The 49,404-nt window shown below is 60.9% G+C and carries 48 protein-coding genes and 2 pseudogenes (1 of these 50 cut by a window edge); 19 read left to right on the top strand and 31 right to left on the bottom strand.

Going from position 1 to position 49,404, the window contains the following annotated elements; genetic code table 11:
- The 4 genes and pseudogenes from PCA20602_RS24300 to PCA20602_RS25780 form a co-directional block, all read right to left on the bottom strand.
- Positions 1-987: the 5' portion of a CaiB/BaiF CoA transferase family protein gene (locus PCA20602_RS24300; RefSeq protein ID WP_150723372.1), read on the bottom strand. Its footprint begins 213 nt before the window's first position; 987 of the gene's 1,200 nt are visible here — the first part of the coding sequence; its start codon is at positions 985-987; the stop codon falls past the left edge of the window.
- A 107-nt stretch (positions 988-1,094) separates the two neighbouring features.
- The gene (locus PCA20602_RS24305; RefSeq protein ID WP_150723373.1) at positions 1,095-2,528 is read right to left on the bottom strand and encodes an MFS transporter; all 1,434 of its coding nucleotides are present in this window, start codon (positions 2,526-2,528) and stop codon (positions 1,095-1,097) included.
- Positions 2,529-2,654: 126 nt separating this feature from the next.
- Positions 2,655-3,233, bottom strand: a pseudogene (locus PCA20602_RS24310) (trifunctional transcriptional regulator/proline dehydrogenase/L-glutamate gamma-semialdehyde dehydrogenase); the annotation flags it as partial.
- Positions 3,212-3,358: a hypothetical protein gene (locus PCA20602_RS25780; RefSeq protein ID WP_174981548.1), complete on the bottom strand. Its 147-nt coding sequence runs from the start codon at positions 3,356-3,358 to the stop codon at positions 3,212-3,214. The pseudogene PCA20602_RS24310 and the gene PCA20602_RS25780, both read right to left, overlap by 22 nt.
- Positions 3,359-3,415: 57 nt before the next feature.
- Between PCA20602_RS25780 and PCA20602_RS24315 the strand changes: the two genes are divergently transcribed.
- On the top strand, positions 3,416-3,832 hold the full coding sequence (locus PCA20602_RS24315) for an aspartate dehydrogenase domain-containing protein (protein ID WP_150723375.1): 417 nt from the start codon (positions 3,416-3,418) through the stop codon (positions 3,830-3,832).
- 1 nt (position 3,833) lies between these two features.
- Here the strand turns inward: PCA20602_RS24315 and PCA20602_RS25785 are convergent, their stop codons facing one another.
- Positions 3,834-4,115 (bottom strand): MFS transporter, encoded by a 282-nt coding sequence (locus tag PCA20602_RS25785; RefSeq protein ID WP_174981542.1) that lies wholly within the window; start codon positions 4,113-4,115, stop codon positions 3,834-3,836.
- A 157-nt stretch (positions 4,116-4,272) separates the two neighbouring features.
- Between PCA20602_RS25785 and PCA20602_RS24325 the strand changes: the two genes are divergently transcribed.
- On the top strand, positions 4,273-4,869 hold the full coding sequence (locus tag PCA20602_RS24325) for a TetR/AcrR family transcriptional regulator (protein WP_150723376.1): 597 nt from the start codon (positions 4,273-4,275) through the stop codon (positions 4,867-4,869).
- A gap of 627 nt (positions 4,870-5,496) precedes the next feature.
- Here the strand turns inward: PCA20602_RS24325 and PCA20602_RS24330 are convergent.
- Positions 5,497-6,039: a c-type cytochrome gene (locus PCA20602_RS24330; RefSeq protein WP_246182325.1), complete on the bottom strand. Its 543-nt coding sequence runs from the start codon at positions 6,037-6,039 to the stop codon at positions 5,497-5,499.
- Between the two features lie 185 nt (positions 6,040-6,224).
- Here PCA20602_RS24330 and PCA20602_RS24335 point away from each other — a divergent pair, with 185 nt between their 5' ends.
- Both PCA20602_RS24335 and PCA20602_RS24340 read left to right on the top strand, forming a co-directional pair.
- Positions 6,225-6,902 carry a heavy metal response regulator transcription factor gene (locus PCA20602_RS24335; RefSeq protein ID WP_150723377.1) on the top strand — a complete coding sequence of 226 codons (678 nt, stop codon included), beginning with the start codon at positions 6,225-6,227 and terminating at the stop codon, positions 6,900-6,902.
- Positions 6,902-8,314 (top strand): heavy metal sensor histidine kinase, encoded by a 1,413-nt coding sequence (locus PCA20602_RS24340; protein ID WP_150723378.1) that lies wholly within the window; start codon positions 6,902-6,904, stop codon positions 8,312-8,314. The genes PCA20602_RS24335 and PCA20602_RS24340 overlap by 1 nt, the downstream gene beginning before the upstream one ends.
- Here PCA20602_RS24340 and PCA20602_RS24345 read toward each other — a convergent pair.
- The 3 genes from PCA20602_RS24345 to PCA20602_RS24355 form a co-directional block, all read right to left on the bottom strand.
- The gene (locus tag PCA20602_RS24345) at positions 8,289-9,791 is read right to left on the bottom strand and encodes an efflux transporter outer membrane subunit (RefSeq protein WP_150723379.1); all 1,503 of its coding nucleotides are present in this window, start codon (positions 9,789-9,791) and stop codon (positions 8,289-8,291) included. The two genes, PCA20602_RS24340 and PCA20602_RS24345, sit on opposite strands and share 26 nt — an antisense overlap.
- Positions 9,792-9,803: 12 nt before the next feature.
- Positions 9,804-11,006, bottom strand: coding sequence for an efflux RND transporter periplasmic adaptor subunit (locus PCA20602_RS24350; protein WP_246182326.1), 1,203 nt, complete (start codon positions 11,004-11,006; stop codon positions 9,804-9,806).
- Between the two features lie 110 nt (positions 11,007-11,116).
- A complete protein-coding gene (locus PCA20602_RS24355) occupies positions 11,117-14,317 on the bottom strand; it encodes an efflux RND transporter permease subunit (protein ID WP_150723381.1) in 3,201 nt (1,066 codons plus the stop codon).
- A 299-nt stretch (positions 14,318-14,616) separates the two neighbouring features.
- Here PCA20602_RS24355 and PCA20602_RS24360 point away from each other — a divergent pair, with 299 nt between their 5' ends.
- Complete coding sequence (locus PCA20602_RS24360; RefSeq protein WP_174981552.1) at positions 14,617-14,940, top strand: DUF4148 domain-containing protein; 324 nt, start codon at positions 14,617-14,619, stop codon at positions 14,938-14,940.
- Between the two features lie 1,167 nt (positions 14,941-16,107).
- On the opposite strand, the gene PCA20602_RS24370 is transcribed toward PCA20602_RS24360, so the two are convergent.
- Positions 16,108-16,482, bottom strand: coding sequence for an ElaB/YgaM/YqjD family protein (locus PCA20602_RS24370; protein ID WP_150723383.1), 375 nt, complete (start codon positions 16,480-16,482; stop codon positions 16,108-16,110).
- Positions 16,483-16,971: 489 nt separating this feature from the next.
- Between PCA20602_RS24370 and PCA20602_RS24375 the strand changes: the two genes are divergently transcribed.
- Entirely contained in the window at positions 16,972-17,865 is an 894-nt protein-coding gene (locus tag PCA20602_RS24375) for a sulfurtransferase (protein ID WP_150723384.1), read from the top strand.
- An 11-nt stretch (positions 17,866-17,876) separates the two neighbouring features.
- Here the strand turns inward: PCA20602_RS24375 and PCA20602_RS24380 are convergent, their stop codons facing one another.
- The gene (locus PCA20602_RS24380; RefSeq protein ID WP_150723385.1) at positions 17,877-18,314 is read right to left on the bottom strand and encodes a hypothetical protein; all 438 of its coding nucleotides are present in this window, start codon (positions 18,312-18,314) and stop codon (positions 17,877-17,879) included.
- Positions 18,315-18,650: 336 nt separating this feature from the next.
- Here PCA20602_RS24380 and PCA20602_RS24385 point away from each other — a divergent pair, with 336 nt between their 5' ends.
- On the top strand, positions 18,651-19,601 hold the full coding sequence (locus tag PCA20602_RS24385; RefSeq protein WP_150723386.1) for a universal stress protein: 951 nt from the start codon (positions 18,651-18,653) through the stop codon (positions 19,599-19,601).
- A 152-nt stretch (positions 19,602-19,753) separates the two neighbouring features.
- On the opposite strand, the gene PCA20602_RS24390 is transcribed toward PCA20602_RS24385, so the two are convergent.
- Positions 19,754-19,957 carry a dodecin family protein gene (locus PCA20602_RS24390; RefSeq protein WP_150723387.1) on the bottom strand — a complete coding sequence of 68 codons (204 nt, stop codon included), beginning with the start codon at positions 19,955-19,957 and terminating at the stop codon, positions 19,754-19,756.
- A gap of 332 nt (positions 19,958-20,289) precedes the next feature.
- Between PCA20602_RS24390 and PCA20602_RS24395 the strand changes: the two genes are divergently transcribed.
- The gene (locus tag PCA20602_RS24395) at positions 20,290-20,508 is read left to right on the top strand and encodes a BON domain-containing protein (protein WP_150723388.1); all 219 of its coding nucleotides are present in this window, start codon (positions 20,290-20,292) and stop codon (positions 20,506-20,508) included.
- Positions 20,509-20,555: 47 nt separating this feature from the next.
- Positions 20,556-21,029, top strand: a complete 474-nt coding sequence (locus PCA20602_RS24400; RefSeq protein ID WP_150723389.1) for a carboxypeptidase-like regulatory domain-containing protein — start codon at positions 20,556-20,558, stop codon at positions 21,027-21,029.
- A gap of 37 nt (positions 21,030-21,066) precedes the next feature.
- Here the strand turns inward: PCA20602_RS24400 and PCA20602_RS24405 are convergent, their stop codons facing one another.
- The gene (locus PCA20602_RS24405) at positions 21,067-22,941 is read right to left on the bottom strand and encodes an adenosylcobalamin-dependent ribonucleoside-diphosphate reductase (protein WP_150723390.1); all 1,875 of its coding nucleotides are present in this window, start codon (positions 22,939-22,941) and stop codon (positions 21,067-21,069) included.
- Positions 22,923-23,552, bottom strand: a complete 630-nt coding sequence (locus PCA20602_RS24410; protein WP_150723391.1) for a phosphoribosyltransferase — start codon at positions 23,550-23,552, stop codon at positions 22,923-22,925. Before PCA20602_RS24410 ends, PCA20602_RS24405 begins: the two co-directional genes overlap by 19 nt.
- 391 nt (positions 23,553-23,943) lie before the next feature.
- Between PCA20602_RS24410 and PCA20602_RS24415 the strand changes: the two genes are divergently transcribed.
- Genes PCA20602_RS24415 through PCA20602_RS24425 form a run of 3 tightly spaced genes read left to right on the top strand, consistent with a single transcriptional unit; the run spans position 23,944 to position 25,458 of the window.
- Positions 23,944-24,297 carry a hypothetical protein gene (locus PCA20602_RS24415; protein ID WP_150723392.1) on the top strand — a complete coding sequence of 118 codons (354 nt, stop codon included), beginning with the start codon at positions 23,944-23,946 and terminating at the stop codon, positions 24,295-24,297.
- Between the two features lie 18 nt (positions 24,298-24,315).
- Positions 24,316-24,945, top strand: a complete 630-nt coding sequence (locus PCA20602_RS24420) for a rhomboid family intramembrane serine protease (RefSeq protein WP_150723393.1) — start codon at positions 24,316-24,318, stop codon at positions 24,943-24,945.
- Between the two features lie 51 nt (positions 24,946-24,996).
- Entirely contained in the window at positions 24,997-25,458 is a 462-nt protein-coding gene (locus PCA20602_RS24425; protein WP_150723394.1) for a universal stress protein, read from the top strand.
- Positions 25,459-25,526: 68 nt separating this feature from the next.
- Here the strand turns inward: PCA20602_RS24425 and PCA20602_RS24430 are convergent.
- From PCA20602_RS24430 to PCA20602_RS24445, 4 genes and pseudogenes are all read right to left on the bottom strand, one after another.
- A pseudogene (locus PCA20602_RS24430) lies at positions 25,527-25,799 on the bottom strand (nitroreductase family protein); the annotation flags it as partial.
- Positions 25,800-25,974: 175 nt separating this feature from the next.
- On the bottom strand, positions 25,975-27,246 hold the full coding sequence (locus PCA20602_RS24435; protein ID WP_150723395.1) for a putative glycoside hydrolase: 1,272 nt from the start codon (positions 27,244-27,246) through the stop codon (positions 25,975-25,977).
- A gap of 260 nt (positions 27,247-27,506) precedes the next feature.
- The gene (locus PCA20602_RS24440) at positions 27,507-27,935 is read right to left on the bottom strand and encodes an Hsp20/alpha crystallin family protein (RefSeq protein WP_150723396.1); all 429 of its coding nucleotides are present in this window, start codon (positions 27,933-27,935) and stop codon (positions 27,507-27,509) included.
- Between the two features lie 120 nt (positions 27,936-28,055).
- Positions 28,056-29,300 (bottom strand): MgtC/SapB family protein, encoded by a 1,245-nt coding sequence (locus PCA20602_RS24445; protein WP_174981556.1) that lies wholly within the window; start codon positions 29,298-29,300, stop codon positions 28,056-28,058.
- Between the two features lie 138 nt (positions 29,301-29,438).
- Here PCA20602_RS24445 and PCA20602_RS24450 point away from each other — a divergent pair, with 138 nt between their 5' ends.
- Positions 29,439-30,449: a universal stress protein gene (locus tag PCA20602_RS24450; protein ID WP_150723398.1), complete on the top strand. Its 1,011-nt coding sequence runs from the start codon at positions 29,439-29,441 to the stop codon at positions 30,447-30,449.
- A gap of 32 nt (positions 30,450-30,481) precedes the next feature.
- On the opposite strand, the gene PCA20602_RS24455 is transcribed toward PCA20602_RS24450, so the two are convergent.
- Genes PCA20602_RS24455 through PCA20602_RS24465 form a run of 3 tightly spaced genes read right to left on the bottom strand, consistent with a single transcriptional unit; the run spans position 30,482 to position 32,176 of the window.
- The gene (locus PCA20602_RS24455) at positions 30,482-30,943 is read right to left on the bottom strand and encodes a universal stress protein (protein WP_174981558.1); all 462 of its coding nucleotides are present in this window, start codon (positions 30,941-30,943) and stop codon (positions 30,482-30,484) included.
- Positions 30,944-30,990: 47 nt separating this feature from the next.
- Positions 30,991-31,464 (bottom strand): pyridoxamine 5'-phosphate oxidase family protein, encoded by a 474-nt coding sequence (locus PCA20602_RS24460; RefSeq protein WP_174981561.1) that lies wholly within the window; start codon positions 31,462-31,464, stop codon positions 30,991-30,993.
- Positions 31,465-31,522: 58 nt separating this feature from the next.
- Positions 31,523-32,176 carry a BON domain-containing protein gene (locus PCA20602_RS24465; RefSeq protein WP_150723401.1) on the bottom strand — a complete coding sequence of 218 codons (654 nt, stop codon included), beginning with the start codon at positions 32,174-32,176 and terminating at the stop codon, positions 31,523-31,525.
- A gap of 233 nt (positions 32,177-32,409) precedes the next feature.
- On the opposite strand from PCA20602_RS24465, the gene PCA20602_RS24470 reads away from it, so the two are divergent.
- Complete coding sequence (locus PCA20602_RS24470) at positions 32,410-33,237, top strand: universal stress protein (RefSeq protein WP_150723402.1); 828 nt, start codon at positions 32,410-32,412, stop codon at positions 33,235-33,237.
- Positions 33,238-33,287: 50 nt separating this feature from the next.
- On the opposite strand, the gene PCA20602_RS24475 is transcribed toward PCA20602_RS24470, so the two are convergent.
- The 3 genes from PCA20602_RS24475 to PCA20602_RS24485 all read right to left on the bottom strand — a co-directional run bounded on the left by PCA20602_RS24475 (position 33,288) and on the right by PCA20602_RS24485 (position 36,275).
- A complete protein-coding gene (locus tag PCA20602_RS24475; RefSeq protein ID WP_150723403.1) occupies positions 33,288-34,595 on the bottom strand; it encodes an NRAMP family divalent metal transporter in 1,308 nt (435 codons plus the stop codon).
- Positions 34,596-34,660: 65 nt separating this feature from the next.
- Positions 34,661-35,692 (bottom strand): Acg family FMN-binding oxidoreductase, encoded by a 1,032-nt coding sequence (locus PCA20602_RS24480; RefSeq protein WP_246182327.1) that lies wholly within the window; start codon positions 35,690-35,692, stop codon positions 34,661-34,663.
- 67 nt (positions 35,693-35,759) lie between these two features.
- Positions 35,760-36,275 carry a hypothetical protein gene (locus PCA20602_RS24485; protein ID WP_150723405.1) on the bottom strand — a complete coding sequence of 172 codons (516 nt, stop codon included), beginning with the start codon at positions 36,273-36,275 and terminating at the stop codon, positions 35,760-35,762.
- A 524-nt stretch (positions 36,276-36,799) separates the two neighbouring features.
- Between PCA20602_RS24485 and PCA20602_RS24490 the strand changes: the two genes are divergently transcribed.
- Entirely contained in the window at positions 36,800-38,395 is a 1,596-nt protein-coding gene (locus PCA20602_RS24490; RefSeq protein WP_246182328.1) for a thymidine phosphorylase family protein, read from the top strand.
- Complete coding sequence (locus PCA20602_RS24495; RefSeq protein ID WP_150723406.1) at positions 38,395-39,303, top strand: ribose-phosphate diphosphokinase; 909 nt, start codon at positions 38,395-38,397, stop codon at positions 39,301-39,303. The genes PCA20602_RS24490 and PCA20602_RS24495 overlap by 1 nt, the downstream gene beginning before the upstream one ends.
- Positions 39,304-39,351: 48 nt before the next feature.
- Here the strand turns inward: PCA20602_RS24495 and PCA20602_RS24500 are convergent, their stop codons facing one another.
- Both PCA20602_RS24500 and PCA20602_RS24505 read right to left on the bottom strand, forming a co-directional pair.
- A complete protein-coding gene (locus PCA20602_RS24500; RefSeq protein WP_150723422.1) occupies positions 39,352-40,395 on the bottom strand; it encodes a zinc-dependent alcohol dehydrogenase family protein in 1,044 nt (347 codons plus the stop codon).
- 24 nt (positions 40,396-40,419) lie between these two features.
- A complete protein-coding gene (locus PCA20602_RS24505; RefSeq protein ID WP_174981565.1) occupies positions 40,420-41,262 on the bottom strand; it encodes a universal stress protein in 843 nt (280 codons plus the stop codon).
- 218 nt (positions 41,263-41,480) lie between these two features.
- On the opposite strand from PCA20602_RS24505, the gene PCA20602_RS24510 reads away from it, so the two are divergent.
- Positions 41,481-43,463 (top strand): PAS domain-containing sensor histidine kinase, encoded by a 1,983-nt coding sequence (locus PCA20602_RS24510; RefSeq protein ID WP_150723408.1) that lies wholly within the window; start codon positions 41,481-41,483, stop codon positions 43,461-43,463.
- A gap of 14 nt (positions 43,464-43,477) precedes the next feature.
- Here PCA20602_RS24510 and PCA20602_RS24515 read toward each other — a convergent pair whose 3' ends face one another.
- The 5 genes from PCA20602_RS24515 to PCA20602_RS24535 all read right to left on the bottom strand — a co-directional run bounded on the left by PCA20602_RS24515 (position 43,478) and on the right by PCA20602_RS24535 (position 47,173).
- Entirely contained in the window at positions 43,478-44,473 is a 996-nt protein-coding gene (locus PCA20602_RS24515) for a zinc-dependent alcohol dehydrogenase family protein (protein WP_150723409.1), read from the bottom strand.
- 28 nt (positions 44,474-44,501) lie between these two features.
- Positions 44,502-45,290, bottom strand: coding sequence for a helix-turn-helix domain-containing protein (locus tag PCA20602_RS24520; protein ID WP_150723410.1), 789 nt, complete (start codon positions 45,288-45,290; stop codon positions 44,502-44,504).
- A 137-nt stretch (positions 45,291-45,427) separates the two neighbouring features.
- Positions 45,428-46,072 carry a response regulator gene (locus tag PCA20602_RS24525; protein ID WP_150723411.1) on the bottom strand — a complete coding sequence of 215 codons (645 nt, stop codon included), beginning with the start codon at positions 46,070-46,072 and terminating at the stop codon, positions 45,428-45,430.
- Between the two features lie 125 nt (positions 46,073-46,197).
- The gene (locus tag PCA20602_RS24530; protein WP_174981568.1) at positions 46,198-46,665 is read right to left on the bottom strand and encodes a universal stress protein; all 468 of its coding nucleotides are present in this window, start codon (positions 46,663-46,665) and stop codon (positions 46,198-46,200) included.
- 4 nt (positions 46,666-46,669) lie between these two features.
- Complete coding sequence (locus PCA20602_RS24535; protein ID WP_150723413.1) at positions 46,670-47,173, bottom strand: universal stress protein; 504 nt, start codon at positions 47,171-47,173, stop codon at positions 46,670-46,672.
- Between the two features lie 240 nt (positions 47,174-47,413).
- On the opposite strand from PCA20602_RS24535, the gene PCA20602_RS24540 reads away from it, so the two are divergent.
- Both PCA20602_RS24540 and PCA20602_RS24545 read left to right on the top strand, forming a co-directional pair.
- On the top strand, positions 47,414-48,832 hold the full coding sequence (locus tag PCA20602_RS24540) for an MBL fold metallo-hydrolase RNA specificity domain-containing protein (RefSeq protein ID WP_150723414.1): 1,419 nt from the start codon (positions 47,414-47,416) through the stop codon (positions 48,830-48,832).
- Positions 48,822-49,115, top strand: coding sequence for a DUF1488 family protein (locus tag PCA20602_RS24545; RefSeq protein WP_150723415.1), 294 nt, complete (start codon positions 48,822-48,824; stop codon positions 49,113-49,115). Before PCA20602_RS24540 ends, PCA20602_RS24545 begins: the two co-directional genes overlap by 11 nt.
- Positions 49,116-49,404 lie beyond the last annotated feature (289 nt).

Below are 49,404 nucleotides of genomic sequence, written 5' to 3' on the forward strand. Positions count from 1 at the left end.
CGGATGCGCGAGCACGTCGGGCACCGACATCACCCGCCCGGCAGGCACGCCACTCGCCACGAGCTTCGTCTCCCAGTTCGCGGCGCTGTCCTGCGCGAGCGCGGCTTCGATCTCCGTCTTGAGGGCGTGACGATTCTGCTTGCGCGTGTCGCGTTGCGTGAAGCGGGGATCGTCGGCGATGTCGGGGCGTCCGATCAGCGCACACAAGCTGACGAACTGACGCGTTTCGTTCGCGGCGATGTTGAGCAATCCGTCTCCCGTGCGGAAGGTGCCGGACGGCGCCGCGGTGAAGTTTTCGTTGCCCATCGGCACCGGCGCGACACCCGCGTTGAGATAGTTCGACACGACCCAGCCCATCGTCGCGAGCGTGGCTTCGAGCATCGAGACGTCGAGCATGCGTCCCTGACCGGTCGTGCGCGCATCGAGCAATGCCGCGCAGATGGCGAAGGCCGCCGTCAGCCCGCCGACAGTGTCCGAGACGGGATAGCCGACGCGCAGCGGTGCGCTTTGCGCATCTCCCGTCACGCTCATCACGCCGGAAATGCCCTGAATGATCTGATCGTAGGCTGGACGCGACGACAGTTCGCCATCCGCACCAAAGCCCGAAATCGCGCAGTAGACCAGACGCGGATTCACTTCGCGCAGGGCGTCGAAGTCGAGACCGAGACGCGTCATGACACCGGGGCGAAAGTTCTCGACGAGCACGTCGCTCGACGCCACGAGATCCTTCAGGATGGCTTTACCGCGCGGGTCTTTCAGGTTCAGCGTGAGCGAACGTTTACCGGCGTTGACGGCCACGAACGACGCGCCCATCTGACGCGCCGCCGCGTCCTTGTCGGCGCCCAGCCGACGCGCGAGATCACCCCCGTCCGGGTTTTCGACCTTGGTCACGTCGGCGCCCATCAACGCCAGTTGGTAGGCGCAGAACGGTCCGGCGAGAACGTTGGAGAGATCGAGGACTTTCACCCCGGCGAGCGGCAATGCCATCGTTGGCTCCTGATGTTGCGTGTGCGGTTGCATGAATAGAGGCGGTGATGCGGCCTGACCCGGGATCGCGGATCGGCGATCCGGGATCCGGTGTCAGGACGAGCGCCTCAGTGAGAGATTTCGTCGAGCGTGCGCTGATTGGTGCGCGGGCCGAACAGGCCGATCGATGCCATCACCATGACCATCGCGAACGTGATCAGTGCGAACACGCCGGTCACGTCGAAATGGCGCAGTGCAAAGGCGATCATGAAGCCCGAGAACATCGCCGACAGACGCGACATCGAGTACACGAAGCCCACGGCACGGGCACGAATGCGCGTGGGGAACAGTTCGGTCTGATAGGCGTGATACCCGACGGACAGGAGCGTGCCGCACAGGGTGATCGCAACGCCGAAAATCATCAGCATGGCGGGCGACGACTGCACTGCGAACAACGAACCGAACACCGCAATACCGAGCGCGGACAGCACGACAAGCGTCTTGCGCTCTATGCGATCGGCGATAGCCATGCCGATGAGCGGACCGAACGGGTTCGAGATGGCGATCACGAACGAGTACATCAGGCTGTGCGTGATCGTGATGCCTTTGGACACGAGCAGCGTCGGCACCCAGGAGGCAAAACCGTAGAAGCCGATGGCCTGGAACAGGTTGAATACCAGCAGCGTGATGGCGCGACGGCGATACGGCTTGCGCCAGATTTCGCGGAACCTGGCCTTCGTGGCGGCGGGTTCGACGCTGAGTACCGGCGGCGGCAGTGCGCGTCCCGACTCACGTTGCACGCGCGCTTCGAGATCCTTGACGATCGCTTCGGCCTCGGCGGTGCGGCCTTGCTGCGCGAGCCAGCGCGGGCTTTCCGGCACGCGGCGGCGAATCGCCCAGACGACCAGCGCACCGAGCGCGCCGATGATGACCACGGTACGCCAGCCGTCCATACCGAAGACCTGCTGCGGCACGAGCCACCAGGAAAGCAGCGCCACGGCCGGCACCGCAAGGTACTGGATCAGGTGCATGAAGGCGAAGGCGCGGCCGCGCAGGTGCTTCGGCGCAAGCTCGCTGACGTAAGTGTCGATGGTGACCAGCTCGACGCCCACGCCGATCCCGGCGATCAGACGCCACAGGTTGATCATCGGCGCGGTGGTCTGGAACGCCATGACGAGCGTGGCGATGGAATACCAGAGGAGTGACACGGTGAAGATCGTGCGACGTCCGTAGCGATCGGCGAGTCCCGTCAGGAAGAACGTGCCGATGAACAGCCCTGCGAACGAGGCCGCGACGAAGGCACCCAGTCCCGACACGCCGAAGAACGACGCCGTCGTCGTGGAATAGAGACCGCTCTTGACGAGGCCGGGGCCGACGTACGCGGTGAAGAACAGGTCGTAGAACTCGAACCAGCCACCGATGGCGATGAGCAGGATGAGCGTCCAAATGGAGCGCGTCGCCGGCAACCGGTCGATACGCGCGTTGATCTGCCGACTTGCGTCGGACGGCCCGGCATGGGCGGCAGACGACGCTGACACCGCGCCGACAGGCAAACTCGACATCTCAATCCTCCTTTGGATTGTGTTGCTGATCATTCTGTCAGACAGAATGACGTTCTGTTTTATGAGAAGTCGAAGCGTATGCCCCCGCATGGGGGGCGGATATCGGGGTTTACGTGGAGAAAAAACCTAGATCGTCGTTCGCTGCGCTTCGCCGCCTGCGGCGGTGAGATTCACGCTGATCGAGCGCTCGACGAGCAGCCGTTCGAGCACATAGTCTTCCGCGCCGCTCTCGAGCGCGTGGGAACGAATCCCCTGCACCGGAATGATCGGCCCTTTGCGTTTGGCCAGATTGGACACGAACGACAGCAGCTCGTCGCCGTCGCCTTCAAAGAGCACGGCCTGAATGTCGTCTGCTTCCGACGCCTCCGACGAGGGCGATACACGCAACGTGGCATGCGCCGCAAGCGACTCCGGCAAGCTCGCCACCAGATGCTCGCCGGAGGCTCCCTCGAAGATCGCATGGTTGCCGGTGGCGAGCACGGCGGCGAACTGCGCACGCGCACCCGAGGCCGTTGCCGCCACACACAGCACGTTGCCGCGCGGGCTCAGTGTGTAGACGTTACGTTCGCCGGTCGGACCGCGCAGCGTAGCGGTCGCGCCCGCCACTGCGTAGGGCAGATACTCGTCGGTACGTGCTGCCGTGCGCGGATCGCTCTGCCCGATGGCCCATTCGCGCAACGCGCTCAGCGCCGCCGCAGGCGTATCGAGCGACGGCGGATGCCTTTCCCGAGATCGCCAAAGCCACGCTGCTCGCTGGCAAGACGATCGTTGCGGTAAGCGTTGCCGCCCTGCCCAACAATCTGGAACTGTTGGATCTGGCCAGGACGCATGGAGGCCGTATTCGTGTGGCCAGTGGTGGATTGCCCGGGCTAGACGCGGTGCGCGCGATGAAGGAAGGACGCGTCCATTCGATCAAGCTGACGACGACGTTCCGTCCGGAATCGCTGGCGAAGGAGCCGTACGTACGAGAGAAAGGCTTCGACTTCACGCAACCGCCGACGTCACCGGTTCTGGTCTTTCAGGGCAATGCCCGGGAAGCGGGGGCAGCGTTCCCCCGTCACTTCAACGTGGGCATCACGTTGAGTCTGGCCGGCGTGGGGTTCGACGCCACCGAGATCGAAGTCTGGGTCGATCCCACCGTGCGCGGCGCAGTCCAGCACATCGAAGTGCGCGCCGACGACGCCGACCTGACGCTCGAGAGCCGCAACATCCCGTCGGACAATCCACGCACCTCACGCATCGTCGCGCCGAGCATCATGGCGACGCTGCGCTCGTATGTCGATCATCTTTATGTGGGGTCGTGAGTCAAAACGGGTCATTGGCGCACTGTGCGCGCACAGACACTCGCCATGCCGCGATGAGCGCACCGAACGAAATTAGCGCTGCGGCAAAGAACGTCGCCTGCTCCCCACCGGATATCGCCTCAAGCGGCGACGCAAGAAATTGCCCGAGAAAGATCGCCATCGACAGATGGGCGAGATTGCGTCCCCGCGAGCCCGCGTCGCTCTGCTCGACCGTCATGTGATTGACCAGCGGAACGGAGAGCCCAAAGCCAACGCCAAGCAGCACCGCGCCTGCAACGTCCATGTAGAAGCCGTTCGCCAGCGCGAAGCACAGATGCGCGACTTCATGGCAGGCGGGCTACCGGGGGAACGATCAGTCGATGAATTCATATGGACCAATTTCAATACCGACGTCTCGTTATTGAATTATTAGACTTCGGTATTGGAAAAGACACCTCACCATGACTGTCTCGCATTCACCACGTCGGGCTGGACGGCCCCGAAACGAAGACACCTTAGCGGCCGTATTGGCGGTCGTACGGCGGTTGGTCAAAGAAAAGGGCTTCGACGGCGTATCGGTCAATCTGGTCGCGTCGGAAGCCAACGTCGCCAAACAGACGCTCTATCGTCGTTGGCCGAGCAAAGCGGAACTCGTACTGGATGCCTATCTGGAAAGCGCGGGTCAATTCGACACGAGCGCTTACGAAGGGCTTGTCCCCACGCTGACGAAATTTTTGGCGGGAGTGTTTCGACATTTGGAGGCGGACGGCGCCGCCATCCGGAACCTGATCGCCGCGGCCCAATCGGACAGCGATTTTCTGACGCGATTCAATGATCGATTCGTCGTCCCTCGTGCGGAGCGCGTGAAAAACCTGTTGGCGCAGGCCGTCGAAGCCGAGGAGCTGCCGGCCGAGACGAATCTGGACGTTGCGACCGAGATGATTCACGGTGCGTTCTGGTACCGACTCCTGACGGGGCAGCCGCTTAGCCGGCGTTACGCCGAATCGCTGGCCGCACAGATCGGCATGCTGGCAGGCCGAGGAATGACTGGCACGTAAATGCTCGCGATGGTCGCCGCAAACGGGAGCGAGTGAATTTTCTCAACAAGGGAATTCGAATCACTCGCACCTTGGTCGGTTCAATTCAGCGCCACGGATCAGTACGGTCTTCGATGAAACCGGGCTTCCACGCATTCAACAGATCCGTCACCTCTTGTTTTTGCGCTTCGGAAAACACGTCCCTGATGTCAAACCAAACTCGGTTGACGATTTCGGGGCCGGAAGGATAGCCCCCGTTGATAAATGAGCCGATTGTTTTCAGTCCGAGAACACGAAGCGTCGAAGTGTAGTGGTCACCCCATCCCGGACACTGCGTTGAGTTTTTCTTCTGCTACGGCAGGAGCTAGCCCGTCATTGAACTGATCAACATCTGATAAACGGTTCACGTGGTCGACGTGATTGATCTCGTCGACCACTGTCCGTTGACGGTCGACACGTTTATTTACACGGGAGATGCATCTGAATTTGGCACCCAATGCGCGAATCAAGGCACCTCCGTATGCGCGTTCCTAAGAGCGACTCACCTGGTCCGGATAGCTTATGTGGATCACGAACAATGGCGTCCCTTCTGCTATTACGCTGTCCAAACCAAACGCTTGATCGGTGTCATCCAAGTCTATCTGCTGATCACTGTGGAGCACTTAGTTTCTCAAAATCCGAGCTATTGATGCCTCGCGCTTTATAGAGAAATGCGCTCAGGGCCCAGATCGCCTTGTCGTCTTGAGTTTTGCCAAACGCGGGCATCGCAGTCATTTTTACCCCATTCTTGATCACCCAGAACATCAGCGGCGGATTGTTTCTCCGTGTAGCGCTAAGCAACAACGGAGCGTTCGGTACGATTCCCTGAGCGATTGGGCTCAACGGTCTTCCCGGGGCGCCGTGGCATGTCATGCACGTGTCACGATAGAGACGTGCCCCTGCCTCGACGTTGGCGACGGTCATCAAGTCGGCCGGAGCTTGAATGCCGGCAGCATGGCGGTGCAGCGATTGCAGATAGGTCTTATGCAACACCCAGGCGACTACCGGATTGTGGCCCGATGTCGCCGACACGTCATAGATGCCCGAATACATCACGCCCACCCCTGAGGCAACGGCCACCACGGCGGCAATGCAGAAAGCACTCATTGTAGGATGGCGGGAGAAAAATCCTGGGGCTTTCTCGAGGCTCATGGCAGCTTCACTTTACGCGTTGAATGGGTGGGATTGCGTGCCGTAATTATGGAGCGTGCCAGTTAACCAGATACTTACCTCCACATTACAGTTTTGAAATGTGGTGCTGAAGCGCACCCTGCCTGCCACACAAAGATGCGGGTAACGCATACAATCCGGACAATCGGACCTGTGGATCAGCCGCTATGCGCATTCTCGTAATCGACGACGAACCAAAAACCGGCGCGTACGTCAAGAAGGGACTTGAAGAGTCAGGCTTCGTCGTCGACGTCGCCAAGGACGGCGCCGAAGGTCTGATTCTCGCCAGAGATACGACCTACGACGTGATCGTGCTCGATGTCATGTTGCCCGAGATGGACGGCTGGTCAGTCCTTAAAGCCCTGCGCAAGACGCACAGCACGCCGGTGCTTTTCCTCACCGCACGCGACGACATCAGCGACCGGGTCAAGGGACTAGAGTTGGGCGGCGACGATTACCTCGTCAAACCGTTCGCGTTCGTCGAATTGCTGGCCCGTGTGCGCACGCTGGGGCGTCGCGGACCGCCTCGCGACACCGACATTATTACGCTTGGCGATCTCGAAATCGACGTGACGCGCCGACGCGTGCGTCGCGGCACGACACGCATCGACCTTACGCCCCGGGAATTCTCGCTGCTGCAATTGCTTGTGCGGCGCCAGGGCGAAGTGCTCACGCGCACGCAAATCGCATCCTATGTGTGGGACATGAACTTCGACAGCGATACGAATGTGGTGGAAGTCGCCATTCGCCGTCTGCGCGCCAAGGTCGACGACGAGTTCCCCGTCAAGGTCATTCACACCGTGCGCGGCGTCGGTTATGTCGCCGAGATAAAAGCCTCCGACTGATGGCCATCCGTCCGCTTTCCACCACGCTTGCCCTGTGCTTTGCCGGCACCACGCTTGCGGTATTCGCGCTGGTCGGTACCACGCTCTATTTCACGTTAGGGCGAGAAATCCGTCAGCTTGACGATCTCGACATCGTCCTGATCGCACGGCACACGCGCCGCCTTGCGGAGGAACTGCGCACCAGCGACGACCTACGGGAACATGCCGTACGTCTCAAGAGTCAAGTCCTCGGCAATCCACCATTCGCGATGGAAATTCTGCAGGATGACGGTACTAAACTCATAGACCACAATACGACCCTAGTCTCAGACATGGCTTTTCGGTCATTGGCGATCGCAGGCAGACTCGGCGCGGCACAGCGCATTACTGAAGACAATGTTCAAGAATGGCGAAGTGCAACGGGGCGACCCGTACGCGGCCTGGCTACCGACGCCAGGCTCGGTGACGGGACGGTGGTTATTGTCGTGGTCGCGCGCGATATGGCCGACCGCTGGCGCATCCTGGATCACTACCGTGAGCGGCTCTACGGGTACGGCTTCGCAGGTATGCTGCTTGCTTTTCTGATGAGCTGGCTACTCGTGCGTGCGGCACTTCGACCGTTGCGCGACCTCGATTCGCAAGTGGGTGCAGTAACGGTCGACAAACTGGATACCCAAATCAAGATCGAAGGGGCGTCAAGCGAGGTCGCGGTCGTCGCAAAATCGGTGAATGCGATGATCCGCCGCTTGCACGACGGTTTCGAACGGATATCGCAATACACCGCCGATCTGGCGCATGACATGCGAACTCCTCTTGGTAACCTCCGCGGTGCAACGGAAGTCGCCCTGACGCGCCCGAGAAGCCTGCCAGAATATGAGACCCTGCTCGAATCGAATCTGGAGGAATGCGCCCGACTCTCGCAAATGATCGAGAATGTGATCTTTCTCGCACGAGCCGAGCATCCGCAGTTCATGACGGCAATGGCCGAACTGGACGTTGCCGTAGCGCTCTCCCAGATCGCCGACTACTTCGAAGGTCTGTCCGACGAGGCTGGTGTCACCCTTCGAGTAACGGGTGAAGGACGCATCCGAGCCGACAAGGAATTGTTCCGCCGCGCGGTGAGCAATCTGCTGGCCAACGCTCTGCGCTATACACCCCGTGGTGGCGAGATTACGCTTCATGCCGAATCTACCGCAACGACGTTGGACGTCAGCGTCAGTAACCCAGGCTCTCGGATCGACCCCGCCCTGTTGGAGCGCATTTTTGACCGTTTCTACCGCGTGGACGCATCACGTCAGACCCCTCAGTCCGGCGGCGCCGCCGGACTGGGACTAGCCATCGTGCGCACCATTATGACCCTTCACGGCGGGACAGTACGCGCCGAGAGCGACGCGACCGGTACCCGCTTCACCCTCTCGTTTGCCCGTCATTGAGCGCTGTCGCCGCGCCGCTTGGGAGCGCATCACCCTCTCGCAGCATCTTGCGGTCCCAGCCGCCGCCGAGCGCCTGAAGCAGATGCACGCTCGTATCAAGTTGCCGTTGCGTGATCTGCTCAAGCGTGCGTTCATTCTGTAGCGCAATGCTTTGCGTGGTCACGACGTCGAGATAACTGACGGCCCCCGCCTGATAGCGATGCGTCGTAAGCGTAAGCGACGACACGGCGGCAGCCGTCGCCCGTTGCTGGCTCTGCGCCTGCTGCGAGAGCGATCTGAGTGCACTCAAATCGTCCTCGGTCTGTTGGAACGCCACGAGCACGGTCTGCCGATAGGCGGCTACCGCTTCGTCATACCGGGCATCTGCCCCTTTGAGGGTGGCGTCCCGCCGCCCGCCGTCGAACAGTACGCCCGCGACTTGTGCACCAAGCGACCAGAAAAGGCTGGGCGCAGTGAGCCAGGGCGAAAAGAATGTGCTTTCCAGTCCGGTCGATGCCGAGAGTGTGAGCGACGGATAGAACGCGGCACGCGCCTGCCCGATACCGGCGTTGGCGGCGGCCACGCGCCGCTCGGCGGCAGCGATATCTGGGCGACGTTCGAGCAGCGCGGACGGCACGCCGACGGGAATCGACGGCAATGTGACCGGTGTCACGTCGGGTGGCAGCGAAAACGAAGATGCCGATTCGCCGATCAGCGCCGCGACCGCGTGCTGAAGTTGCGCTCGCTGTCCATCGATTTCCTGATCCGCCATTCTCGCGCTTTCGAGTTGTGCCTGTGCCTGAGCAACGGGCGACGCGTCGATGGCACCGTCGGCGAGTTGCTGCTCTACGATGTGCAATCCTGCTTCATAGGTCGCGACCGTCCGGTCTAGTAGCGACTTCTGACGGTCCAGCGAGCGCAAGTCGAAGTAAGTCGTGGCGAGTTGGCTGGCGACTGACAGACGGACCGATTCTAGATCGGCTTCGCTCACCTGCACGTTGTCGCGCGCGGCGACGGTGGCATTTCTGACACGCCCGAACAGATCGGGCTCCCAACTCACGCCCGCCCCTGCCGCGTAATCCGGGATGGTCTTTCCTGCCAGTGCACGGTCCAGGAGGTTTTTTGACGTCCGATAGCGCTGTGCGCCAGTGCCAGCTGTCACCGTCGGTGCTTCGGCGCCCTGCTGGTAGTCGAGTGCGGCTCGCGCCGCCGCCAGCCGTGCCACGGCCTGATTCACGGTTTGATTGGAGACATTCACGCGTGCTTCGAGCCGATTCAACGTCTCGTCGTGAAACACAGTCCACCATGAGCCTCTTGGTCGACCATCCGCCGGAGCGGCGAGCGCCCATCCGGCAACGGTTCCTGGCGCGCTCGTGAACTGCGCGGGTACGGCAGCGTGCGGCACGTGATAGGACGGCAGCGTCGAACAGGCCGTCAGCGTCGCACCGAAGCAAACGATGGCACCGGCGCGCATGAGTGGGGCATTGATCTCAAACATTTCGGACCTCGCTTATGCTTTGCCGGCGCTCGCGGCCGTGCCTGATTTATCACGCGCCTCGCTCTTCCCGCTCTCGGGACTTGCGGCCACACGGACGTGCTGTCCGTCGGCGATCGCATCGCCCGGATTCGCGATTACGCGGTCGCCCGGCGCGAGACCGGCGGCAATTTCGACATGTGTGCCGAAATCCCGACCGATGCTCACTCGGCGCAGTGCGACCTTGTCGTTGCCACCCACCAGTGCCACGGTCACCCCGTTGGGGCGGAACAGCAATGCGCTCACCGGCAGTTCGAGCGCTGGTGAATCCGTTTTCAACGTGAGGTGTACCTGCGCGTAAGCCCCCGGCATCAAGGCGGCGTCACGGTTGTCAACATCGATTTCGACGCGCAACGTCCGGCTCACCGGGTCGATGGCGTTGGCATCACGTGCGATTGTTCCTGGAAACCGGCGGCCGGGATATTGATCAGTCGTGAGCCATGCCTGCGCGCCCGGGCTAATACGACTTGCGGCGTCCTGCGGCACATCGGCATAGACGCGCAGACGGTCGATCTGTTCGACATGAAAGAGTTCGCCGGACATCGCCGGCAGCCCGGGGGAGCCGCCGGCGGTCACCAACGCGCCTACCTGCACGTTGCGCGCCGTCACCACGCCGTCGAACGGTGCGCTTACGCTCTGATACGCCACCATTTCGGACAGCCGCGCCACATTGGCCTGTGCCGCCCGCAACGCCGCTAGCTTGGCCGCTGCATCGCTCGTCTTCGCATCGGCGTCCTGTTGCGCGACCGATTGCGATTGCAGCATGGTCTGCCAGCGCTGCGCGGTGCTGGCGGCGAAACGGTAGGTGGCCTGTGCCGTCGCCTCGTCGGCCCGCGCCTGACGCAGTTGCGCATCGATCTCCGGCGTATCGAGTCTCGCCAGGACTTGCCCGGCTTTCACGTGCGCACCGATGTCGGCAAACCATTGCTGAACATAACCGCTGGAGCGCGCATAGATGGCAACATCGGCCCATGGCATGACCGCGCCGGGCAGCAACAACTCTTGCGTCGCCGGGGCGGGCGTCGGCGAAACCGTCGTGACGATCAACTCGCGCTGCACGTCCATCTGCGCTGCCTGTGCTTGTCTCGCCACGATGCGCGGGACGATGCCGGCGCAAAGCAGCAACACGGTAAGTGCACCGAGGCCGAGGCCCCATGTTCGCCGCGAGCGATCAGACATCCGGGGCGCGGCATGTACGTCAGGCGCGGCGCACCTTGAGGATCGGGGTGTCACCCGATCAGCCGCAGGTGTAACCGTGTCGACACGATCGTCGGTCTGCGTAGGCTTGTTCATTGGAAATCCTTGTTGACGTTGAGGTTCACATCAGTGGCGCGTACCACGCGGCGTTTTGCGAGCCAGCCATGTACCGTGGCGAATACGACGGGCACAAACACTAGCGTCGAGAGCGTGCCGAGCGCGAGACCGCCGATAACGGCGCGTCCGAGAGGTGCGTTCTGCTCTCCGCCGTCACCGAGTCCGAGCGCCATCGGTAGCATGCCGATCAGCATGGCAAGCGCCGTCATCAGTACCGGCCGGAAGCGATTGAAGCCGGCGTCGAGGGCTGCGGCAACTGGCGCCATGCCACCAGCAAGCGATTCGCGTGCGGCGTTGATGACGAGAATGCTGTTCGCGGTGGCGATGCCGATGCAGAGAATGGTGCCGGTCAACGCAGGCACGGACAGTGTGGTCTGGGTGACGAAGAGCATCCACGCGATACCTGCCATCGACGCCGGAATGCCGCAAATGATGACAAACGGGTCGACCCACGATTGAAAATTGACGACCATCAGCAGGTACACCAGCGCCACTGCGAAGACAATCCCCAACGCCAGGCCGCTGAACGAAGCGTTCATCGACTGCACTTGCCCGCGAATGGCGATCGACGATCCGGGCGGCAAATGGGCGCGTGCGGCATCAACCAGACGTGCGACGTCGCGGGCCACTCCGCCGAGATCACGTCCCTGTGTCGAGGCGAAGATATCGAGCACGGGCTGCACGTTGTAGTGCGAGACGACAGCCTCTTGCTCGCTACGCGAGACAGTGCTCAACGAGCCGATCTGGTTTTGCGGATTGACGGTAGCCGCCGGTGTCGTGACGGGCACGTTGGCAAGCGCCTGCAAGGAGTTGACGTTGTACTGCGGGATCATGGTGGTGAGCGGGTAGCTCACGCCGTTTTTCGGGTCAAGCCAGAAGTTGGGCGTCGTTTGGGAACTTCCCGACAGCGCGATCAGCAGGTTCTGTGCGATATCGCGCTGCACGAGCCCAGCCTGAATCGCCTTGGTGCGATCCACGTTCACATTGATCGTCGGTGCGTCGCCCGGCTGCTGGATGCGTGCGTCGACAAGCCCTCTGACCCCGCGCATCTGTTCGAGCAGTTGATTCGCCACGACCCGGTTCTGGGCGAGCTTGTTGCCAACGATCTGCACATCGATGGGTGCCGGGAGTCCGAAATTCAGGATTTGGCTCACGATATCTGCGGGCAGGAACGAGAAGGTCACGCCTGGGAACGACGCATTGAGCACGTTGCGCAGTTTGGCGACATACCCGACGGTGGACGCATGATCGGGCTTGAGCGTGATGAGAATGTCCGCGTCCTGAGCCCCGATCGGATCGGACGAGTCGTAAGTCAGGTTGATGCCGCTCACGGGCAAACCGATGTTGTCGAGCACCAGGCTTTCTTCGGCCGTAGGAATGACCGTCTTGATCTTCGCTTCCACTTCGTCGGTGATGCGGGCGGTCTCTTCGATACGGGTCCCGGTCGGCGCACGCAAATGCAGGCGTATCTCGCCGGAATCCACGGACGGGAAGAAATCGCGCCCCGTGAACGGCACCAACACAAGCGAACCGAGACAAATGGCGAGCCACAACCCGATGAAGCGCCACCTCAGATCGATAACGGACCGAAGCACTGCTGCGTAGCGGTAACGCAAGGTCTCGAACCCTACCTCGAAGCCGGCCTGAAAGCGCATGAGCCGTGCGGATAGACCGGATGCGTGCTGTACGCGATCGGATTTGGCACGCAGCAGGTACATGGCGAGCGTCGGGATCAGCGTGCGCGAGAACAGGTAAGACGCACACATCGCGAAGACGACGGCTTCGGCCATGGGCACGAACAAATAGCGGGCGACCCCGGAGAGCAGGAACATCGGCACGAAAACGATGCAGATGGACAGTGTCGATACAAAGGTAGGCACGGCGATCTCGCCCGCGCCGTTGAGAATCGCGTCGTGCAATGGCGATCCCCGCTCAAGGTGATGGGTAATGTTCTCGATCGCGACGGTCGCATCGTCCACAAGAATGCCCACGGCAAGCGCCAACCCGCCGAGCGTCATGATATTGATCGTCTGACCGAGAGCCGAGAGCGCAATCAGCGATGTGAGTGCGGAGAGCGGAATCGTAACTGCGATGATGAGCGTGGCACGCCAACTACCGAGAAACAGCAGGATCATGGCGGCGGTCAGGCAAGCGGCAATAAGGGCTTCGCGCACCACGCCGGAAATCGCCGATTTGACGAAAACGGACTGGTCTGAAAGCGGCGTGACCTTGAGCGCGCTCGGCAGGCCTGCCGTAATCTTCGGTAACAGTCCCTTCACCTGGTCGATGATCGTGAGCGTGGACGCGCTGCCGGTCTTCTCCACGGTCAGCAATGCGCCGCGCTGGCCATCGGCCCGCACGATGTTGGTCTGGGGCGAGTAACCGTCGATCACGTGCGCTACGTCGCGCACATACACCACTCCGCCCTTCTCGGTCTTGATAGGCAAGTCGTTGAGCGCTGCGACACTCTGGGTGCTGCCGTTCATGCGGACGTTGTATTCTCGATCGCCGATCTTGGCCGTCCCGCCGGGCAAGATCAGGTTCTGCGCGTTTACTGCATTAACAACATCGATAGGGGCAAGCCCCTTCGCCTGGAGCGCCTTCGTATCGAGCTGCACCACGATCTGACGGACTTTTCCGCCATAAGGGAGCGGCACCGCAGCACCTTGCACCGTGGCGAGTTGCGTGCGAATGAAACTGTTACCGAGGTCATACAGCGACTGCTCTGGCAACGTCTTGCTTGACAACCCGAGCTGCAGCACCGGCACTGTCGAGGCGCTGTAGGTAATGATGTTCGGCGGCAGCGTGCCCGGTGGCATGACGCGCAGGATCGACGCCGAGTTCGCCGACGCTTCGGCAATAGCGCGATTGATGTCGGCCCCCGGATGGAAAAACACTTTCACAACCGACACGCCGTTAAGCGATTGGGATTCGATGTGATCGATGTCGTCGACATCCGTCGTGAGCGCGCGCTCGTAGTTCGACGTGATCCGATGCGCCATGTCTTCGGCGGAAAAGCCGTTGTATGTCCAGACGATGCTGACGACGGGGATGTCGATGTCCGGAAAAATGTCCGTAGGCGTGCGCAGGATCGCAAGCGGGCCGAGGATGAAGATCAGCACGGCGAGCACGATGAACGTGTAGGGGCGTCTGAGCGCCAGTTTGACGATCCACATGACGATGTCCGGGAGGAAGCAACCATTGGGAGGCGGAGCACCTGCTGTGCCGGGAAGGCAGCACATCCTGCGGGTGTAGGTGCCCGAGGTGTCGCAAGTATGTGGATGAGGCGCTTACCTTGCGCTGACCGATTCATTACGGATTTGTTATCTGCGCGGATAACAAAATCGTAATCGGCAAGTCACCTTCGGGTCAGCCGTGAAGGTCCAGAATGCATTCAACCTTCACGACATTGTTGAAGGCAGGCTGAACTGCCCCAGCTCCGGGAGCAGACGCCATTGACATCAAGGTGAATCTCATGAAAGCCATCGTTTCCGCTCTGCTCGTTTCCTGCGCAATCGCCGCACCGTTCTCGGCATTCGCTCAATCGAACAACAACGCACCGCTCACGCGTGCCCAGGTCCGCGCCGATCTGATCCGTTACGAGAACGCGGGCTATCGACCGCTGGGTTCGGAACTCAACTATCCGGCCAACATCGAGCGCGCTTCGGCCATCATTGCTCAGCAAGACGCGCAGGCGGGAGTCGCCAACGTCGTAAGCACGGCAGTATCGAGCGGAGTGAGTACGGGAGATCAAGCAGCAACTGGCACGGGTAGCAGCTCACTTTACTTTGGTAGCTAACTTCTGAATGCGCCAGTTCCCGCTCATTTGGCTCTACGGCAATGTGGCGAGTGCAATTGCTGCGCTCGCCTGCCAAAGCATCGCATGGATGCGCACGGGATTGGCGAGTCCTATGCTCCGGCACCGGACCTGTTGATCGCCGCTGCGATTCAACTCTCCCCGAACAATCCAGCATCGTGTTGAATCGGTTAAATGAGTGTCCGGAGGGATTCGACCACTGCACACATTGTGCCGAGACTTTTCGGTGACTAGGTTCAATATCGCATGGACTGCATCGATCTCAGTGGGCGATTTCAACACCAAATACAAGGCATTGTGCGAACGATTCGACGAGCTACAAATGATTTCCCGATGCATCTGCAGTCTGCAAAGAGCTCAACGGAGAGATGAACATGTTCTGGGGAAATGTCCAGAACGTCCTTTATCTCACGGCCGAGGGAAAACAGGTTGACCGAAAAACGAGCTGTCTTCAGAAGACACACGACGCGGAAACCGAAATCGGACGGCACGCCGCATCCGTCAAATATTGACTCCAACGGAGTTTCAAAACCATCAGCGATTCTGAGATGACCTCTCAGTAGTGTTCTATGCGAATTTCGACGAAGAGTGCTGGCATCGTGGCGGCGATTGCCAACGAAATCAGTGAAGCCGCGCAGACGCGGTCGACCGTCGCCGTTCCGTCGGTCATGAGGGGTGCAGACTTTGCCGCGAGCAGCACCGATCGATCTGATCGCATGGCCGTGCTCCACAGAGGAACGTCAGCGTGTCGGGGGCAGGGAGGGAGCATGCCACGAGCCCAATCGCCAGCGTTTGCCGCACGATATCCGGCATCGCCCAGGCGACACCAAATTGAGCTGCTAAAAGCGCAGCCGTGACCCAGTGCAAATACCGCGAGATCGCATCGTAACGCGTGATGCTTTTTTCATCTGAACCTCTTGCTCGTGATGTTCTTCAGTCGGGAACTGCTTTCTGCTGGCACATACGGCTAAAGGTTCTTAGCCCGTCACGGAAAATTTTGGCACACGAGACTTGGCAAATACTTAGCAAGTCCCCATCCAACTGGCGATGCCCGTCCCGATTATTGAATTCACATCATTGTCGCGACGCGGCACTCTCTGACGAGCGCCGCGTCATCCGAAGGGGAATCGATTGCGTCGCGCGAGAAGACTACAGTTGGACGTCGCCATCCGTCACACGCGCCCGACGTCGCAGGATCCCGGGTACCGCGATCGCTCCCGCTGCTGCCGCCACTGCCGCGACCGAAGCCGTCGCCGCAAGACTTTTCCATGGATGTGCGTGCACATAGTCATCGGTTGCCTTCGCCCATTCTGACATTGTCTGGCGGCTTGCCTTGCGCAGATCGTCGAGATGCGCGCTCAGATTGTCCAGCCGCGCGCCGAGTGCCGGATTGGCTGCCTCCACCTCCAGACTCGCTTCGTCGGCAAGGTCTTTCAAAAGTGCTTTGACGTCCGCCAGCAGCGCATCTGCATCGTTGATAAGGGTCCGCCGTTGATTCTGATGGTCCATCGAAATATCTTTCATATCCGACTCCTGTGAGTTCCGGCACCGCATTTGCCGCTGCTGGCCTATCTGGTGCCTTTTGGATAGTGGCACCGATTCATCCACCGGCTTTGTCTCAGGTCAACGTCCGGACACTTCGGGCGATGATGACGTAAATCAAGCTTCTCCCGACTTCTGCACAAACCCAAGCGTCGTTGTGACTATCGTGAAGCGGTAAATACATCGGAACGAGTCTGATAACGTCGTCATGCAATGCCGAGCGCTACACGCCGTTGAAAGCCGAGATCAACGGTCCCGAGGCCGTTGCGCGGGGGCTCATTTCCGACATGTCGCGAAAGAAGGGGAAAAAGATAAGAACGTCGAAATCCTGCTAAAGCGAGAGATCGTGTCGGGCCGTTGCAGACACCCTTGTCGTTTTTCACAGGGAAATGGATACGTGACACCCGTACGCCAAAAGCGAACAACGGCCGATGGTACTGACCCCGGGGTTTGACTGTGCAGGAGCATGCCATGAACGATCACGTCCTTGTTTCTCCGATGGCACTGGCCGCCATGCGGACAATGGCGCCCACTGTCGTCATCGACACCCGCGACGCCGCTAATTACGCCGAAGCCCACATCCCGGGCGCGGTCAATATTCACGAGATATTCACGTACTTGGCGACCTCAACGCCGGAAGGCCTGAGCGCACTGCGCGAAACCTTTGCGACCGATTTCGGCAACGCGGGCTTGTCGGGCAAGGAGACGGCCGTCATTTATGAGCAATCCATGGAGACGGGCTTCGGACAATCGTGCCGGGGTTACGTGCTGCTTCGGTTTCTCGGTTATCCGCGAGACAAAATCAAGGTCCTCCACGGCGGATTTGCCGCCTGGCGCGCCGCGGGCTTACCTAGCACGACGGACGTTCCGCACCCGAAGCCTGTGGTCTTTCCGGTCACGACACGCGCCAGCGACATTCTCGTCGACCTCGCAGTGATGAAGACGGCGGTTGCCGACCGGCGCATCGTCAAGCTCGACGTACGCGACGTGGACGAATGGATCGCGGAGAGTTCGTCGCCTTACGGGCGCGACTTTTGCCCACGCAAGGGCCGTATTCCAGGATCCGTCTGGATCGAATGGTATCGAATGATGAAGCCGACCCCGACGGGAAAGATGTTCAAGACCCCGAGCGAGATTCTGGCGGAATGTGCAACGGTGGGCATCTCCCGGGAAACCCCGGTGATTGTCTTTTGCTTCAAAGGCGCGAGGGCGTCGAATACTTTCGTCGCGCTCGAAGAAGCGGGACTCAAGGATGTTCGTCTGTACTTTGGTTCATGGAACGAGTGGTCCCGTGATCCGGCCCTCCCCATCGAGGAAGGGCTCCCTTACAGGGTGTCGGCGGCGTCACCTCCCATCTCGGGATGACGCCACTCACCTTACCGTGCCGGTCGGATGCAGCCGGAGTGTCGGTTCACGTCGTAGCGTTGCACTAGCACGTTCTTTTCGGCCGTCACGACTTCGACGCTAACCGTATCGGCGTCGCGCTCAGCCACCTTACCGACCTTCAAGCGCGGGTTGCCCGATCGCTTGAGCCATTGCTCCATATTGTTACGCACCTGATCGACGCTCAGATTGAGCTTCTCGCGCTCCGGGAAACGATTCGGATCGGCACACGGACCGCATCCGCCTGGCCCATCCATCATGCCCTGTCCCATCATTCGGCCGGCATACCCGTCGCGCATCATGCCGGGACCATATCCCTGCGCACACCCCCAGTTTCCGTCTGTGGGCTGTGCGCCCGCGGCCCCTGCCAGCATGGCAAATACTGCAGAAATCAAAACGAAAATGTGTCCGTGTCTCATCTCGCTTCGCATGACATTTATCTCCTCAACGTTACAGGCCCGGCCTGGCGATGCCGTTGCACGCCCCTTCCCGGTAGCCAGTCTCAAAACTAGTTCTCAGGACGGCGTGTGGCTTGAGGCATATCAACAAAGCGCGTCGGCTTCGTCGTACCACGTGCTCGTCGCCGGTGCGTCATCCGTCGCAGCATGCTCGACGGTTGACCTCAATCAACCTGTGAGGACTTGCTTCGTCCATGCTGAAATCAGTGGCCGGATCGTGGGACTGTGACGTTCGTGAGCAGCCTCATGCGCCGCTTTCAGCATTGATCGTTCGCCTTGGCACAACCCACTTCGTAAAGGTGGTGAACAATGAATGGACCGACTTCCACGAAATCACCCCTCCACTTGCCCGCCCGCGTGTTCGTCGCCATCGACCCGTATGGCGCGTCGGAACATGCCGTCGCCGTTGCGAGACGGGTTATCGCCACCTCGGGCGCGGTTCGTCTCGTGAGTGTCGCGGAGAACCCGCTCACACATGTGCCCGCAGGCTCGCTCGTCGGCGATGCGCTGAATGCTGCGCGTGCAGAACTGTCGGAGAAGGCGCACGAGGCGGTTGTCGCCGCCAGCGGCGCTTTTGCTCAACGCAACGTGCATGTCGAAATGCAGACAATCGACCTGTCTCAGCACGGTGGCGATGTCGCGCATGCACTGCTCGAGGACGCGCGAGCGTGGCACGCGCAACTGATCGTGCTTGGTGCGCGCCAGCATCACGGTTTGGTGCGCTGGATCGAGGGCGCCGTTTCGGAACCGCTGGCGCGACTTGCCGACTGCCCAGTCCTCCTCGTGCCCGAAACCTGTTCGGACAAGGTCGGTCACTCGCTCGATCGCTTGCTGTTCGCTGTGGACGGCAGCGAACAGGCGATGCAGGCAATGCGCTTTGGCGTGAGATTTGCCACGAACGTCACGCATGTCCGCGCAATCTATGTAGTCGATTGCGCGGTGCGCCTGAGCGATCTCGTCCCCGTCGATATTCTTGAAACCGCATTTGTGGAAGAAGGGACACACGCGCTTGCGGCGGCCAAGTCGATGCTCGCGGGAACGTCAGCCAGAGTCGGCACCGCGCTCGTCAGAACAGACCGCACGAGGGACGATATCGCGCACGCGATCGTTCGGGAGGCGGAGCGCTGGCATGCCGACCTGATCGTGATGGGAACGCATGGACGACGCGGCATCGTTCGCTGGATGCTGGGCTCGGTCGCCGGACGCGTTGCGCAGATTACCCGGACTCCGCTCCTGCTTGTACACCCGTCGGAAGCGTAACGTCTCGTGGGCTAAACGGTAACGGCAACGGACGCCCCTCACCGGAACTGCCCGTAGCGCCGTCTGGCGTGGGTTCATTGACGGCACGTACGAGCCTTCCGGTCGACGCGCGAGACGCGTCGCGTTCCTGGGTTCCTGTTACTGCGGATCCGTCATTCAAGCTTGAAACTGAGCTTCGCGGTAATCCGATAGTTAACGATTTTGCCGTTATCCACTTCCGCAGAAAAATCCTTGACATAGATGGATTTGACGTCACGAAGAGACTTCTGCGCAACCTTCACTGCTCTGGCAGCCGCATCTTCCCAACTCTTGGGCGATTCGGAGAGAATTTCTATGACCTTGACCACGTTAGACATGACTGCCTCCTGTCGGGCATCGAAAATCCGGACGCCGGAGGGATTTCCGGAGCGCCATTCACAAGCGTTGTTCATGACGCACCGATGACGTTGACCGACATCAAGAAGGCAGGAAATGTCTCTATCCATGGCAGCACATACGCCATGCCACGCGATACACAAACTCCCGTAGCACGCCCGCAAGCGAATACGGATACCCCCGACATCGCCCCGTGCAACAGGATCGTTGACCAGCGTCAATCCCGCCGAGCCCCCATGGATTAGCTTGAATTGTGGGGAGATGGCGCCACCGACGTGGGTCGCGCCGCCTCTGGTCAAACCAGGAGGTTAGGATGAAAGGCGATCTTCAATTAATGAAGGATGTGGAGCAGGAACTGGAATGGGGTCCCGCCCATAATGCAGCGGACATCGGTGTAGAAGTCCACGACGGTCTCGTCACGCTGTCGGGCCACCTGCGTAGCTACGCAGAAAAACTCGCGAGAAAGCGGGCCACACAGCGTGTCGAAGGCGTGCGACACATGATCGACGAACTGTCCGTTGGACGCCCATAGGCGCGACTTCATCCGACTGCATCGTCAAGCTTCCAAGGAGAATCGCCATGATCAGATATGTTGCGCTCACGTTTTTGCTGTCCTGGCTTCCTGGTTTATGGACGGCAGACAATGCCGTATCGGCCCCTATCGCAACACAAGAGAAAGCGTCGGAGGTCACTTTTATCACCGGCGGCATCGGTGAGGACGAAGTCAGACAATTCCGAAATGCTGCCGCCGGATACAACCTGCGAATGACATTCGCAACGACCTCAGGCAGTTATCTGTCGGACGTGGATGTCATGATCTCCGACGTCGCCGGGCATTCGATACTCGCGGTGAGAACCGAAGGCCCGTTCCTGTTCGTCAAATTACCACCAGGGCGTTACGGCGTTGCGGCCCAGGTCCCGCAAATGACCGAGCACCGCAACGTTCGCGTTCCCACCCGGGGGAGCGTGGAATTGAATTTCCATTGGGATATCCCTGACTATCTCGGTGACTTGCACCTTTGCGCGAACTGCCCGAAGCCGTCGAAACGCTGATGGCAAGCATGAGCGCAATTTTCCCGATGCGCGCGATTCAACTGGCGACGTCGGCGCACCCCGGGCTGCCACACGGCGAGGGAACCGTATGCAGCACAGCATCCGCGCGGTCATCAGGGCGGAATACCGTCACGCCCTTGAGTCCGGCACGCCAGGCTTGCTCAAACAAGGCGCCCACCTCTTTTACGGATGTTGTCTTCGAGAGCAGGACGGTTTTGGAAATGCCACCATCGATGAACGGTTGCAGGGCCGCCACCATCTTGAGGTGATCGCTGCCCTCGATCTGTCCAGCGGTGACAAAGTAGTCAGGCAATGCCGCGTGTTTACCGCACAGCCTCCGAAACGACAGGAGCGCGTGGTTCCGAAGACGAAAGTCTTGAGGCGGTTCGCCGTTCAGACGCATGCGGCGTTGGTACTCCCAGTCGAAAGCCGGTTCCACGCCGCTTGAGCAATTCGAGAAGAACGCCAGACTGACACTGCCGGTTGGGGCGATGGACAGCAAGTGACTGTTACGTAGCCCCTGCCGACCGATGAGGTCACGCACCGCGCGTGGCAACGCGGAGGCGAAGTGCCCTGCGCTTAAACTGCGCTCGATGCGGAATAAGGGGTACGAGCCACGCTCGCCCGCGAGCATCGCCGACGCCATGTAGGCATTGTCGCGCAGGCACCGCCCGATATCGCTGGCCAGATGACGCGCGGCTTGCGAGTCGTACCGCAGGCACATCATCGTCAGCGCGTCACCTAACGCCGCCACGCCCACGCCGATGCGTCGCTTACTCCGTGCCTCGACGCCCTGCTCCGTCATTGGCCATTGTGTGACATCGATGGCGTTGTCCAACATTCTCACCTGGACACGGACGAGACGCCCGAGCTTCGCAAAATCGAACACGGGCTTGCCGCCGACACCGAACGGATGCCGCACGTTGCGCGAGAGGTCGATCGGCCCCAGCACGCAACTCCCCCATGGAGGCAACGGTTGTTCGCCGCAGGGGTTCGTGGCGGCGATCTGCTCGATGTCGGCCAGATCGTCCGCACGCCGGATCGTGTCGATAAAAAGTAATCCGGGCTCCGCACTGTCATGCGCGGCTGCGGCGATCCGGTACCACAAATGACGTGCAGAGACGGTGGCGTAACACCAGTTGCCGTTGACGAGACGGTGCGCGCCACGCGCCAATGTTTTCGCGTCGGGCGTCGCACGATGCTGAAGTTGCCATTCGGCGTCGGTCACGACGGCGTGCATGAACGCATCGGTTATCGCGACGGAGACGTTGAAAGTCCCCCAACGTCGTCTGCCGCGCTTCGCGTCGATAAAGGCCTCGAGGTCAGGATGGTCGCATCGCAGCACTGCCATTTGCGCGCCGCCCCGCGTGTCGGGAAGGAGCAACGCGCGGCAGGCCCGATCGAATTGCTCGATGACGGCACAGACGTCGCCGGTCGACGCGCCCGCCTCGCCTCTATTGCTCTCGAGGGCGTTGCTTGGTGCGATGCTCGAGAAGTCGTAACCCACACCACCGCCCATGCGCAGTGTGCGGCAGGCATTTTGCACTGCAAACAGAATGTCGCGAGGTTGCGCCGTGGCGTCTTCGTCGCTCACTATCGGATGGACGAAGCAGTTGATCATCGTAGCGGACTTGTGCGTTCCGGCATTGGCCATGATCCGTCCCGCGCCGATCGCCCCGCGAAGCATATTGGCGTAGAAGCATCGCGCGTGGTGTACCCGGTGTTCTGGAAGCTCGGCCCTGGCAAGCGCGCGGGCGACACGGCGGTAGACGTCATCGCGCGTCGTCTCCCCCGGTGCGAAGTACCGCTGCGCCAACAGGATGTCGTAAATGGAGGGCGACGCCGGAGCAAATGGCGAGAGGGGGGCGCGCTGCGGCGTGCCGGGCCATCCGGTCACGGCATCTTCAGGCATGCCAACACCTCATCGTCACTGACCTGTGCAAAGTCCTCATAAAACTCGCCCACTGCCGCGAAGTCTTCGGGCGTTTCCAGGCTCACCACTTCATCGGCGTAGGTAGTAAGCGCACGGACGGCGTCCGTCGGAGCCACCGGCACTGCACAAATGAGCCGGGCCGGTGCGTATCTGCGTACAGCTCGAAGCGCCGCGATCATCGATGCCCCAGTGGCGATGCCGTCGTCGACGACAATCACGATACGTCCCTTTGGGATGATGGCGGCCCGGCCCGGTGTGAGAGCGTCGCGTCTGCGTCTTAACGCTTCCAACTGCGCAAGCCGCTCCTGGTGCAGATAAGCGGGCTTGACGTTTCCCGTGCTGGCGTACGGTGTCAGATATGTCTCGCCGAGTTCGTCAACGGCGCCCATCGCAAGTTCGGCATTTCCGGGCGCCCTCAGTTTGCGAACGAGCACGACGTCGAGATCGCCGCCTAACGCGGTGGCGACGACCCGTGCGACGGGCACGCCCCCACGCGGCACACCGAGCACCAACGGATGTCTGCCCGAATATCGGCTCAGCGCCAGACCCAATTGACGCCCGGCGTCTTCCCTATTACAAAACGGACGCATCGAACTGCTCCTCAAACCTCATTGCGCCGGGGCGCAACGCTCACATGGGCGAATCCGGCTGCGCGCTCAGCTCACGGCCGAGTCGTGAAAGAGTCGCGGCGGATGCACACGTTATTGAGTATCACCTCAAGACGAAATACACCTCCAGCTTGGCACATCGCCTGCGAGTGACCTTGTCGCAAATCAATGTCGATCAACGATCAAATCTCTGCGACGCACTACAAGACCCATCCGATGAGCGGATGAGAGGGGAAACCCGGTGCTTAGGCATCGGGCGCATACCGCTTTGACGTGGATCATGGCGATGCGCGTGAACGGGTCTATACCTTTGAAATAGCCGAGGGTGCAATGCCCTTCCCCGCACGAGCGAACAACACTTACCGGAGATTCCATGTCTTCTTTTCAGCAGCAATACAAAGGATTCGAAATCGAAGCGCAGGCCAAACTCGTCGGTCCGGGAGGCTATACCGTCCCGAGCACGGAGCGCCGCTATGTGCCCGTCGCCGTATTGCGTGAGATCGGCGCTGAGGGCGGCGATGCGCAGAACCGGCACGGCGACGGTGTCGCATCAGAAGGTGTCGTCATACACATCCGCCTGAGCAAGCACCAGGATGCCGACCCCTTTCGCGTGATTCAGGCTGCTGTTGCGTATGCGCGTGGCGTAATCGATGCGATGCCTGCGACTGAATTCGACATGGCATTAGTCGCGACAGTCACCATCCCGACGCCCCGCGTGCTTCATTGATCGACGTGAAGAAATGCCATGACCCAACTCATCATCCTGATCAATGTCGCGGCATTCTTGCTCCAACTGGCCGTAGGCGATCCGGCCATCGATGCGCTTGGGCTTTGGCCATTGGCGCTTGGCTCGTCGGGTATCGCCCCGACCCACGGCTCCCTGTACACGGTTGCCCCGTTCCACCTCTGGCAGCTCCTGACCTACAGCCTGCTTCACTCAGGATGGGTCCATCTCGCGTTCAACATGTGGGGGCTTTATCTATTTGGCAGGGATATCGAGAACGAGATTGGGGCGATGCGCCTACTCGCGCTCTATGTCGGTAGCGCATTCAGCGCGGGGCTCACGCAACTTCTGGTCACGTCACTGATCTTTCCGTCCCCCTACCCGACCGTGGGAGCCTCCGGCGGTGTTTTCGGTCTGCTCTTTGCCTTTGCCGTCTTGTTTCCACGCAGGACTGTCATTTTGCTGATACCGCCCGTCCCCTTGCCCGCTTGGCTGTTCGCCACGCTCTATGGAATCGCCGAGTTGGCCCTGGGCGTTTCCGGCTCGCTCAACGGCGTTGCGCATTTCGCCCACGTGGGGGGAATGCTGGGAAGTGCGCTGTTGATGCTGTATTGGCGGCAGCACAGCCGGGAGCAGCGCGCTCGCGGGTGAAGTCACCCGCACCGCTCGCTGTGTACTTTCCTATGCGACTGAGGTGTCATCATGTTCCACAAGATTCTGGTGTCGGTCGATGGGAGCCATGCCTCGCGTCTGGCCATGTTGCAAGCTATCGAAATTGCGCAGCTCAGCCACGCGGAAATCAAGGCCATCTTTATCGTCGACGATAGCGATACGCCGATGGATAACGTGTATATCGATCGTGCGGGCCTGTTGCGGAGCATGACGGCTTATGGTCAGGACGTCCTGAACACATGTCGTCAGTTGTGCGACTCCGCAGGGGTGCCCTGCGTGACGGAGATTGTCGGAAAGCCCGTAATGAAAGGCCGCATCGCTCAGACCATTCTCGCCCAGGCCGCCGGCTGGCATGCGGACCTGATCGCACTGGGGACTCACGGACGCCGGGGGCTGGCACGGTTGGTCGTAGGAAGTGTTGCTCAGGGTGTCGTAAGCGCCAGCACGAAACCTGTATTGCTAATGCGTAGCGACGAGGAAGATCAGGTCTGAGTTCAGACGGTCGCAGAAGCGTGCCCGATCGTATGGGCAAGCACCGGAATTTCGCTTTCGTTGAGCGACATGGGGTCGTAACGGTACACCCCTTCGCGCAACGCAGCAAAAATCTCGATCTCATGCACGCCATGTGCAAAGGGAGGCGTACGCTCACCGGTATCCGCGCGATTGATGCCATTGGCGGCCCACAAGAGGCCACCGAGTTGCTGCGGCGAAAGTGAAGCCGGCGAGAATTCGCGCGTACTTCTTCGCCGTGCCAGCGCGACCATCAAAGACGCCCCGTCGCCGAGGTCCGGTGAGGGAAGATCGATAATGTCCGGGGATCTGGTCACGGTGATCGGTACAGTCGGGGCAAACCGCGAGGGACGGTGCCGCGTCGGGCTGCCCCTAGCTGTCCGGAAGCCTCACCGAGACGATCAATATGTCAACGGTAGCTGTCCATCGCGGCCGGGCCTTGGCCTGAAGCAAACTCTATGCTCGCCATCCGAGATTCCATCGCATTTTTCTGCGTTGCTACCGAAGTAACGCATCATGGTCGTATTGATTCCGGGGATTCCACAGCATCCAACCATCCGTCTGCTCAGACTCGGCGGCCTTGATCTGCGCCTGAATCTCCACCGGACCGAACGCTTTGTGATCGAAGGCGTAATCACGGAACGCCTGCAACCATGGCCGGAATCTGACGCCCGGTAGTCCGGAGCGCCGGATAGCTTCGCTGAGCGAGCGCGCCACGATCTCTCCAGCATGCTCGGTCGGCTTGCGGCACCCGGGAAGTCCCCAGGTGAACCCCGAGGGGTAAAGCATAGGGGAGATGTAATCCACGCGCGCACCGAAAGTCTCAAGCTGCTGGCCGATGTCGGTGTCGTTCAGGTTCCAGCACACATAGCCGAAGATGTCGACGGACGTGTACACGCCGTAGCGCGTGAGGCGTTCGTGCGCTGCATCGAGAAAGCCCGTAATGGCGGCCACCCGGTGGGCCTCGGTGTTCGGTTCGTGAAATCGCAGCCCCGCCGCATCGGGGAATCTCAGATAGTCGAACTGGATCTCATCGAATCCCATGCGCGCCGCTTCTTCCGCAAGATCGAGATTGTGTGACCAGACGACCGGTAACGTTGGATCAAGCCATCGCAGTTGTTCACGGTCGCACCACACATCGCCATGAGCGTTGCGCACGGCCCACTCCGGGTGTGCCTGCGCGAAAGGATCGTCCTTGAAGACCACGATTCGCGCGATGAGGTAAAGACCGCGCGCATGCAGCATCGTCACCAAACCGGGAAGGTCTGCGATGTGAGGCGCGTTCCTCGGGACATACGCCTGAGCGCCGATGTGTTCGCGCGCAGGACTTCGGTATGGCGTCACGCCACGATCCCCCTTCAGATCGATGACCAAAGCGTTGATGACCGTGGTGTCCGTGAGCGCAAGCGCTGCCGCCAGCAGCGTTCGGCTCGCGACGCCATAGGCCGATAGATAGACGGCCTTCGGACGAAAAGCCGTCATTGTCACGACCATGCCGTTCTCCCCCGGTTGCGCCATCGGCACCGCTACGCGCAAGAACCCTGGAGCCTTTACCGTTAGCGTCGCGACCTGGGCACCAATGTCGGAGATCGAGAACGATCCGTCCTTCGCAGTCATTGCCATGTGCTCTCCCGCGACGACGATGGCGCCCGGTATGGGTTTGCGTGTCCTGGCGTCCACCACCATGCCCGACGCTGCGTTTGCGGCGAGCGACGCCCCCGCCAGCAGGCAGATCAGTATTGCGCCGACGCGTTTCACCTGACTAGTCATCGTGTGTCTGCGCTTGCACGAGCATGCGTCTCAGGCAGGCTGCGGCGCAATTCTGCGTCATCAGATATCTCGGGATGGCCATCGAATCGGTGTTGCGGGTAACGGGCTTCGCGCCAATATTGCGACGATGCTTCATCGCTGCACGCGCGTGAGCGCCCGGCGCGCTACGGCGTGCGAATCCTGTAGAAAGGCGGCGTGCCGGAGGGAGCCTGCGCCGCCCTCCGGCCCAACTCAAAGGGGAGCCGCCGTCACGCTGCGGTTCACTGAATCGTCAGTTGACGCTCCCCCGCATCGGCACGTTTCGGTAATACCAGTTCCAGCACACCGTCGCGGTAATTCGCTTGCGCCTTGTCTTTGTCGACACTTTGCGACAATGAAAAGCTGCGATACATATCGCCTTCATATCGCTCGCGATGTACGAAGTTGCCGTTGTCCTTCTTTTCCTTCGACTCGCTGAAGTGGGCGCTGATAGAAACTTGATTGCCATCCAGCGCCACTTTGATGTTTTCCTTGCTCACGCCGGGCATGTCGGCGCGAATGGTGAACTGCTTATCGTCCTCCTCGACATCGAGCTTGATCTGCATGCGCTTGCTGCTCTCCAGCGCTAGCGGACGCCAGAAAGCGTTGCGGAAGAAGTTCTCAAAAGGTTCATCGATGCCCAACGGATCGAATCGGGTAAGGTTTGCCATGACTAACTCCAAAGGTTATTGACGTGGTGGCGCGCTCCGTCCCCCCCCCGGCTCGCACCCTTTCTACTGTATAAGCGCGTCGCGTTCCGCCATTGACCAAAGTCAAGCCGGTGTGCGGCCTCAGTGGGTGCCGACTGAGGAAGACAACATGTCGGCAAGCCAGATGGCTGTGACGACAAAGACAAGTCCGGGCACCACCGTCTTGGCGAATCGTCGCCCCCCCGAAATCGCGGCAGCGACGCCTTTGGCCAGTGCGTTTGTCGATATACCGGCGAGTATGGGCAGCGCCGCGCTCGCCATATCTAGCTGCCCCTGTTCAACAAGTGAAGTGACGCTGGCGGCAACGGAGTGCGCATCGGCCAAGCCTCCGGTAATCGCCACGACCAGTAAGCCGGCGCGTCCATACCATTGCGAAAGTGCTCCCGATGCGAGCATGACCAGCGAGACGCTAAGCGTCAGTATCAATGCCGATTTCAGATCGATACCCGTATCGGTAACGGGCATGTCCGCCCCGCTCTGACGGCTTGCGCGCCACAGTGCCCACAGGGCATAGGCCAGCGCGCTCAGCGCACCGGCGCCAAGCGGAAACGCCAGTTGGATCAGCACGCCAGGATGGATCGTGCCAATCACAATTCCCAGCTGTATCATCGTCGCAATCGTCGATAACACCGCACCGGCTGCGGCCGCCGGAAGCCGTTCGGGACTTCGTTTTGCCAGGGCCCCCATGGCACTGATCGTCGCAATGCTCGACGCAAAACCCGACACGAAGCCCGTGACGGGCAGCCCCGCCTGCGGCCCGAGCACACGCTGAGCGATATGTCCGATGAGTGCAACCAGTAGCATGACCACCGTGAACCGCCAGATCGTGTAAGGGTTCAGTGCGTAAAGCCCGTCGATTGGCCGGTCGGGCAGGACGGGAAGAATGACAAGTGCCGCAACGGCGAGCAATAGCGTGTCCTGCAATTCGCCCTCGGTAATGACGCCTGTCACGAAGCGGTGAAGGTGAAATCGCACCTGTAGCACGCATGCCACGGCCACACCGAGCGCGACGCTCAGACCCGGTGCCCGTTGAGCCAGTGCGCCGAGCGTGAGCGTAAGGAGCAGCGCGACTTCGGTTGTCAGTCCTGGATCGTCGTGCGGGCGCAAGTAGGCCACGGCCAGAAGCGTGCTGAGACCTACACCCATCGCGACGACAAACCAGACACCCCCTGCCGACATGGTGACGGTGCCGAGCATGGCGGTCAGTGCGAACGTTCGGATACCCGCAGCGCCCCGCTCTCGAGTCGTGCCTTTGCGTCGCTCCCGTTCGGCGCCGATCAGCAAACCGATGACCAATGCTGCCGCAAACGGCAACAGGTCGTGCATGGGGCCGGTTATGAAGAGATTCGGCACGTTTCCACCGTCTTGGCGAGAATGCCTTCAGCTTAGTTGACCCATGCCATCCGCACTCACGCAATGAACCAACATTGATCAAGCGCAATCGCCCTGACCGTTCGCGTGCCTATGCTGGTATCGACACCCTATTTCGGCGCGGCATCTGCCGTGAAATCCATCATGCCTCCCAACTCGCCATTGCTTTCGCCTCAGGCCACACATCAGCCCTTCAAGCGAATTCTCATCGCTGTCGACCCCGGCGGCGCCTCGTGCAAGGCGGTCGGCTATGCGGCCCACCTTTGCTCGGCACAGACGCAGGTGCTGGTGATGGGGATCTTCGAGGACCCGAAAGCCTATCTCCTGCCCCATTCCGCCACGCCCGATGACGTTCGCGAGGCCTTCGAGGAACTCAAGAACGACGAGCTTGCATTGCTCGAAACGGCACGCGCAACGCTGCGCAGCAGCGGTGCGCAAGTCCATTTGCGCTTGCTCGGCCCGGCGCTCGGAAACCTAGAAATATCCGAACAACTGGCGCGCGCTGCTCGGGACTGGGACGCCGATCTGATTGTTGTCGGGGCCGAGCGCACTGCCGGTGTGATTTCCTTGCTGGCCACCAAGGTGTCCGCCATACTGGCCGAGCACACGCACCGCGCTATTCTTGTGGTTCCGGGCGATGCCGACGAGTCGACATTACACCCCGCGAAGCGCCTATTGTTTGCCGTGGACGGCAGCGACGCTTCGCTGCACGCGGTGCGTGTCGGTTTGAGGCTTGCCCCGCCACATGCCCGGCTAATGGCGTTGTTCGTAGAGGACCGGGGTATCGATCTGGCTCAACTGCGCCAGTTTCTCGTATCTCCAATGCTCGATCCCCGGACGGCCGATCATGCGTTGGCGAAAGCGCAGGCGGTAATGGCCGAAGGTAACCCCGGCACGACCATCGAGGGCCTGGTGTCGCACACACGCCTGACCGAAGACGTGGCGGCTACCATCAAACGCGAGGCGCGCGACTGGAGGGCTGATATCGTAGTCGTAGGGGCTGAGGACCGGAACGGCATGTTCTCGTGGTTCCGAGGACATGAGAACGAGCGCGTGGCGCGAGAAATCGATCGCCCGCTTCTCGTGGTCAATGTGGCGCAATAGAGCGCACTGAACTGCCCCCGCCTCCCGCGAGATCACTGAGCAGTCGACTTCACGATGAGCACCGGGACGTTGGCGTGCGCGACGAGACGACTCGCTTCGCTGCCAAGCGCCAGACGAGACAGCCCGCGACGGCCATGTGAGCCGGAGATGACAAGATCCGATCCTGCGTGCAGCGCCTCGGCGAGCACACGGTCGGCCACGTGCATGTGACTGTCGACGAGCGGCAGCGTGATGAAGTCGGCCGCCACCCCTTCGCGCGACAGCACATTCAGTGCCGCCTCCCTCACCGCCATCGTTTCCGCACCGACCGAGTCTCTGACGTCGGCAATCGACGGCAACGCCGCAGCCATCAGGGGGAAATACAGCGCGGGATCGACTTCGACGTAAGCGACACGCAGGCTGGCTCCCAGGGCGCGCGTGAGGCGTGCGGCATGAGTGAGCGCAATCTCCGACGAAGCACTGCCATCGAAAGCCATCAGAATGTTTTGATACACGCAACACCTCCTGTTTGCGAGCAGACGTGTGCTACCCCGGGGCGACATCATTCACATTTGCGTTTCGAAGCGATGGTGACGATATCGGCATGACCGAAGCCACGGCTATAGTCGAGCACCCTCATTGCCCAGGATTCGAGCTTCACAATTGTGGTCCGGCTCGATCCGTGCTCAGGGACCCGCGTCCACGCATCTGGAAAGCGGGCGTCGAGCAAACGGATGGCGAAAGAGCGCTCAGCAGATTCATCGGGCAGGATTTCCGCATAGGCATGCCCCGAGATCGCCTTGATCTCCGGCCATCCCGCGTAGGGTCTGAAAAGACAGTAGGAGACTTGCGCGTTGTGCCCGATGTTAGCGATCTTGCGGCTGTCCCGTGCCGTCGCAAAGTAGATGTCCAGCCCTTGATGGACGAAACACACGATGTCGGATTGCGGATTACCGTCATGCATCAGCGTGGCCAGCGACAACTCCCGGCAGCCGTCCAAAATCGCCATCACGACCGTCTCAAGCTTCGGATTCATCGACCGTCTCCCGTTATATCGCGACATACGTCGCAACGCGGTGGCACATACTGCTCCCTCATTCCACTTGCAGCCGATCTACGATTGCGCTAACGCCGTGGGTGCTCATCGCCGCGCCGCGAATCGCTTCCTTCTCCGCAAGCGAATGCACTGTACCTGTGAGCAGCACCTCGCCGTTGCCGAGCAACGAGATCTCAAGGTGACTGGCTTCCCGTTGCGCCTGACGCGAGAGCGCTGCAGCGATGTGTCCGACGATCTCGCGTCGATGTGGGCTTCCTTCGACCTTGATGTCGTTGATGACGCCTTTGACACCTCGCAACGCGCGTACGGCGCTCTCCGCCTGCAATCGCTGCGTGTACATCGGCGCAGCGCCCTCCAGCGTGACCCAGCCGTTCTCGACCTTGACGTGCATTCCCTCAAGCGGTAGGCCCGCGTGCCATTTGAGAATGGCGAGCGCTGCGCGCGCGATGTCGGCATCGGTCTGACGGTCATGGTTCGCCGGTTTGACTTCCAGCGACACCACGATCGCGCGTGCGCCGGCGACCCGGCTCGCTACGCGTTCTGCCTCGCATTTTTCGAGAAAGCTGCCGACGTCGCCGGAAAGGGTAACGATGCCGTCCCGAACTTCCACGCCGATGTCGTTCGCGTGGATATTCGTGTCACGCGCCAGTTCGTCCATGACGTCGCGCTGCAATTGGATGTCGGTTTTCATCGAATGTCTCCGAGGGATGCGTTGAATCGTTGAGTCCGTTCTGTGGTTGAACTTTAAGGCTCGGGATCACGTTGCGCCGATCTGGTTTGCCGCGGCTTGACGCACGTCAACGGGAGGCATCGGCAGACGCCGCGAATCGTGGTCCCGCGGCTATAAATAGACAGACAGTGGCGATCCGACGTCACGGCTAACCCTCGGGTGCACAGGAAGACACCCATCTCAGGAGCGATCAAATGAGCCTACGGAAAATCTGCGTTCACGTGGACGACACCGCGACGGGGACGGCGCGGCTGCGCTTTGGCGTCGAGTTGGCGCGACAGCACGAGGCCCGTCTCTCGGGCATCTACTTACCTCACCGTCCGGGGGCGGTTCATTCCGGACAGCTTCAGTCGTCGGGCGAGCATTTTCAGACCGAGGCGCATTCGCGTACGGCACTCCAGGCGGCTGAGCATCTCTTCTCCCAGTTGTGCGCCGAGGCGGATATCGTTGGCGATTGGCGCACGCCCTACGGTGCAGCGCCGACGATCCTCGCGAATGCCGCGCGTGCCACCGACCTTTGCATCGTCGGTCAACCGGATGCGCCGGGCGGAGTCGCTGCGTTAGGTCTCGATGGGCTGGGCGACGTCATTCGGGGGGCCGGTGTTCCCGTCATGGGCGTACCGCATAACACGACGCTGCCCCGCGAAATCCGCCGCATTGTCGTGGCGTGGAATGGTTCGCGCGAGGCTCGGCGTGCGATCGGCGACGCCTGGCAGTTGCTCGGACGCGCACAGGACATTCAGATCGTCAGTATCGACCGCGCCCCGGGCGAGGACGATCCCTCGCTTCACGACATCGTGCGATTGATGGAGGCGCACGGGTTGCGCGCTACGCCAGTGTCGATCAGAGAAGACACCGAAGCCAGCGACGGCGTACAACTGCTGTCGGTCGCAGAGGCCTATCAGGCCGATCTGATCGTCATGGGTGCCTACGGACATGGACCGACACGGGAGCTCGTATTCGGAGGTGCTACCCGCACGCTGCTCAAGCACATGTCCACACCGGTATTGTTGTCTCACTGATACGACCGCGCCTTATGCGGCGCATTGAACCATCGGGGTGGCGGCGTCTCTCAATCGGGCCGAAGCATGACGAGCGCCGCTGCCCCCATCACCCCTGTCGCGATCCACCCCAACGCCAGGATCGGCCAACGGGCCGTAAACTGGCCCATCACCGAACGACTCGCGGCAAGCACAAGCACGATCACCATCAGCGGGACCGCCACGACGCCGTTGATCACCGCGCTCCAGAAAAGCGCTCTCATCGGGCTTATCGTCGTGAACTGCATGCCGGTCGCGACCAGAATGCTCAGTGCGATGATGCCGTAGAACCCCTTTGCACCGGTAAGCTTGCGCTCGAGCCCCACCTCCCAATGCAGCGACTCGGCTAGCGCATAAGCACCCGACGCCGCAAGCACCGGTACGCCGATCAGACCGACGCTCACGATGCCGATGCTGAACAGCACGTAAGCCATATCCCCCGCCAGCGGGCGCAGTGCGCTGGCCGCCTGCGCAGCGGTGTCGATGCGCGTCACGCCAGCGGTGTGCAAAGTGAGCGCAGTCGCGAGAATCACGAAGTAGGCCGTCAGATCCGAGTAAAACATCCCGCTCCAGGTATCCCATCCGATCCGGCGCAATTCGGGTCCGGCGGCGGTCGCGTCGTCCACCAGCGGCTGCGCCGTCCGATTACGCGCCATGTCTTCGACCTCTTCCGAGGCTTGCCAAAAGAAGAGGTACGGACTGATGGTGGTGCCGAATACCGCGACGACCACCGCCGCTGCGGACGCGTCGAGCTTCAGTTCGGGAAGCAACGTTCTCAGCGCCACGGTATGCCACGGCACGTGCACTGTGAACAGCAAGGCGGCATAGGCAAGCAATGACATCGTCAGCCATTTGAGGAAGACGACATACCGGTGATATGGCACGAATATCTGCAACGACAACGTGCCGAGCGCAAAACCGACCGTCATCCAGTGCCGCTCGACACCGACGATCAACTCCGCGACCTCCCCCATAGCGGCGAGATCTGCCGCGATATTGAGCGTATTGGCCACGAGCAGCAGCGCGACAGCCGCGCGAAGCACCGACGGCGGAAATCTCGTGCCGATATTGGCCGCCAGGCCCTTGCCGGTGACGCGGCCGATACGGGCGCATATGAGTTGCATCGCCGCCATGAGCGGAAAAGCCAACGGCATGGTCCACAGCATATTCAGGCCGAACTGCGCGCCCGCCTGCGAATAGGTGACGACGCCGCTCGGGTCATCGTCCGCGACGCCGGTGATCATGCCAGGTCCGATGCGTGCGAGCGGATTCTCGCGGATACGCCTGCGCAGCGTCGCGACGCGCGTGCGTGAGCGTTCGTTAGCCGGATCGGCTGTCATTGCTGATTCCGCTTGCGTAATCCGGTTGACAAGGACATCGGGGCGGAACGGATGACCGACACGGGTCAGAAGACGACCGACGCCAGGCTGCGGCGCCGCGTGTGCGCTTGCGCGGCTCCATACCCCACGCGCAGCAGCAATTGCGGATAATCCGAAGCGCCTGCGCCGACATCCGCGCGCAATGCATCGACTTCGATCGGCTGGTTGAGAAACGAAGCGTACAGCTCATTGTCCGTCAGTGTGAGCAGAACGCGCTGCATGGCCTGCCCCGCCATGATCCAGTTTTCCTGATTGTCGGCGTGGGTGCTGAGGCACACCAGTAGCGGCGACCCCTGGACGATGCGGCGATGGCTTGCGGCAATGCCGCCGCCGATATCGAACGTTCTGACAACGGACGCAAGTATTGGCGACGCGAAGTCGAGAAGACTGCTTTCGGTCGACGAGTAGCCGGCCATGCCGTCGTCACGGCGCGACGCGCTGACCCACAACGCAAGTTCTCTGCGAAAGCGAGCATCGCCAAGTTGCGCCCGATCCGCCCGATCGATCAGTTCTGCGAGACGCAGGCGGTCGCTTTCGTCAACGACAGGCGTTAGTCGGACCCCCTCGGCCTCAGCGCTCTCGCATAGCTGATCGATCACGACTTGGGGCACTGGTTCTGCGTCAAATAGCTGGCGATTCGTTACTCTGCGCGAGATCGAGGTGAAGTGCCTTGCAATGACAAGGTCGACGAATCCTTCGTCCAGGAGCTGAACACTTGCGATGACATCGGGCTCGGCAGACGCGGGCAGAATCCGGATCGCATAGGCACAACCGAAATGACTGAGCGCGACGCGGAGATTGAACAACGCCGCGCCGCAACTGATCGCCAGTTCGCGGTCGTAAGTGTCGCTGACGGGAAGTCCTCGAGATCGATCCGCGCACAGTAGCACGCTATCGTCTCCCAAGACGAAGCGCCACGGCTGTGTGTTGTGAGTCGAGGGGGCCAGAATCGCGTATTGCAAACAGAAGCGGAGCTTTTCGCGCGCAGAAGCCGACGTTGGGAACGCCTGCTCGTCAACGCACCACACGTGAAGCCGGTCGTCGTAGGTTTGGGTCACGATAGTCTCCTGGGATAATCCGGTCCGCCTGGCCGTTGTCATTCATGATCGACGCTGCGCACGGAACTCACTGTTTTTCGCTGGCCGTGCCGACGAGTGTCGTTTGGAGCGAGGCCAGCCGCTGCGCCAGCGTTCGCCCGGCTTCCCCTGACAGGGCGTTTGCGGCATCCATCGCGGATCGCGTCAAATCTCCCCACGCTTCCCATGCACTCAAGCCGCGATTCGACGAGGTGTCGAGCGTGTCCGAAAAAATGTGCTGCCATGCCTTTTCGGCGCACTGGCACTGCTCCGCCCATGCGGCAGGTCCACGCGCTCCGATCTGCAACCACCCCTGCCAGATCAGATGCTGGACCGCCAACTGGCGGTTGATGAATGCGAGCTGGCTGGTGAAGACGGCATTAAAGCTTGGCGCATCGGCCAGTTCGGCACCAAACGCATCGTCCGCTTCAAGCAACCCTTCATCCGCCTGCAGTTGCAACTGTCGCAGGCACTTTAGATTGGCGAGCCAGTGGCGATGAGCGTCAAGCGCCGCGAGCATCGGCGCTTTGTAAATGTGCATCGGCGGATTCTGTTTGGTAGGCATTGTCGGAGCTCCTTGAACCAATTGCGTGCCCGTGCTGGGGTGGTATCGCCCCGGGCCTTACGCGCAGACGTGATGAGGCATGCTGACTTGAACCATAATCGCGCGCTGCAATCGCGCCTTGCGCCACGTCAATGTCAATGCGCACGCGCTGCCGCCGTGTAAAAAAAATGCCCGCCGAAGCGGGCGTAATCCCAACTTGCTTGCGCCCTGAACGGGGCCGTATACGGGCGCAAGTGCCACTGACTCGGCAACATCGGGGGATTCGAACGTCGGCCGACCGGCACCGACAACGCTCTAACCTTAGCCCCGATCGGCGGGCATACGGTTGACATATCTCAATGTCTTTGCACCCCTGGAAAGGGTGGCGGCTGTGACGCACGGCCGTTTGACCCGCGTCAACGTCATGACGACCAATCGCGCCCTTCTACGGATTTCCGACTAGGCTTTGAGGCACCAGCATGCCGGTCCGTGTGAACTTGATCTCCGCCGTGCCCCCGCTTCCCATTCTGCAAGGAAGGTGCCCCGTGCCGGAAAACGTCCAAAGCGCTTACCCGATTGCGGTTCCCGATCCTGAGGCCGGGATGGCGGACCGCCAAACGACGACCGATTCCGCCGCACCGCCCTGCGGACGTTGCTTACGCGCGCGCCACGTCAGCATCGATACCCTTCGTGAGGCCGTTGCCTACCTGCGCCACGACAGCCAGGTGTGCCGTTCCGAAGGCTTTGCCGCGCAGACACGCTTGCAGCTCGACTATGGTCAGACGACTATCGCGGCCACGTTGCAAACTGTCACGGGCGATTGGCTGGAACTCGACGAGATCGGCTTGAGCGAGGCGGCACTGCAAGCGCTGGACGTTACCGAAGGAGATTGGGTGAGGGTCCATCACATGCCGCCCCTGGAATCCTTTCGCCATGTTCGCGGGCGCATGTACGGCGAACCCTTCACATACGACGCACTAAGCGAAGTGGTCGGCGATATCGCTGCGGGACGCTATTCGTCCATTCATATCTCGTCATTCCTGAGCGCGTGCACGGGCAACCGTCTTTCCGACGACGAAATCATCTCGCTCACGCACGCCATGGTCGCAACGGGAAAGACGCTGGCATGGCCTGCCGACAAGGTCATGGACAAGCACAGCGTTGGTGGACTGCCCGGCAATCGGACCACACCTATTGTCGTGGCGATCGTGACGGCGCAGGGCCTCGTCATGCCGAAAACGTCTTCGCGTGCGATTACCTCTCCCGCAGGTACAGCCGACGCCATGGCAACGTTAGCCCCGGTCGATCTCACCGCGGACGAAATGCGCCGTGTCGTCGAGGATGTCGGGGGATGTGTCGTTTTTGGCGGCGCGGCGGACCTGAGCCCGGCCGACGACATTTTGATACAGGTGGAGCGCCCCCTGGAGCTGGACAGCGAGGCGCAGATGATCGCCTCGATTCTGTCGAAAAAGCTTGCCGTCGGCGCAACGCACGTCCTGATCGATATTCCGGTCGGCCCCACCACAAAGATTCGCTCGGACCAAGCTAGCACGCGCTTTTCAGAACGATTGCGCACCATCGCTCGCACGATTGGACTGGAGGTCGTCACGTACGTCTGCCAGGGCAACGAGCCGGTTGGGCGAGGTATCGGGCCCAGTCTCGAAGCCCGCGACGTACTGGCCGTGCTGCAGAATCGCGCCCGGGCACCGAAGGATCTGATGACCAAGAGCGTACAGATCGCCGGACGGATCCTGGAAGCCGGTGGCAAGGCGCTACCAGGGGAAGGGGCACAGATGGCGCGCCGAGTGTTGATCAGCGGGCTCGCCTGGCAACAGTTTCAGCGCATCTGTGAGGCTCAGGGCGGCATGCTGGAGCCTGTCGTCGGTCGCCATAGCAAGCCGATAACGGCTCGCCACGCTGGTGTTGTCACCGCAGTAGACAATCGTCAACTGTCGCGCGTCGCGAAACTTGCCGGTGCTCCCGTCGCGACGCGCGCCGGCGTGGTCTTTGAATCGTCAATCGGCACGGTAGTCGGCGCGGGGCAGCCGCTTTTTACCATCTACGCGGAGAGTCCCGGTGAACTCGAATATGCGTTCGGGTATGCAAACCGCTTTCCGGACATTGTCTGTGTGAGGGCCTGATGAAAGACGTCGCCATTTACGCTATGCCCGGAAACGAATCGTTTGCCCGGGTGCTCGCCGAACTCGTCGAATGTCCCTTGCAACGCTTGCTGATCCATCGATTTCCGGATGGAGAGCAACTTGTAATGCTTGAAGGCCCGCTGAGCGGAAAGTCGATCGTTATCGTCTGCTCGATGAACCGGCCTGACGCGAAACTACTGCCGCTTCTCTTTGCCGCAGACACGGCGCGAGACCTTGGCGCGCGTGAGGTGATCCTGGTCGCGCCATATCTGTGCTACTTGCGTCAGGATGCGCGGTTTCATCCGGGGGAATCGGTATCGGCCAACAGCTTCGGCCGGTTGCTCAGTACCTGGTTCGATGGTCTGATCGCTGTTGAACCACATTTGCACCGCCTGCCATCGCTTTGCGCCGTCTATACGATTCCGGTGCGCTCTCCCCACAGCGCGACCGCGACGGCCGCGTGGATCGCCGCGAACGTTCCCGATCCGCTCATTGTCGGCCCCGACGCGGAAAGCGCCGCGTGGGTGGCGCAGATCGCAGGGCGGATCGGCGCGCCGTCGGTTGTGGCCCACAAAACGCGACATGGCGATCGGCAGGTCAGCCTTGAACTACATGTGCCAGCGGCGTATGCGCATCGCCAGCCGGTGATTGTGGACGATATTCTCGCGAGCGGGCAAACGATGCTCGCCACCATTGGCGCGTTGGTCAAAGCGGGCTTCGGGAGTCCCGCGTGTATCGCAGTGCACGGGCTGTTCGACGGGATCAGGGTAGACGAACTGATCGCCGCAGGTGCCGGATCGGTCGTGACCTGTAATACCGTGCCCCATGCCTCGAACGCCATCGATGTGACACCGGCCGTACGTGAGGCGCTTGGCGACTTGCTTGACGAACTGGCAAGCCGCCGGTGAATTTCTTCGCCGGCGGCGACTACGCGGCGCCTATGGGCAAGTCGGGCGCTACGCCTTCGGTGTGATGACCACTTTCAACGCATGCGTGTTTGCCGCGTCACCGAAGGTTCGATAGGCCTCGAGAATATCGGCGAGCGAAAAGTGGTGAGTGATCAGGACACCCGGCGCGAGTCGCCCCGACTCGACGGTCTTGAGCAACATGGGCGTTGCGGCGGTGTCGACCAGCCGGGTTGTGATGCTGATATTCCTGTCCCATAGGGATTCGAGATGCAGGTCTACCTTCCGACCGTGGACACCGACGTTCGCAATCGTACCCCCAGCAGCCACAATCGCTTCGCAGAGTTCGAATGTTACAGGCACGCCGACCGCCTCGATGGCCGTGTCGACTCCCTGCCCGCCCGTCAGGCTGTTGACGAAAGCGGCGGCGTCCTCCTTTTCCGGAGACACGATGGCCGTCGCACCGAGCCTTAAGGCCACTTCCAGCCGTGCGATGTCCGGATCGATGACGATCACCTGCGCCGGGCTGAAGAACTGCGCCGTGAGCAATGCCGCCAGTCCGATCGGCCCCGCCCCGACGATGGCAACGCTGCTGCCCGGCTGAACCTTGCCATTCAGAACGCCGCACTCGAAGCCGGTCGGCAGGATGTCGCTCAGCATGACCAGCGTGTCGTCGTCGACGCCGGCAGGTGCGTGGTAAAGGCTGGTGTCTGCGTAGGGCGTGCGGACGTATTCGGCTTGTGTTCCGTCAATGCGGTTGCCGAGAATCCAGCCGCCCACGGCGCAATGGGAATACATGCCCATGCGGCAAGCGGAACACTTTCCGCAGGATGAAATGCACGAGATCAGCACCCGGTCTCCGGCTTTAAAGGATGTGACCGCCTCACCGGTTTGCACGACTTCCCCAACGCCCTCATGCCCAAGAATGCGGCCCGGCGTCACCGTGGGAACGTCCCCCTTCAGAATGTGAAGATCCGTACCGCAAATTGTCGTCTTGCGAATTCTCACGATGGCATCGGTGGGTGCCAGGATTTCAGGGATCGGCCGGTCTTCCAGCGTGATCTGCTGAGGACCATGGAATACAAGGGCTTTCATGACGTCACTCCGCATTGCTGAGGTTCAGTGCGACATCAGTACAGGAACCGTCATGGTGTCGAGCATGGTGCGGGTCACGCCACCCAGCACCCACTCCCTCATGCGCGAATGCCCATACCCACCCATTACGATCAGGTCGGCGTTCAGGTCGGCCGCGCGCGAGAGCAACGCCTCGCCAATCGACACATCGTTTGTCCTGCGCTCCGGTGTCACAGTGACGTTGACACCATGTCGCGCAAAATACATGGCGATGTCCATACCGGGAATTGGGCCCAGATCATCCGGACGAGCGCCCCGGCTCACATGCATCACGTCGACCGCTTTCGCCGAGCGCAGGAACGGCATGGCATCGGCGGCGGCACGCGCGGCTTCGCGCCCGCCATCCCACGCGACAAGAATGTGATTGAACGCCGTGGGCAGCTTCCCCGCATACGGGAGAATCAATACCGGTCGCCCGCCTCCGAGCACGACCGACGCGACAAATCCGATCGTCGGCGAGGACTCGGGGTCGGAACGATCCTCTTGTCCAACGATCACGAGATCCGCATACCGAGCGTGGGTCCGCATTTCGGAGCTTTCTTCGTAGCGCGGCGTAATCCATTCCGGGATGACGTCCTGCCGCCGACAGACGTCCGTGAACATCTGTTGTGCCTGAGCGAGGCGTTTGGGGTCGCTCTCGGGAGCGGGCGGCGGCGGCAGCCCGGTGCCGCCCATGGCCGTCACATCGGGAAAGCCCGGGGGATGAAACGGCAGGTAGATGCCCGTCAGATGGGCGGGGAATCGATAAGCGAAGTCAGCCGCCAGTTCAACCCGGGCGCGGCACCGATCGCTATTGTCGACATGTACGAGTAACGTGCGGAAAGTCATGACCATGCTCCTGAGACGTGACGTCATCTCTGAACAGTAGTGCAGACCGTGGAGGCGCCTTTGATAAGCGTCAAGACCGTTATCGGTCGGTCACATGTCCCTGCCAGCGGCCGTCGAGATTGCGGATTGATGCGTATGGGAAATGCAGGAAAACGGTGATACAACTAGCCTACCTACCGCACGATAACGCTTGAATCACTCTTGAATCGGGGCGATCGATGGACAGAACGCTTCGCAGTACGCAATTCGCTTCGCGCCGCAGGGCAGATGCTGTGATCATCGCCATGCTCTGTGTGCTGTGTGTGGTTGTTGCGCTGGCCAACTGGATCGCCGTTCGGACAGCACTTCAGAGCAATGTCGATGCGCGTTTTGCCTTGCGCACAACTGCGGCAACCGACAAGCTTTCGATAGCACTGACAGCTTACCGGGACGCCCTGCATGGTGCGTTCGACCTCACGGGGGCTACGCCTCAGTCCGAGGACACCCGCTGGATGGATTACGTCAAAGGGATGAAGCTGTCCGAACGATTGCCGGGGCTAATAAGTATCGGCAGGTGCGAACGCTCCGGTGAAGAAATCGTTAGAACGTCCGGCTACTCACCCACCGGGGAACCGGTGCTCGGCACCCGCGACCGTGTGCGCCTTCCCTCCGGCCCTGACGTTCGGGAACGCCTGTTTGCCAGCGTCACGGTTTCCGGTACTCCGCCGTCACTTGTCTTTCTGACGAGCAAGGATTTGTCTGCGGACTGTACTTATGCCATCGCCAATGTCGGTACGCTGGTTCACGCGGCAATCGGACCGCTGCTTCATGACCTGACATTGTCGATTGCCGTGAACGGCGACAAGGGGCCTGCGCAACAGGTCTTCGACAGCCTCTTGCCTCGCGCACCTGCCGAACCTCGACCGCCGGTCGATTATCGGACGGTCGCACCCGTTACCTACGCGGACCGGCCAGCGCTGGAACTGGTCTACACGGCGTCGGGCGAGTTTGCTGTACTGCGCGGCGCGGGCGTCGCCAATTGGGCGCTTGCTTCGGGCATTTTGATGAGCATTATCACGATACTTGCCTGGGTCGTGGCCCTGCTCTCCCGTCGGCACGCCATGTCGGTCAACGAACGGGAAGCGATCGGAAAGCAACGCTCCGAAAGCCGACTCTTTAGCGTCATTCAGTCGGTTCGCGAGGCGATCATCACCATCGACGCCCAGCAGCGAATCCAGATATTCAACCCGACCGCCGAGAGTATTTTCAAGTGCAGCGCCATGGAGGTAATCGGCGAGCCGATTGGACGATTCATCCCCGAACGATTCCGCGACGTCCACCTGCAGCACATCGAACGCTTCGGGGCGACCGGAGTCTCGGAGCGATTGATGGGGCGCGGTCGCCCACTCTGGGGCTTGCGAGCGGACGGTGAGGAGTTTCCGATGGAGGCATCCATTTCACAGAGTGCTGACGCCAGCGGCAAATTCTTTACGGTCGTGTTGCGTGACGTCACTGAGCAACGCCAAATGGCGAGCGCCCTGCAAACGTCGCGCCACGAACTCGAGAAACTCAACGCGCGACTTCAGGAGGTTCGCGAAGACGAAAAGTCCCGTATCGCACGAGAACTTCATGACGATCTCGGTCAACGTCTCACCGCATTGAAAATGGACGCGGCGATGCTCAGACAAGCGCTGGACGGGCAGCCCGCTATGTCGGCGGACGTCAAGCGCATCGAACAATCGATCGACGGCATGGTCGGCGCAGTTCGCCAGATGGCAGCCGATCTGCGTCCACCGATGCTCGACGATTTGGGCCTCGGTCCGGCAATCGAATGGTACGCGCAGGAGTTTTCACGTCGCTATGGCGTGGCCGTCGATGTGACGGGCACACGCGGGTTACCCGCTGTCGCGCCGACCGTGGCGACGACTTTGTTCCGTATCGTGCAGGAGGCGCTGAACAACGTCGCCAAGCACGCGCATGCCACCGCGATCACGGTCGAATTGGCCTGCGACCGGGAGTGCAGACTTCGTATTTCCGACAATGGGCGAGGATTGCCGCCGACGCGTCCGAAACCGGATGCCCTCGGGCTCATCAGCATGCGGGAGCGGGCGCGCCTGCTCGGCGGGACGCTGGAAGTCCGCAGCCCGTTGGAGGGCGGCACCGTGGTGACCACCATCATCCCGCTGGAACCCACCGCTTCGACGCTGCCCCCAGCGCTTTGAACGCGGGCGGATATTCAGGCAGCAGGTCGCACCCGAAGCACAGCAGCCCCCGAAATGGCACCGCGGCGCAGGTCGTCAAGTGCTGCGTTGGCCTTTTCGAGCGGGTATGTTGTCGTGGCCACTTTCAGCGCGATGCTCTCAGCCAGGGCGAGAAAGGCCAGACCGTCCGCTCGCGTCAGATTGGCGACGGAGCGCACCTGACGCTCGCCCCATAACAGTCGGTAGCCAAACCTCGGGATGTCGCTCATGTGAATGCCTGCGCAAACGACGACGCCTCCCCGGTCGACGGCCGCGAGCGCCTGAGGCACCAGCGAGCCGACCGGCGCGAAGATGATGGCGGCGTCCAGCGGCATGGGCGGATCCGCATCGCTCGGGCCAACCCAACTGGCGCCGTGCGACAAAGCGAACGCCGCGCCTTGGTCGTCGCCGGGCCGGATGAAGGCATACACTTCGCGTGCCTGAGCGCTCGCAATCTGCGCAATGAGATGCGCCGCAGCGCCAAAGCCGTAGATCCCCAGACGTCGTGCGTCGCCGGCCATGCTCAGCGAACGGTAGCCGATCAGGCCTGCGCACAGCAGCGGCGCGGCTGTCGCGTCATCATAGGCATCGGGGAGCTTGAACGTGAACTGCGCTTCGGCGACGACATATTCGGCGTAACCACCGTTGAGCGTATAGCCGGTAAATCGCGCCGCTTCGCAGAGATTTTCCTTGTGGTTCAGACAAAAGCGGCAGCATCCGCAGGTCGATCCCAGCCACGGCACGCCGACACGGTCGCCGATTTGCAGGTCCCGGACGTTAGGCCCTGTAGCGGTGACAATCCCCACGATTTCGTGACCGGGAATGATGCCATCCGGAACCCCCGGCAATTCGTCGTCCACGACATGCAGGTCGGTGCGGCAAACACCACACACGCTGACACGGATCAGTACCTGTGTAGGACCTGGCGTCGGCACGGGAATATCAACTAGTCTGAGCGTGCCGTCTGCCTTGGATAGTTGCATCGCTCGCATGCCGTCGTGCTCCGTGAGCGTGGCGCGATTACTGAACCGCGTTCGCCATTTGAGCCAGTCGCTGCGTATCGAGCAGCGTGATTTCGCGTTGGCGCACCCGCAACGCTTCCTGTGCCTGCAGGCGGGAAAACATGCGACTGACGGTTTCAAGTTGCAGACCAAGAAAGCTGCCGATTTCCTCGCGCGTCATGCGAAGCAGGAACGCGTTCGGCGAGTATCCCCGGGCAGCCAGCCGCGATGAAACGTCCAGCAGAAAGCTCGCCAGTCGGGCCTCCCCGCGAGCCGTGCCAAGACGCAGCAACTGTTGTTGTTCGCGCACGATGCCTGCGGCGATCAGCCGGTGAAGCTGGTGCTGCACGACTGGCACCTTCGCGGCAACGGCCTCCAGTTCTGCGAACTGGATTGCGCAGACCTGACTGTCTTCGAGAGCGACGGCTTCGGAGACATATCGACCGCTGGCAATGCCTCCCAGACCCAGCAACTCTCCGCCAAGGAGGTAGCCGGTGACTTGTTCGCGCCCGTCGGGGTGTGTCAACACCGTCTTGAACGAACCGGCGCGTACGGCGTAGATGTACTCGAGCGCGTCCCCTGGGCGGAACAGCACTTCGCCGCGTCGAACTGTGCGCCGGACACGTGTCACGCCGTCCAGACGGCGGATCGACTCATCGTTGAGTCCTTCGGCCAGACAGAACTGACGCAGCAGACAAGTGCTACATCTTGGGCTTGCGGATCCGACGACATCGAAGGCGCGATGAACCCTCACGTGTTGAGAGGCTTCGACGGGGATGGTGTCCAGCTGGCGGGAAATGGCATGCATGGCAAACTCCGGCAATTCAGCATCGTGTCATCACGTCTGAAGTATCGGAGACGAAGCGGGGAAAAAAAATAAGCGACGCGCGCGATCTCATGTCAGCTGACATGACAGCCTGTAGGCAAAGGACTACAACCCGCGCCTCAGAGTTTGTCGCGAAGCAGATCATTGCGGATGGCGTAATGCGCCAGCTCGGTCTGGCTCCTGAGTTGAAGCTTTTGCAGTACGCGAGCTTTATAGGTACTGACCGTTTTGGTACTCACGCAAAGGCGACCAGCGATGTCGGCCAATGTCAGGCCTCGGGCGAGCATCAGGAATACATCGAACTCGCGGTCGGACAGGCGGCGGAAGCTCGGACCTTCGATGGCCGCAGTGGATAGATCCCGGGCGATTCGCTCCGCCATCGACGGGCTCAGGTAAACCCCACCGTCATGGACTTTGCGTACGGCGTTCACCAGTTCGTTGGGCGCACTCTCTTTTGTCAGATAGCCTGCCGCCCCGGCCTTGAGCGCTCTCACAGCGTACTGTTCTTCGCCGTGCATCGTGAGGACAAGAATCGTCAAGTGGGGAAACGACGCCTTGATCTGCGCGATGAGATCGATGCCGCTGCGCCCGGGCATCGACAGATCGAGCAACAGGACATCGCACGGCGTATCCCCCAGCAGCGCCAGCGCTTGCGCACCGTTCGAGGCTTCCCCAACGATTTCGATATCGCCGGTGCCTGCCAGAATGCGTTGCAATCCGGCACGTACCAGCGTGTGGTCGTCTGTCACGATGATGCGAATCATGCGTCCGCCTTTGGATCGTGTACGTCGTTTCGGGATGTCCATGCCCAGACATCCATGAAATCGATTTTACACGCCCGGCTCCCGGGCAGCGCAAGTCTTCGAGCCCCTCTTCGCGCATTGGCGGATTACAACACGTCGGCGAATTCCTCCGTTCCTGGCGGCGGGATAAGGATAACGGGCCGCTGCGCCTGCCGGGCGCAGTTTTCCGCCACGCTTCCCAGCGTCAGACGTCGCACGCCGCGCCGGCCATGGGTTCCGATCACGATCAGGTCGGCCTGCCATTCTTCGGCGGCGGCGTTGATCTGAAACGCGACGTCTCCGCCGAGCGGCAGGAGCTCACGGATCTCCACCTCGCCTGTGACTTTCTCGTCGCTCAGGCGCTTCATGGCTTGCTCCCGGATGCTGTTCCCCTGAATTCGCAACGCTTCGATGAAGGGAAACGGGTCGGCGTCGCTGATATAGGCAACAGGAATATCGACGACAAATAACACGTGCAATTTCGCCTTACGCGCTTTCGCAAGCGACAGCGCGTAGTCGAAGGCGGTGTCCGCCGTGGGGCTGCCATCGATGGCAACCAGGATTCGTTCATACATGGTGTCAGTTCTCCGCGACAGCAGTCGGTACGCTGGCTGCCCCCGTAGGCAGCGTCGAGGATTCTTTGACCAGCATGACGGGGCGATGCGAGTGCCGCAGGACTTGCTCAGCCACACTGCCGAGCAGCATGCGGCGAACGCCTTTGCGTCCATGCGTGCCAAGGACCAGGAGGTCCGTTTGCCAACGTCTGGCTTCACGAATAATGGCACCGGCGATCGTGCCGCCCCACGTACGTAAGTCGATGGAACGGGTATCCGTCTGAATACCTTCCTCATGCAACCGCTTGTAGGCATTGCTTAATGTCGTCTGGCTTTCCGCGATCAGTTTCTCTCTCACGGCTTCGAGGTCGATGTACGAAGCGAACGCGGATTGATAGTGGGCGAACGGATCGTCGATGACGTTGACGACTCTGACGACGTCGTCCGGCATGGCAAATCGGATCGTTTCGCGCAAGGCATGCCAGGAGGTTTCGCTGCCGTCGATGGCGAGCAGGATTCGATGAGACATTGTGTCGTCCTCGCTGAGTTTGACTCTTTCGGACTGTGCCGCAGGTGTCGATCTACGCGGCGACGGTCAACGTTGCGATTAGACGGTAATCCAACCCAGCTTGTGCGTGAGCCGGCATGTGTCACCTCCTTGACGCACATCAACGTGGCAGGTCCTGAAATCGTGACGCCAGGTACCTGACAACTATGCTGTGATTGTCAGGCGACATTCCGTTGCCGAGTCGACGCAAGAGGTGCCTTCATGGAGTTGAGTTTCCTCGGTGCTGCGGGCACGGTGACCGGATCGAAGACGTTACTTCGCGTCGCAGACAGGAACGTGTTGGTGGATTGTGGCCTGTTTCAGGGTGTCAAGAATCTACGCAACCGCAATTGGGCGCCCCCGCCGTTCAACGTCCGGAGTCTGGACGCGGTTGTTCTGACGCACGCCCATATCGACCACAGTGGCTATCTTCCGGTGCTCGTTCGACAAGGGTATGCCGGGCCGGTCTATTGCACGTCCGCGACACGAGATTTATGCGAAATTCTGTTGCTCGACAGTGCGCATCTTGAAGAGGAGGAAGCTGACTTCCTGAACCGTCACGGCAAGTCGAAACACCACCCGGCACTCCCGCTCTTTACGACGGACGATGCCCGGCGAGCCATTGAGCGACTGACGCCGCGAGCGTTCGACACCCCGTTTGATGTCTGCCCGGAAGTTCGGGTGACATTCTTGCACGCGGGGCACATCCTGGGGGCCGCGATGGCACAGGTGGATGCCGACGGGCGGAGGATTCTGTTCTCGGGCGATCTCGGTCGCACTGACGATCCGATCATGCCCGCACCGGCCAATCCCGAAACGCCGGATTTCCTCGTCCTTGAGTCCACATACGGGGATCGCCTGCATGACCGCACGGATCCCGGAGCTCAGTTGGCAGAGATACTGCACCGGACGTTTGCGCGCGGGGGGAGCGTCATTGTCCCCGCGTTTGCTGTTGGACGGGTGCAAAGTCTGCTTTACTGGATTGCCCGGCTGAAAGCGGCCAGAGAGATTTCCGATGTTCCCGTCTATCTGGACAGTCCTATGGCGATCAACGTGACGAAAACCTACTCGTCACATCTTGCCGACCAGCGTTTGAGTGCCTCGGAGTGCGCGCAAATGTGCAGCGCAGCCAGGTTTGTGACGAGCGTCGATCAGTCCAAATGGCTGGACACGCGGGCGATGCCAGCCATCATCATCGCGGGAAGTGGAATGGCCACGGGAGGGCGCGTCTTGCATCATCTCAAGGCGATGAGCGGCAATTGGCGAAACACCGTGCTCTTCACCGGGTTTCAGGCGCCGGGCACGCGTGGCTCTACAATGGTCACCGGTGGGAGCGAGATCAAGATATTTGGCGACTATGTGTCTGTGAATGCTGAAGTGGTTCAGCTTGACACGCTATCGGCGCATGCGGATTATGGGGAAACGTTGAGCTGGCTTGCGAAGTTTGGAAAGCCGGTGCGACGAATCTTTCTGAATCATGGCGAGCCTGCCGCCGCTGACAGCCTGCGCAGGCGCATCACCGAACGCTTTGGGTGGCCATGTCAAGTGGTGGATGCGATGGAAAGTGTTCGTCTGGACTGGCGCTCAGAAGACATTACGGATTGTGGTTTCCGCTGTGAGGACAATCATTGTGAAGATTGAATTCCCTCACGTCGCCCCTGTGTATAACGCCGACGACATCTCCATAGAATTTGCGGTGGACTGTGAGCGAAAACGTATCGTGTGCGCCATCTCTGCTGAAGCGTTGGAAGATCATTTCGAGGCAAAGTCATGCCATGTCGACGACCTGATGTCTGCGTTCAAGACCCACAGGGCCTCAATCGAAAAGTTCGCCGCAAGATATCTACAACTCTGCCACGGCGCGCCAGTCTTCCTGCGCAGCGGCCACTTTCGATGGAAAGAACAGCTTCCTCCGAGTAAATAGTGTCAAGGTCCAGTGGCTCGCTACGGTCTGTTCAAATACACGGTCAATATAAGTCGACACCAAGCCAGCGAGTGCAGCAAGTGTTGCGGTCGTGATCTGCAATGAGAAATCTGGACCACCTGGGACGTTAGTTTTTCGGCAAACTTTACCCATGGAAAAAGGAGGAGTTTGCTATGAAACGCAAGCGCTTTTCAGTCGAGTAGATTGTGGCGGTGACATGCCCCCTGCAAACAGGGCCAGCCGGAGTCTAGTAAAGTTCGTTTTCGGAGAAGAAGACGAACATGAAGAA

This window comes from Pandoraea capi (assembly GCF_902459735.1).
GTDB lineage: Bacteria > Pseudomonadota > Gammaproteobacteria > Burkholderiales > Burkholderiaceae > Pandoraea > Pandoraea capi.

What these genes read in the sequence shown, in the direction of transcription:
- PCA20602_RS24495 (WP_150723406.1), top strand. Translation starts at nt 38,395, where the DNA reads ATGAAAGACGTCGCCATTTACGCTATGCCCGGAAACGAATCGTTTGCC.
- PCA20602_RS24325 (WP_150723376.1), top strand. Translation starts at nt 4,273, where the DNA reads ATGACTGTCTCGCATTCACCACGTCGGGCTGGACGGCCCCGAAACGAA.
- PCA20602_RS24305 (WP_150723373.1), bottom strand. Translation starts at nt 2,528, where the DNA reads ATGTCGAGTTTGCCTGTCGGCGCGGTGTCAGCGTCGTCTGCCGCCCAT.
- PCA20602_RS24340 (WP_150723378.1), top strand. Translation starts at nt 6,902, where the DNA reads ATGGCCATCCGTCCGCTTTCCACCACGCTTGCCCTGTGCTTTGCCGGC.
- PCA20602_RS24395 (WP_150723388.1), top strand. Translation starts at nt 20,290, where the DNA reads ATGAAAGGCGATCTTCAATTAATGAAGGATGTGGAGCAGGAACTGGAA.
- PCA20602_RS24540 (WP_150723414.1), top strand. Translation starts at nt 47,414, where the DNA reads ATGGAGTTGAGTTTCCTCGGTGCTGCGGGCACGGTGACCGGATCGAAG.
- PCA20602_RS24355 (WP_150723381.1), bottom strand. Translation starts at nt 14,317, where the DNA reads ATGTGGATCGTCAAACTGGCGCTCAGACGCCCCTACACGTTCATCGTG.
- PCA20602_RS24520 (WP_150723410.1), bottom strand. Translation starts at nt 45,290, where the DNA reads ATGCATGCCATTTCCCGCCAGCTGGACACCATCCCCGTCGAAGCCTCT.
- PCA20602_RS24460 (WP_174981561.1), bottom strand. Translation starts at nt 31,464, where the DNA reads ATGAATCCGAAGCTTGAGACGGTCGTGATGGCGATTTTGGACGGCTGC.
- PCA20602_RS24425 (WP_150723394.1), top strand. Translation starts at nt 24,997, where the DNA reads ATGTTCCACAAGATTCTGGTGTCGGTCGATGGGAGCCATGCCTCGCGT.
- PCA20602_RS24375 (WP_150723384.1), top strand. Translation starts at nt 16,972, where the DNA reads ATGAACGATCACGTCCTTGTTTCTCCGATGGCACTGGCCGCCATGCGG.
- PCA20602_RS24385 (WP_150723386.1), top strand. Translation starts at nt 18,651, where the DNA reads ATGAATGGACCGACTTCCACGAAATCACCCCTCCACTTGCCCGCCCGC.
- PCA20602_RS24525 (WP_150723411.1), bottom strand. Translation starts at nt 46,072, where the DNA reads ATGATTCGCATCATCGTGACAGACGACCACACGCTGGTACGTGCCGGA.
- PCA20602_RS24510 (WP_150723408.1), top strand. Translation starts at nt 41,481, where the DNA reads ATGGACAGAACGCTTCGCAGTACGCAATTCGCTTCGCGCCGCAGGGCA.
- PCA20602_RS24500 (WP_150723422.1), bottom strand. Translation starts at nt 40,395, where the DNA reads ATGAAAGCCCTTGTATTCCATGGTCCTCAGCAGATCACGCTGGAAGAC.
- PCA20602_RS24505 (WP_174981565.1), bottom strand. Translation starts at nt 41,262, where the DNA reads ATGACTTTCCGCACGTTACTCGTACATGTCGACAATAGCGATCGGTGC.
- PCA20602_RS24440 (WP_150723396.1), bottom strand. Translation starts at nt 27,935, where the DNA reads ATGGCAAACCTTACCCGATTCGATCCGTTGGGCATCGATGAACCTTTT.
- PCA20602_RS24380 (WP_150723385.1), bottom strand. Translation starts at nt 18,314, where the DNA reads ATGCGAAGCGAGATGAGACACGGACACATTTTCGTTTTGATTTCTGCA.
- PCA20602_RS24435 (WP_150723395.1), bottom strand. Translation starts at nt 27,246, where the DNA reads ATGACTAGTCAGGTGAAACGCGTCGGCGCAATACTGATCTGCCTGCTG.
- PCA20602_RS24465 (WP_150723401.1), bottom strand. Translation starts at nt 32,176, where the DNA reads ATGAAAACCGACATCCAATTGCAGCGCGACGTCATGGACGAACTGGCG.
- PCA20602_RS24445 (WP_174981556.1), bottom strand. Translation starts at nt 29,300, where the DNA reads ATGCACGACCTGTTGCCGTTTGCGGCAGCATTGGTCATCGGTTTGCTG.
- PCA20602_RS24535 (WP_150723413.1), bottom strand. Translation starts at nt 47,173, where the DNA reads ATGTCTCATCGAATCCTGCTCGCCATCGACGGCAGCGAAACCTCCTGG.
- PCA20602_RS24515 (WP_150723409.1), bottom strand. Translation starts at nt 44,473, where the DNA reads ATGCGAGCGATGCAACTATCCAAGGCAGACGGCACGCTCAGACTAGTT.
- PCA20602_RS24485 (WP_150723405.1), bottom strand. Translation starts at nt 36,275, where the DNA reads ATGCCTACCAAACAGAATCCGCCGATGCACATTTACAAAGCGCCGATG.
- PCA20602_RS24530 (WP_174981568.1), bottom strand. Translation starts at nt 46,665, where the DNA reads ATGTATGAACGAATCCTGGTTGCCATCGATGGCAGCCCCACGGCGGAC.
- PCA20602_RS25785 (WP_174981542.1), bottom strand. Translation starts at nt 4,115, where the DNA reads ATGGACGTTGCAGGCGCGGTGCTGCTTGGCGTTGGCTTTGGGCTCTCC.
- PCA20602_RS24470 (WP_150723402.1), top strand. Translation starts at nt 32,410, where the DNA reads ATGAGCCTACGGAAAATCTGCGTTCACGTGGACGACACCGCGACGGGG.
- PCA20602_RS24405 (WP_150723390.1), bottom strand. Translation starts at nt 22,941, where the DNA reads ATGCCTGAAGATGCCGTGACCGGATGGCCCGGCACGCCGCAGCGCGCC.
- PCA20602_RS25780 (WP_174981548.1), bottom strand. Translation starts at nt 3,358, where the DNA reads ATGCGTCCTGGCCAGATCCAACAGTTCCAGATTGTTGGGCAGGGCGGC.
- PCA20602_RS24315 (WP_150723375.1), top strand. Translation starts at nt 3,416, where the DNA reads ATGAAGGAAGGACGCGTCCATTCGATCAAGCTGACGACGACGTTCCGT.
- PCA20602_RS24345 (WP_150723379.1), bottom strand. Translation starts at nt 9,791, where the DNA reads ATGTTTGAGATCAATGCCCCACTCATGCGCGCCGGTGCCATCGTTTGC.
- PCA20602_RS24420 (WP_150723393.1), top strand. Translation starts at nt 24,316, where the DNA reads ATGACCCAACTCATCATCCTGATCAATGTCGCGGCATTCTTGCTCCAA.
- PCA20602_RS24335 (WP_150723377.1), top strand. Translation starts at nt 6,225, where the DNA reads ATGCGCATTCTCGTAATCGACGACGAACCAAAAACCGGCGCGTACGTC.
- PCA20602_RS24360 (WP_174981552.1), top strand. Translation starts at nt 14,617, where the DNA reads ATGAAAGCCATCGTTTCCGCTCTGCTCGTTTCCTGCGCAATCGCCGCA.
- PCA20602_RS24415 (WP_150723392.1), top strand. Translation starts at nt 23,944, where the DNA reads ATGTCTTCTTTTCAGCAGCAATACAAAGGATTCGAAATCGAAGCGCAG.
- PCA20602_RS24370 (WP_150723383.1), bottom strand. Translation starts at nt 16,482, where the DNA reads ATGAAAGATATTTCGATGGACCATCAGAATCAACGGCGGACCCTTATC.
- PCA20602_RS24410 (WP_150723391.1), bottom strand. Translation starts at nt 23,552, where the DNA reads ATGCGTCCGTTTTGTAATAGGGAAGACGCCGGGCGTCAATTGGGTCTG.
- PCA20602_RS24400 (WP_150723389.1), top strand. Translation starts at nt 20,556, where the DNA reads ATGATCAGATATGTTGCGCTCACGTTTTTGCTGTCCTGGCTTCCTGGT.
- PCA20602_RS24475 (WP_150723403.1), bottom strand. Translation starts at nt 34,595, where the DNA reads ATGACAGCCGATCCGGCTAACGAACGCTCACGCACGCGCGTCGCGACG.
- PCA20602_RS24450 (WP_150723398.1), top strand. Translation starts at nt 29,439, where the DNA reads ATGCTGGTATCGACACCCTATTTCGGCGCGGCATCTGCCGTGAAATCC.
- PCA20602_RS24350 (WP_246182326.1), bottom strand. Translation starts at nt 11,006, where the DNA reads ATGTCTGATCGCTCGCGGCGAACATGGGGCCTCGGCCTCGGTGCACTT.
- PCA20602_RS24330 (WP_246182325.1), bottom strand. Translation starts at nt 6,039, where the DNA reads ATGAGCCTCGAGAAAGCCCCAGGATTTTTCTCCCGCCATCCTACAATG.
- PCA20602_RS24390 (WP_150723387.1), bottom strand. Translation starts at nt 19,957, where the DNA reads ATGTCTAACGTGGTCAAGGTCATAGAAATTCTCTCCGAATCGCCCAAG.